Genomic DNA, 57671 nt, shown 5'->3' on the forward strand with positions numbered 1-57671 from the left:
GATTCTCCGAATCGCCCCTTGCGCAAGTTCAGCCCCAACGGGGCGGGATATTATAGCCGGGGACGAAGTCCCCGGACAACATCATAAGAGATGCATTCACACAACCCTGAAGGGGTTGGATATCATCAGCAAGTATCTCCACCCCTTCAGGGTGATGAGATCGTTCTTCTGTTTTACTGTCTTGGGACTGCGTCCCAAGCTGTTGTATCTGACCCCCGCCAAACCGCCAAAAAAAGATCGGCGGTCAGGAAGGTAAGGCACGGCGGGCAAGCCGTTGGGGTCGGAAAAGGCAGCGGGTTTTGGATGACCGGCCTGTTGCGGGACGGAGTCCCGTGCTACAGCTTGTAGCGCGATTCTCCGAATCGCCCCTTGCGCAGGTTGCCTCCGGGTTAGCGCGTCTCTCACGTGTTTGCACCTCTTTGGCTGCGCTAACTCCGGCCGCAAGAACAAGTTCAAACACATTCCCATGTGTGTACTGCGCAATGCAGATAAGGCGGAGGGTCACGCTTCACGGCTGTTGTTGATTCTCATTGATAAACTCACTATTCTGAACTGTGACTCTGTCACCGAGTCTCCCGCATACCTTTTCCTAACGTTGTCCCGCTGTCCTGTTCATTATTTCCCAGTGAGGTTCCAAGATGAAAACATTCATGCAAGGAATTACCTTGCCAATTTTGTTCTTTGCTGCTTGCTCGCACGCGCAGCATGCGGACTGGACCTTGACGTTCAGAAACGGAAACGTATCATCCGTTGAGCACACACATGTGATATTGCATTCCTTTGATCATAACATATTGTACTATGCTACAGGTGGATTTGTAGGATCGGTTCATCGTGATTCTATCACCGTTCTTTCCCGAACGCAAGGCACCGAGGGCCTTATACGAAATATTATCGTTGGCGCGTTAGGGTTCGGTGGTGCCGGATATATGATCGGACAAGTGATAAGCAAGGATGATGAGGGGATGAGTTACTCTTCTTCATCGGAGAATGAGTCGGAATTGAAAACTATTCTGCCGATCGCCGGTGTTGCAATCGGCGCCGGGATCGGGGCCGCACTGTCTCCGAAGAGGGAGGAACTTTCGTACAATCTGGACAAGATGAATGCACTGCAAAAAACCGCAGTGCTCAATTCACTCATTGCAGGGCAAGCCGTAACTCTGTCGCCGGATCAGGTGAACGGCCCGCAATCCTCGTCCGTTGACGTACTGTACCTGAGAAACGGAAGCGTCATCAGGGGAAGTGTTACTGAAATGATCCCCGACAGCACCGTGAAGATTCGCACTGCGGACAGCAGCCTGTTTGTCTTCCGCATGGCCGAAGTCGAAAAGCTTGTCAAGGACGAACGGACAGTGCAGCAGGAACCGGCAGGCGCACAACAATCTGCGACGATGCCGGACGCAACGCGGGCACCAAGGCTATTCCCGGGAGAAAATGCGCGGCCCCTGAGCTTTTCAATTCTTGCCGGAGTGGGATTTCCGGTCAGCAACTACAAGAGCGGGGCGGAAATCGGGTTTGGAGGGAGAGCCGAACTGAACTATCAGATTACACCGATGTTTGGATGGGCCAGCACCGCAACGGTAATGTTCAACAATCCCAAGAATATTCCACCGGGCTATGATGTCAGCACGTACTCCACGGTGTTCGTACTTACAGGACTCCGGTTGGGGGAAACCGCTTCGAATGGTAGCCGGCCATACCTCCTGGCGCAAGCGGGGTTACTATTCGGGAGCACTCCATCCGTGTCGGCGACATTCAACGGGATAACAGCGACCCAATCTTCTGCCAGCGGAACCGCGTTCGGTTACGGAATTGCCGGAGGCCTGATCGTCAACGACCGCTTCCATCTTTGTGTCAGCTATCTCAAAGGAACGCCGGAAGTAACAATCACAGCCTCAGGGGGTGGGTATAGCTACTCCGCTAAAGGCGAACTGCCCTTTTCCATTATCTTCGCAGGTCTTGGCGTGAGCTTCTGAGGCCGAACTGTGCCGGTCTCGCATGTTAATTGTGTCCGTCACGGTACATGGTGATTCCGGGAAACCCCCGCCTAATTAATAGCGGGGCAGGCGTGAGGGCCGAGCTAAGCTCATGTGGCGCTGCTTTCGACAGGCTCAAGCAGCGGCTCTGGCGGTGATGATCAATTGTCGGGGTGATGAGATCGTTCTTGTGTTTTTCTGTCTTGGGACTTCGTCCCAAGCTGTAGTATCTGACCCCCGCCAAACCGCCAAAAAAAGATCGGCGGTCAGGAAGGTAAGGCACGGCGGGCAAGCCGTTGGGGTCGGGGCGGATGGCCCCGTGGCTTTGCAATGCCTGATGCGGGACGGAGTCCCGAGCTACAGCTTGTAGCGCGATTCTCCGAATCGCCCGTTGCGCAAATTCAGCCCCAACGGGGCGGGATATTATAGCCGGGGACGAAGTCCCCGGACAACATCATAAGAGAAGCATTCCCACAACCCTGAAGGGGTTGGATATCATCAGCGGTATCTCACCCTTTCAGGGTGATGATGTCGTTCTTCTGTTTTTCTGTCTTGGGACTTCGTCCCAAGCTGTTGTATCTGACCCCCGCCAAACCGCAAAAAAAGATCGGCGGTCAGGAAGGTAAGGCACGGCGGGCAAGCCGTTGGGGTCGGGTAAGGCAGCGGGTTTTGGTTGACCGGCCTGTTGCGGGACGGAGTCCCGAGTTACGGCGTGTTGCACGGCGCCCGGGGTAAAGAACTCAAGAGTTCTTGCAATACGAGGGGACACGCCGGAGGCGTGTCCCTACCAACCCATTTTTTGTAGGGACACGGCTCCCCGCCTGCCATAGCGGTTCATCGAAGGCGGGCAGGCGCCGTGTCCAATGGTTTTCTTGGTCGTCGTGAACCATTTCATGACGACAAACTGGGCAACGCGTGGATGTCCGAAAAGGCGCTGTGCGTGTCACGGAATGGTCCGTGACACCCGAGTTACTTTACCGATGCAACCATCATACGCTCTGCGTCTTCGATCGGAAAGATATTGCTGTGAGATTTCTGATCAACGGACTTACCGGGCAGTTTAGAGAAAAAAATGCAGCCCGCAGTTGAGGGGCGAGCAATGCGTTTAAAGTCACGGAACTGTATTTGCAAAGACATCACCTGCTGCAATTGGTCAGTAAAGGAAACTTGGGGCTTTGGACACTCGGCTGTCGAGCTGGCGATTCTGATCCTCGCAGCAAGTGGCTATTTAAAACGAAAATCAATTCTGGGCTCCAATCTCGTCCAAAAGCTCTCTGGGTAGATACTTCTCCCACCCGCCATCAACAAGAAAGGCCTCCTCAATTGGAATTACTGTCATGCGGCCTTTATAAATACCGTTGTCATCTTCCACCAACATGCCAGAGCTAATGTTGAGGAGGAGGTCTTTAGTGGTAGTGTTTGCTAGGATTGTGATGTTTGGTATTCCCGGCGAAGTAATCCTGCTTAGCTTCTTCCAGGCGTATGGTATCATGATTCTGGGTAGTAGCGGCTTCACCAAGGTATCGCACTTCCTTTTTTGATTGATGCTAATCCCGTACATCGCAAACTCGCCAAGCTTGTTTGGGCTTGCCTGTTCGTCAATATGGGATTGAAACAGTGCTCTGATCATGTCTATCCCACCGATTGAACTTAAGTTTGGGTCGTTGCTGGATGAGCCATTCCCCTGATCAAACCAGTCAGGTAGTCTGTTGTGCAGTGTGTAATCGTTTATGACATCCAATACCGGTAGTAGCTCATCCAGATAAGGTACGGTTTCCTGTCCCTCTGCTTCACGTTTTCTCATCATGTCAATGAACGTCATTACTTTGTTGAGAGCTTTCCCGTCTCTGCCTAATGCATCGATATCAAGAAATCCGATTGAGCCAACCTTCCCACCAGGCTGAACTGCACAGATTCCGAGTCCTATCAACTTCGTATCGATCTGTTTTCCCAGATATATCTGACTGACCTTGTTATTACGGTCGACCGACGATACGGCGTGTTCAATATCGGCATAGGAGGATAACGTATAGAATCGTTCGGCTCCGTAGCGTTTCGTTCCTGCCACCGCAAGCGGAAACTCCGCCAACTGCTCGGGGGGAACTTCAAGGTGGATGTGAAACTGTGAGTAATATCGGTCGCCTTGATTGTCTCCAAAGTCAAATATGTTTTTATCAAGGTAGGGGAGGATTTTCTCTGGGTTTTCATGATACGACCTTTGAGTTCCAACCCCGCTCCAAACAAGCGGGAGGGCATATTCCTTGCCCTGTAAGGTGATACGCTCGTTTGACCTGCTCCTGAACACAAACTGTCTTCGTATTGATCGAGGACTATTCAGAATGATGTCTGCTATCTGCTTTGAATCAATTCGGCGAGTCAATTTGTCCTCAGTCGTTGAATACTCTTGAAGGTACTACAAGAAATCAGAACGGTGACATCCCAAGCTGTGGAAGGGCAGGAATATTTTTGACCTTTACAAGAGTAGTGAATGCTTATGATATTTGCAAGACAGTAGCCCAATATGTTAACGCCCAATTGTTAACGCCCAATAGAAAGAGGTTCTTGCAAATCTCCTTCCGTTTTCCTATCCTTTAACCAGGGAACTTATCTGCTGCATATCATCCGGCGCTGACAGGGGCTCCGGTCTGATATTAACTTCTATGGCTTACCACCTCGAAGACAGGGCGAGGTGCCGTACGCTGTGGCGTACTTTATTCTGTTGGCAGCCCCGGCTGCCTGTTGGTCTGGCACAAATGACTGTTCAGGGGAATGAAACGACCTAAACACAACTGCCTATTCCAAGTATCCTGTCTTCAGAGCAGCAACTGACGATGTCACCACTCCGCGTCTCCGAAGCCCAAACACGCTATTCCCTCATCGATCCGCAACTCCGCACTGCGGGCTGGAACCTTGCCGACCATACGCAGGTCCGCATTGAGATTCCCGTAGCAGGCTACGACGCCTCACCGGCACAGGGCTTCACCGACTACTGTCTGTATGCATCCAACGGCGACGTCCTCGCTGTCGTCGAAGCCAAGCGTACGAGCCGCGACCCGCGTGTGGGCAAGCAGCAAGTGCTCGACTACGTCACAGCGATTGGCACAACGCAATCCCACCGCCCCTTTGCATTCATGGCAAACGGCGAGGATGTGTTCTTCTGGGACACTGAAGCCGGAGCCGAGCGGCATGTTGCAGGATTCTTCCGGCGTGAAGACCTTGAACGACTTTTGTTTCTAAAGCAAAACCGCAAACCCATCAACACTATCACGATCAATGATACGATTGTGAATCGCTCGTATCAGATCGAAGCCATTCGCAGAATCTCGGAAGCCATCGAGAAGAAGAAAAAGCGCAAAGCTCTCCTCGTGATGGCAACCGGCACGGGCAAAACCCGGACGACCATGGCGCTAATCGATGTCTTTCTCCGTGCACATCAGGCGCAGCGTGTGTTGTTCCTTGCAGACCGTGACGCCCTTGTGGAGCAGGCGCTCACCGACGGGTTCAAAGTCCATTTGCCGCACGAGGCACGCGCACGCATCAGGACGTATGCAATTGACCGTACCAAACGTGTCTATGTCTCGACGCTGCAAACTCTTGAGATGTGCTACAGTAAATTCAGTCCTGCAGAGTTCGACCTCATCGTTGCGGACGAGTGCCACCGCTCGATCTACAACAAGGCAACGGATGTGCTCGCCTACTTCGATGCGATTCAGATCGGACTCACGGCAACACCGGCGGAGTTCGTTGACAGGGATACGTTCAAGTTTTTTGATTCTGACCCCGCCAAAGAAGGCGGGGCAGGCGGCCGCATCCCGACATTCAACTACCCGTTCTCCGATGCGGTGAAGGAGGGGTACCTCGTTGACTTCGACGTCTATTCGGCGCAGACGAAATTCCAGCGCAAAGGCATCAAGGGAGTTGACCTCAGCGAAGAGGACAAGGAGTCTCTGCGCAAGCGGGGCATCGACCCTGAGGATGTCAACTATGAGGGAACCGATCTTGAGAAGAAGGTCACCAACAAGGATACACTCTGCCGCCAGTGGGAAGAGTTCATGGATGTCTGTCTCAAGGATTCCTCCGGACAGCTTCCCGCCAAGAGCATCGTCTTTGCGATTACACACAAGCACGCCATGCGTCTTGCGGATGCGTTCAACGAGATGTATCCCGAGTACGACGGCAAGCTTGTGCAGGTGATCACCTCAAAGATGGAGCGTGCGCCGACGCTTCTCGATACCTTCAAGAAGCAGGACCTTCCCCGCATTGCCATCTCGGTGGATATGCTCGACACCGGCGTGGACTTTCCCGAAGTGGTGAACCTTGCGTTCATGAAGCCGATCAACTCGCAGATCAAGTTCTGGCAGATGATCGGGAGAGGAACACGCAGCCACGAAGCGTGCAAGCGACTGGATTGGCTCCCAAACCGTGAGAAGGACAAGTTTCTTATCGTGGACTTCTGGGAGAACTTCGAGCATTTCAACATGATGCCGAAGGACGGCGAAACCACTGGACAGATACCGGTGTTGGTGAGCATTTTCAATACGCGCCTCACCAAGCTTGAGGTGCTGTTCGCAAGCGACGAGTCATTGCGAGGAGCGCTGGCACAATCGGCCCCTTCGACAGGCTCAGGGGCCTCCCTTTCAGCAGGCTCGGGGACCGGCCGCTCGCCACGATTAGCGGCCGCGGAGGCCCAGAGTAATCGCACGAGTCCGACGCCTGAGCTTGTCGAAGGCGTCGATGCAGCTGACACCCGTCGCATCATCACCGACCTCCGTGCACTCATTGCCCGCATCCCACAAGAATCCTACTCGGTGAAGTTAGCAATGAAGGAAGTCCGCGAGGCGTGGCAGGACGACTTCTGGCGATACATCACCGCTGCAAAGATCGAGTTCCTCCGGATGAAAGTTGCGCCGCTTCTCCGGTTTGTGCCGCATGTAAAGCCAGCGAAAGAGTTCTTTGTGAGCAAGATGGAGCGCTGTGGATTGGCCCTGTTGCATGGAAGAACATCAAGACAGACATGGAATCGATCAGAGAAGATGTATGTTTAGTAAAGTTTGCTACCTTTCATGTCATGATTTATGGAAATCGTTCACTTTACCTTTGATGGAGTGTGATTAGATAGTGAAAAAGAAAAAGAAGCCAATTATCGAACAGCTATTCAGCCCAAATGCTGATGTTGTTCTCTTCAAAGGTGATGCAAGGGATCTTCTGAAGAGTGTGCCTAACGATTCAATACAACTGATCGTGACTTCGCCTCCATACAATGTGGGCAAAGAGTACGAACAGGTAAAGAATATCAAAGAGTATCTAGAGGAACAGAGGGAGGTCATAGAGTTATGTGTGGATCGATTGAAGCCAACTGGGAGTCTGTGCTGGCAGGTAGGAAACTATGTTTCGACTAATTCCGAAATCATCCCGCTGGACGTACTGCTATATCAGGTATTCAAGGACAATGGTCTTCTATTGCGTAATAGAATTGTTTGGCACTTTGAACATGGTTTGCACAGCCAAAGAAGGTTTAGCGGGAGGTATGAAACGATATTGTGGTTTACGAAAGACACCAACGATTACTATTTCGACCTAGACTCTGTAAGGGTTCCCCAAAAGTATCCAGGAAAACGGTCGTTCAGGGGACCCAATGCGGGCAAGTACTCAGGTCATCCAGACGGAAAGAACCCAACCGACTTTTGGGCTCATGAATTCACATCGACGATATGGGATATTCCAAACGTTAAAGCCAATCATGTAGAAAAGACTGACCATCCTTGCCAGTTTCCAATTGGAATGATTCAACGTCTGATAAGAGCCTTCACTAAGAAAGGTGATTGGGTATTAGATCCGTTTATGGGCTCTGGAACGACATCTTGTGCAGCCATTCTTGAAAAGAGAAGACCAATCGGTGCGGAGATACTCCCAAGGTATCACCGAATCGCTTTGAAGAGGACACGAGATGCGTGGAACGGTACTTTGAAATTTAGGCCATATGATAAGCCAATCTATCAACCAAAACCTGGAAGCAAACTAACTTTGAGGGAACCCGAGCTTGAGAATTAGGCAAACCCATAGCCATATGAACGGCAAAGGGATTTTGGAGTCCAAAGGAGTCTTGCTGAATGAAATCGTCGAGGTACTCTCAGACCATACTCTGCGATTTGAAAGCGGCAGGTCGTCAGCAATAAAGCAAGCTACATCAAGAAAACTGAACAAGTGTGGATGGGCCGATACTATTAGAATAGGTACGTCAAATCTTAGCATCAATTTCATGAAAGATCGAGTGGGGCTTTGCCTCCAATTGGGCAATGTCGCCCGAACTTATGCAGATATTCTGAAAATGCAGTATCTCTACGAGAAAAAAGTCATCGATGTTGGGATTATCGCTGTCCCGGTTTATGAAGCGTCTAAGCAACTGGGTGCGAACTACGCAGAATACGGCCGCCTTACGAAAGAGTTGAAGCTCTTTCAAGCATTCGTCACTGGCCCTATAGTTGTTTTCGGTCTAGCTTCATAGGCAACCTTCTATTCATTCTTGATGAAAAAGGAATGACCAAAATGAATAAGACGCAGAGAATCGAATATCTGAGAACACTTGTTCGTGCGCAAACAGCTAGCGAAGAAAGGAGAACTTTCCGGATTACTTTTCGAAGAGAGAATCTCGACAGAGTAGTTATTCGTGTTGACAGCAATTTCTTGCGCTATCGACTTCAGAATGGAAGGACGCACAGGAGGCAAATTCTATATCTCAAGAACCATCCCGATGCGCCAAGCAACTTGTTTAGCGACCCAGAGTCTGAGGCCGCTCAGCGCGCACAAGAACTGATCCTTCTTGATATGGTGAATGAAAAGAATCTATACAAGAACTTGATTGACGAAAAGCAAAAGGAACCTGCCATAATCACATTTGACGGCTACGTACTCAATGGCAATCGCAGACTGGCAGCGCTTCGACGTGCAAATGTCCAATACATGGATTGTGTCGTTTTGCCCGAAGATGCGCTCCCAAATGATTTGTATGAAGTTGAACTTGACCTGCAAATGGCTGAAAAGACCGAATTGGAGTATGACTGGGTTGATGAACTCTTGCACATTAGATATGGCCTTGAAACGCTGGGTGAAAGTGATATTACGATTCGTAAAACTATGAGGCTGGAAAAACCTGAGTTCGATTCTCTGTACTACAAATTACTTCTCGTTGATCAGTACTTGGGTTGGACCAAACGGTCTGGGCAATATGATCTGGTTGAATATGATGAGGAAGCATTCAAACAACTGGCAAAACTCCTACCAAAGATATCAGACGACGCGAAGAGGGAGTTCTTCAAACGGAGCGTTTTTGCTCTTATCCTCACTCCACCAGAAGAAGAGCGATTGTACAAACACATCCGACGGCTCTACAGCAATCTTGATAATGTCTACACAAAATTCTGTGAGTCGGCCAAGCAGAAAACGTTTCGGGAAGACGATACCATGAAACGGACCGTTGATGAGGACGACCCACTTGCACTAGTGGCATCCGTTGAAGGCTCAGAAGGAGGCGCATCCTCTTCACAATTCTTTGAGACCTCAGATAGTGCAAAGGAAGATGTAACCGACCTGATGAACGTCATTGATGATGTTGTTGCTCAAGAAACCGAAGAACGGGATAGAAATGCAGCATATGAGGCAGTTTCGGAGGCACAGAGATTACTTCAAGGGCTAACGATTGACTCTTTAACGACTGACCAAGCAGCGATTAAGAGCAAACTCACCGAAATAATCAGAAAATCTAAGGAGTTACTTTCGTCCATTGAAAAGACGAAAACAGAATAGACTTATTGAGGATATTCAACGTGCCTTTGCAGATTTCTTTTGATAGCTCAAGCGCTTTGGTTCTGATTGAGAACGTGGAACTCCCTTTGACGGCTTGGGATCAGATATACTTTCTGTGCCTTCCATTATCTGAAAACATCCCCGCCAAATCCAGTGGCCGCTTATCAATTCCATGGTTCAAGTTTCAGTCGGTGCTGCAGTCTCTTGCCCGTATTGTAGCAACAGAGAAGATTGCAGTTTTCTACGATGCTTATTCCAAAGAACTGATCAGACAGCAGGCATCCGATCTCAAAGAGCTTCAGATTGCTTTGAAAGATAAAATCCCACCGGATAGCAAATTTGACCAAACCATCTTCGGCAGCGTACTTAAACGAAAGCTAACCAAGGAGCAGTCAAGAGATGGGGGAAACTTCTTGGACTTAGACATGGTGCAAATTTCTCAGTTCCTGGGGCGGGAAAAACAAGTACCCTGTTGGCGATCCACGCAATACTAAGGAGCAAAAAGGTAGTCACAAATCTTCTTGTAGTTGCTCCAAGGAATGCATTCATCTCCTGGGAAGACGAGCTATCCCTTTGCTTTGAGGGTGATCTCATGAAAGCAACGAGGTTGACAGGAGGGCGAGAAAGAATATCCGACCTTCTCAGAGATAATCCATCGATTTCTCTGATTACCTATCATCAGCTACCAACAGTGATTAACGAGTTGCTTGTCTTCTTGCAGAGAAACAAAGTTCATCTAGTCCTTGACGAATCTCATCGGATTAAGAGCGGTCCGCCTGGTGTTCATTTCTCTGCTGTTATCAGGATGGCGACCTTGGGCATACGCAGAGATATTCTGTCGGGTACTCCCATGCCTCAATCCTACAACGATTTGGTCCCCCAGTTTGATTTCCTATGGCCCGGGTCTCATGTGTTGGAACCGTCGAAGTTCAATTCGGCAACTGAAGAGCAGCACCAGTATGTTAACAGACGAATCAAGCCCATCTACGCGAGGACTACAAAGAAAGAACTAGGGTTACCCGAGGTCAAGAGGGTCAATACAAGCGTGACACTGGGCGCGATACAACGCGAGCTCTACGGGTTTCTGCGCTCCGAGGCAGCGCGCGTTCTTTCAGGGATGGGCAAGGAACAGGTTGTTAGATTCAGGGAACTGGGCAGGCAAGCGGTTCACCTGCTTCAGCTGGCATCCAACCCGATGTTGATTTCCTCGAGCGATGAGTACCCTAACGAAACCTATCCCATTCCTTCTGACTCACGAGCGTGGGAGCTCTTTTACGATTTCTCCAAATACGAACACCCGGCGAAAGTAGAATATGCTGTTCGACGGACAAAGGAAATTACTTCTCACGGCAATAAGGTCGTTTTGTGGTCCTCGTTTGTTAGGAACATAGAGTTGTTGGAAAACTTGTTAAGCAACCTGAATCCAGTCTCAATCCATGGTGGGGTAGACACAGGCAGTGAATTGGAATTGGAATCTAGGGAGGGGCGAATCCGGCGATTTCATGTGGACAGTGAATGCAAAGTATTGATTGCAAATCCTGCTGCTTGTGGTGAGGGAATCAGCCTGCACAGGGTATGTCACCATGCTCTGTATCTGGACAGGACATTTAACGCCGCGCATTACCTACAATCAGTTGACAGGATTCACCGCCTTGGACTCCCTCCGGGTGTCATAACGCATGTTGAGATCCTGCAAGCTCATGATACTATTGACCAAGTTGTAGATAATAGGCTGAAGGAGAAGATAGCAGCAATGGCCCAGGTCCTGGATGACCCTGATCTGAGGGCTTTGGCATACGACCCCGAAGATGTCGTTGAAGACATGCCCGCAGGGATTGACACCAGAGACATAGCAGAGATTCAGAATCACATCTTGAGTGGAGCATAGTCTATTTATATGCCAACTGTCTCTCCTGGAAGAATCACGGCGGTGTGGGTTATCCTAAAGGTTGCTGCTCGGCGCTCAGTAAAACTGAAGAGAGATCTTCTCGCTGTTGCTGGCAACACATCTTTGCGTGGTGGCACTTTACCTTTACTAGATGGCTTCGAACTTGCAATACTTGCTGGCTTCTTGAAGACAGATGCCGACAATGTTGAGCTAACAGAGAGGGGATTCGCAATACAATCGTCGTGTAATACGGATGAACCAAGTCAAGAAATTATTAGAAGCATCTTGATGACTCTCATCCTACAACTTATGCCTCGGTGGACCTGGTTCGTGACGAGACCCTTGCAGGAACGTCTTTCAGCGGTTCCGGCTGATTGGCTTGAAGTTTTGCGACTTGCGGATCTAATTGATCAACCGCTTTCGGAATCTTCGTCAAGTTGGTGGAGGCACCTTCAGCTCGAGATTAGGGAGATCGACCGACGTCTTCGAAATAAAATTGGAAGACGTGGGGAGGAGATGACGATCCAATTTGAGAAAGAGAGACTGGATTCTCAAGCCCTACCTGAGTTGTCATCCAACATCAAATGGAAGTCCCTTGAGAGTGATGAATTCGGGTATGATGTAGCCTCATTTGCAGGTCTCTCTCCATTCAATGCTGACAGTCCAGAGCTAGATATCCTCATTGAAGTGAAATCGACTTCCACAAAAGCTGATCAGATCTTTCGACTTTACCTGTCGCGCAACGAATGGGAAGTTGCATTATTGAATGCAAATCGGTACTTCTTTTTCTTATGGAGAGGGGTCGACCCAAATGCAACCGCACCTCACATCGACGGGCCATTAATTGTTCCCGCCTCTATTGTATGTCAACACGCTCCAAGAGATGTGACGGGTTCAGGTCAGTGGACCAATTGCCGGATCGAACTAGATATCAACGGAATGGTTTCCGAGATTCTCCGAGTTTGAAACACCGTGTTTATGTTAGGGGTACAGTAGGTGGTGAGCTAAATGAGCTATGCCACCTTGTTAGACAAGCATATAGGTGAAGCGTACCTTCTCGTCTGAAAACGTTGGGGAAACCATGCAGCCCGGTCAGTTTTTGCGTTAGGCGGCCGGAGGGTTCAGTGCCGCCTCATTGCTTTTCGTCGGCGGCGGCACCGAAGCGAATGCGGAGCCCGAAGGACGCCGACCCCGAACGGAGTGAGGGGGAACGCCCAAATAATCCAGCACATGCAGGACGCCATCTTTATCATCCCGAAGGCATCGCTGCTGCAGGAGGCGGCGGGTTGGAAGTCGGATTGCGGATTGTTGATTGCGGAAGGAAATATTGGTGAACTCGGATGAATTGAAGAAACGAACAAAGCTGTTTGCGCTGGCAGTTATCGGTCTTGTAGAATCCTTACCGCCAGTGAAAACGTCAGATGTGCTTGGGAAGCAACTGCTACGCTCTGCAACCTCTGTCGGCGCGAATTACCGAGCAGCATGCCGTGCCCGGTCGAAACCGGATTTCATCTCAAAGATTGCAGTGGTCGAAGAAGAAGCCGATGAATCTCTCTATTGGCTCGAACTGCTGGGCGAAAGCGGACTCGTCAAAGGAGCCGACCTGTTGCCAATTCTCAAAGAGGCTGATGAGTTGACGGCGATCTTCACAGCAGCAGCAAAGACGGCGAAAGCTAAGCGATAGGATCTACTTCCGAAACGCCAAATCCGAGGTCGTACAATAATCCCAAATCACCAATCCCAAATCAAAAATCCAAATGACCCGGCTGCGGGCACGGGCGGGTTCCTCGTAAACGCATACGAGCACATCCTCGAATCGAACACCAGTCCCGACGTGCTGGAGTACGACAGCGAAGGGAAGCCGCACCACCTTATTGGCGATAGGATTGCCGTGCCATGGTCTCTGAAGAGTCAGACAGTGCATTCTGTGCACCTTGCAGACCTTTCGTTGCTGATATTCGCAACAATTCTTGTTATTCCCACGGGCAATCATTAGAATTAGTTATTCCCAGAAGCGTTTTGATCATAATCCGATCATATGAGAAGGATTTCGTCAATGAATGCTGAGATTCGCGCGAAGACGCAGGGTAGCCAGCTTCAATCGCTAGTTGACTCGCTGAAGGACCGATATCTTGCCTCGGCCTCTAAGGACGATGTGCGTGATAAAATTGTGTTTGTTTTAGGTGCTGCGGCCTCCTTTGGTTCGGAGATGCCCAGTTGGGAAGTAATAAGAAAGCAAATATTTGATACTGCGGCAGACGTTTTCCGAGACAAGGAGATCTTTGCAAATGAAGTCAGCCGTAAGCTGGCGCCAATAATCGGCCCACCTCCTCCAGGCGTTCATGCCCAAGATTTTCTCGAGAAAGCAACTATCGAACAGATACTAAGTGTGGCTTGCGAGACTGAGGTGCTGGCGGACAGGGTTAGGCAACTTCTCAGGAAAAACTACTGGAGAGAAAAGGAGCCTGGCCTTGGTGAAGCTCCGCAACTAGCGTACGAGATTATTGCTCATTTTCTCAAGCACCGGTTTATTGATGATGTGGTCACATTCAATTTCGATGAGGTACTCGACCATGCCGTCCGCAACGAACTTGACAATGAATCATATGAGATTATAATCTCGGACAAACAGTTTGTAGAAGCGAGTGGAAAGAGGAGAAATTTCTCTCACGTCATTAAACTGCACGGCACTATTTCTATACCACAATCCCTCAGGTTTACACGTGACGAAACGAGGGTCATGTCCCCGGAGATGGTTCGACTGTTGGACAGAGCGTTTTTTGGAGGTCCAGATGAACCTGATCCCCGTTCAAGGATTCATCTCGTGAGTTTTGGATATTCTTGGAGGGACGCTGATTTCTTAAATTGGGTGATTTCGCGAATAGGGCAAGTGAATCACTTGACTATCGTAACACGAAGTGGCGAGGCATCTGACCTACTTCAAACCATGTTTAGAATACATGATGATCTACGACAGAAAACATCATTTGTGGGCACTCAGAAGCTATGTGATACAGAATGCACAATTGACCACCTGATGTGGGCAATATGGAATTCGATTGAATCAGCTTGGGTTGACAAAGAACCATTTGTGCCCGCAGCACGTCACATCTTACTAGGGTATCTATTCGGTCGACGCGCAGACCACAGCCCTCGATATGTGCACACGTCCGAGAAGCGGCTGGAATTTGAGTTGTTCCTACATCTGCTGAAGTGCAAAGGAATGATGAACATTTCGGTGGTGTCAGAGGATCCTCGAATTGCCCTCTGCTCGTCGCTGTATAAGAAGAGCGGGAGTGACCTCATAGACATCGATGGCAGCATCAGGTTCGTTCCAGTTTCACCCAGCCCCAATGCTCATATCAAAGAGACTTTTCTATCGGGATGCAGTAATTTCAATGATCTGACAAGGCGCCTCCTGCAAAGATTGTCAGAGGCCGAGGATCATGTATCCAGGCCAAGAATAGATGCAGAACGAATGATCTTTGATACGATAGACAAGAACGAATTCCTCACAGCTGAAATGAAGAAGGTCTTTCATGGCCCCGAGATCGAGGTCGTATCAGCTCGTGAGACAAAAAGTCAATGGCTCTTCAAACGACCAAAAACCTGCAGTACCTACTATGAGATGCAGATAGAAACAAAGAAAATACTTACATCGGATTGGGAACTGCTGCTTTCAATATCTGAGTCCGGGAAGTGGCTTTTCGACAAAAGGATCCTTGATCTGCTGAGAGAGAGAAAGGGGCTTCTGCTCATGATAAATGCTGGCGGCGATGATTTCGATGACTTCGATCTTTGGAAAGAAATTAATGCTGAATTGAAAGGGATGGAAGCCAGTCTTAAGCTTGAGGTTCTGAGGACAAGAGTTCCGTGGTGGCGTCACAACCGGCACGTGACTCTTACAATAAATAGAGGCCAACCTACGGCTGGATTGTATTTTCAAAGACGGCTAAAAGCTTCTAGAATATCACCCGTAGTTTTGACTCACGAGAATGATTGTATTGAGTTATTGCTCATATTCATGTCTTACTTATTGCGTAGTTTTTCAATCCATTACGAAAGAACCGAGGATGACCTGGTCGAGTCTCTCCTAATTGCAGCGATCATAGTCGACGTAGCGCAGAAAACACGATGTAGTCGAGCGGATTTGAGGACGCGCCTAGACACCATCTCTGAAAAGATCAGATCCGAATTTCGTGATATAAAGAGACGATATGTTTCGGCGGATCTCCCGCTTTCTGACTCGAATCTTGAAAAATTCACTACAAGAGTGGATAAGAAATTCAGAGACCATGGCCTGACGTTACTAGATTGATGGTATCAGTGCTTTCCTAATTCGCTTTTGGCCTTCACACAAACTTGCCCGAGGCAGGCGGGCGTGACACCCGGGCTAACACGGGGGAGGTTGGAACGCGGAAGGCGGCAGAACCCTCATCAGCATATCACACGGTAGAGACGACGCGGCGGGTCGCCTCTACGCATGATCGGCAGTGCGCCGGTCGTGTCACGGAATGGTCCGTGGCACCCGGGTTCAATGACGAACTCAACAATTTCCCGCTAAAGCATGAGAGGTGGGGGTACTAGTGATGAAAGGTGTGATGAAGGCTTGAAGAGAACGAGGAATTATCACGTTTCGCGTTTGCTCTTGTGAGCATTAGTGACGACTCTCCTGACCACACAGGCAAGGCCTGCGATCATCAGTAAATGGAGAAAAAATGATAGAGCGTGACTACATCATGCGCATGATTTCCCAACTGACGCAGTCAATTGCACGTGTACTGCTTCACAAACATGCGCACGAGTATCCATTGGCCCGCAAGGAGCTGCAATCGGCATACAAAAGCCTGTTGGGCTTGACCCCTGAATTGTTGCATCAGTTCTCCGACCTTCAGCTCATTGAAATGTTCGGCAATGACGAAGACATCAAAGCTACGAAGTCATATGTGCTTGGTTCGTTGATGAAAGAAGAGGGCGAACTTCTTGTGCTCGAAGGCAACACCGATGCAAGCGACCAGATGTTTCTCCGCGCGCTCAGTCTGTTGCTTGCCTCATTCAATTCAGCGGAAAACGAAGCCGAGCCCGGACACCTCGACAAAATCAATCAACTGCTTGCCAGCCTCTACGGCGCAGAGTTTCCCGTCCATGTAGATGAACAACTGCTGAAGTGCTACGAACTCACCGGAAGATACGACAAGGCCGAGAATGTCCTGTTCGAACTCGTCGAAACAGATCCGTCATGGATTGATAAAGCGTTGGCGTTCTACGGGCGGTTACTCAAACTGCCTGACGAGCAACTGACTGCAGGCGGTTTGTCACGTGATGAGATTCATACGGGAATCAGCGATCTCACATCAAAAGGTCATTCTTGATTTTGCTCCGGACGTTTGGTAAAGTAGCGTATCATAGAGGGACTTCGTTATGCCTTCACAACGTCAATTCAGTCCGCTCGCGATTGCGGACTATGCCCGGCCAAACCTCCGCTCTGCAATCCTCCAGCTGCTCAATACACTAGTTCCGTACGCAGGACTTTGGGTCGTACTGGTACTATTGGTCCGGAACGGCTATCCGTTTTGGGTGATACTACCACCGATGATTGTGACAGCAGGTTTTCTGGTACGTATCTTCATCATCTTTCACGATTGCTGTCATGGATCGTTCTTCTCATCCCGCCGGGCAAACAGAATTCTCGGATATGTTACCGGCCTGCTGACGTTCACCCCGTTCGAACAATGGCGTCGCTCTCACGCCCGCCATCATGACACGGTGGGAAATCTTGATCGCCGGGGAACGGGGGACGTCTGGACTCTGACGGTAGAGGAGTATCGTGCCTCGACAACACGCAAACGATTCCTGTACCGGCTCATTCGCAATCCGGTCATCCTGCTGGGATTTGGACCGCTTGTTCTTTTCCCGATCGTGTACAGGTTTTACGACAAACAGGATGGACGGCGCGAACGCATTTCTGTTGTCGTAACAGACCTTCTCATTGCGGGGGCTGTGACACTGGCTGCGTTGACCATCGGCATTCGGACATTCGCCTTGATTCAAATTCCTCTTTCCCTCCTTGCGGGCGGCATGGGAATCTGGTTGTTCTATGTGCAACATCAATTCGAGGGAGTGTATTGGGCGCGACAGGAGAAGTGGGAGCCGACAAAAGCAGCGTTGGACGGAAGCTCGTATCTCAAATTGCCAATGGTGCTTCAGTGGTTCACGGGACACATCGGCCTGCATCACATCCATCACATTCAGCAACGTATTCCCAATTATCGCCTGCAGCACTGTTTTGATGCGACGCCTGCACTACAAACAATCGCACCGATGACAATCTGGAAAGGATTGAAGTGCCTGAAGTTGAAGCTGTGGGATGAGGAAAAAGGAATGCTTGTGGGGTATCCCCTATTGAAGTGAGCAACGTATCCGTTCCCGCACCATTCGGCGGAATACCGCTGAGCAGTTAGCAGGCGCGTGGCGGAGAATGATATACCGGATATTGTTGAACAATGGAAAACCCGTAGGGGCGAGGTCCCTTCGACTTCGCTCAGGGCAGGCCCCTCGCCCAAATCGAGGCAGGGCGACGAAACGTCGCCCCTACGGATGGCTGCGGAACCCACGGCGTCCTACCGGCACGACCGTAAGGGCAAATGCTTCCTCGTCCCCGCCGATGAAATACGTGCGAACAAATATGACCTCTCCATCTCGCGGTACAAAGAGATCGAGCACAAGGAAATCAAATACGAAAAGCCGCACGTGATTATGGAAAAGGTGCTGGCGCTGGAGGGGGAAATAGCGAAGGATGTGGAGGAAATAAAACGCATGATAGCGTAGGGCGCAATGGGGCGACGAAACGTCGCCCCTACGGTTTCCGCGGAACGAAACGTCGCCCCTACGGAAAACACAAATGGAAATGGAACCACGCCGTCGGAAAAACATCCGTCTGAGGGGATACGATTATTCAGAACCCGGCGCATATTTCGTCACGATATGCACCAAGGATCGCGCATGCATCCTCGGTGAGATTGTGGACGGGACAATGAGGTTGTCGGATGCAGGAAAAACCGTCGAGGCATGGTGGAAGGATATTCCCGCACATTTTCCCAACACACGTTGTGACGTTCTTCAGATAATGCCAAACCATGTGCACGGGATTGTGGAAATAAAAGAGAAATCCCGTAAGGGCGAGGTCGCCTCGCCCAAAATGAACGCATCACCGGAGGGCGACGCAACGTCGCCCCCACGGAAAATCTCGTTGGGCAGGATTGTGGCATATTTCAAATATCAGGCATCGAAATATATCAACGAGGCCAACCGGACACCTGGCAAGAAGGTATTCCAACGCAATTACCACGACCGGATCATCCGCTCGGACGCTGAATATTTCTTTGTCGAACGCTACATCACCCTCAACCCCCTCCTCTGGCACCTCGATTCGGACAACCCGGACATCCGTACCGTTCCGGTTGATGAATTGAAACGCGTGCTCAGGGAACGCCACGGCCTCGATGATCATGCGATTGATTATCTGGTTGATTGCGAAATGAATTACCGCGGATAGGGCGACGTGACGCGGGTGGCGCATATTGGGCGACGGGACGTCGCCCCTACGATGGCACATAGAAAACTACATGACCAATACATTTGAAATACGGAAGCTGGGGGAGGTGGCGGAGTTCTTAAGCGGAGGAACTCCGAGCCGAAAGGTGCCTGAGTACTTTCAAGGGTCTATTCCTTGGATTACCGGCAACGATGTCAAAGGGTTTCGGACCAGAAGCGGGAGAGAGCTTATAACGGAAGAGGCGATTCAAAACAGCGCAACCCACATAGTCCCGAAGGGCGCTGTCCTATTCGTTACGAGGACGGGTGTCGGCAAAGTCTCTATTGCGGACGCTGATATTTGTATCAGCCAAGACTTGACTGGTGTTATACCCAGAGATGGCCTTGATTCTGAATACCTGGCGCGTTATCTCCGCTCAATCTCCGAGAGTCTCAAATCCCAACAACGCGGCACAACAATTCTTGGAATCACGCGGGAGGCGGTCGAACAAATCGAAGTTCCCCTTCCTCCACTTCCCATCCAAAAGCAAATTGCAGCGATATTGGAGAAAGCCGATGCGGCGCGGGAGAAGCGTCTGCAGGCGAACCAACTCACCGAGCAGGTCTTGCAGTCGGCGTTTCTGGAGATGTTTGGGGATCCGGTGACGAATCCGAAGGGGTGGGTGACATACAAGCTTGGTGAACTCGGTGAACTCGAACGTGGAAGGTCCAAACACCGGCCGAGAAATGCCCAACACTTGCTTGGGGGTCCATATCCTCTTATCCAAACTGGCGAGATCGCCAATTCTTCAGGGCATATCACGTCCTACACGCAAACATACTCCGAAGCCGGTCTGCATCAAAGTCGGATGTGGCCGAAGGGAACCCTGTGCATTACCATAGCTGCCAACATTGGGAAGACTGCGATACTTACTTTTGACGCTTGTTTCCCCGATAGCATTGTTGGTTTTACGCCTAACGGCCGCGTGTGCACTGAGTACATTCAACGATGGTTTTCTTTTGTTCAGGCGAGATTGGAAGAGAATGCCCCGATGGTTGCTCAGAAGAATATCAATCTTGAAATCCTACGCAAACAAACTGTCCCAGTCCCGCCAATGGAACACCAACATCAGTTCGCTGCCTTGGTCGAGAAGGTCGAGTCGTTGCGTGCGAAGCAACGCGAATCGGAGAAGGAGTTGGAGGGTTTGTTTCAGTCGTTGATGCAGAGGGCGTTCAAGGGAGAACTTGTGGCTTAAATGACGAAGAACGGAGCATCCGCTGCACGGCGGCTACGAGAACCTGAAGCCGTATCAGATGGCGGAGATTGTGTACGACGCCACGGTGAAATTCTGCAACTCGGTCGTCATGGACCAATCCATGAACAACACGAGAAAGGTCGGCAGACAGGATAGTGTCACGGAATGGTCCGTGACACCCGGGTTAAATTGTGTCGGTCACGGTACGTGTTGATTCCGGGAAACCCCCGCCTAATTAATAGCGGGGCAGGCGTGACGGCCGAGCTAACCAGTAAGTATCTCACCCCTTCAGGGTGATGTCGTGGTTCTCGTGTTTCTGTCTTGGGACTTCGTCCCAAGCTGTAGTATCTGACCCCCGCCAAACCGCCAAAAAAAGATCGGCGGTCAGGAAGGTAAGGCAAAGGCGGGCAAGCCGTTGGGGTCACGTCCAAATGGCCTCATGGCTTTGCAATGCCTGATGCGGGACGGAGTCCCGAGCTACAGCTTGCAGCGCGATTCTCCCGAATCGCCATATGCGGATTCAGCCCCAACGGGGCTGGATATTACAGCCGGGGACGAAGTCCCCGGACAACATCATAAGAGATGCATTCCCACAACCCTGAAGGGGTTGGATATCATCAGCAAGTATCTCACCCCTCCAAGGTGATGTGGTCGTTCTTGTGTTTTTCTGTCTTGGGACTTCGTCCCAAGCTGCAGTATCCGACCCCCGCCTGCCTAACTTGAATCCGTGATGGCGGGCAGGCCTTCGGGGTCATGCACACAGAATCATCTCCCTCCCTCCTACCTCCGGCAGTGATTGCCGGACATCTGCACAATATTGGTCACGCCGTTTTCGCCCGCCGAACAAGTCGTCCATACAAAACTGCAAAAAAATCTGTCAATTGAGTGGCATACCTTCTGCTATGAGGAAGGATAGAGGGTCTTGCCATAGTATCCTCTGGCCATGCGAGGCAGATGCCGGCGGAACGTTTGACGACAAGCGGTACCGCCGGCAGGCTTCGTGAAAACATGATGTACTGTGCAGGGGAGGAGATTGTGACGGGGTTAGAGCAGAACACTCGGTGCACTGAGTGAATAACACAACTCACTAATCCACAAACAATATATACAGGAGGGTCTTATGAGACTCGAACTTCATCCATCCATCAAAGCCATGCGCGGCAAAACCGGGCAATGGGTTTACAAAAAGGTCGGCAACACGGTCTATGCCGCGGACAAGCCGAGGCCCAGCACGAAGCCGCCGACACCGGAACAGCAGGAAACCCGCGACCGGTTCATTCTCTCGACGAACTATGCGAAGGCCGTTATGGCGGATCCGCAGAGCAAAGCGCTTTACGAGGCCGTCGCGACAGCCCAAGGCAAACCTGTGTTTGCGGTCGCCCGAAGAGACTCGCTGGCACGCCCGAGGGTGATGGACATCGACCTGAGCGCGTACAATCGCCAGACAGGAGACACGATCGCCATCCGTGCGGTTGATGACTTCGAAGTCACGGCAGTTGAAGTGACGATCAGGAACGGGCAGGTTCTTGAGAGCGGCACGGCTGTGAAATCCAATAACGGTTTAGGACGTTGGATTTACACCGCAACGACGAATGCCGCCTCGGGAGAGCTCACCATTGAAGCGGTGGCAATCGACAGACCCGGGAACAAGGGAACGAAGACGGAAACGCTGCAGTAGAGCGAACCGTCTGTGAACCCTGAGGAGAGGATCCAGAGCGGCGAAATACCAGGGCCCAGATCGCCGCGATGCTGAGTCCAACTGAAGTAGAAGAAGTACTGAAGCAATACCATGAAACACGTGTTATGAAGCGCCTCGCAGGCATGCGGGGCGTTTCTGTTTTTTTGGGGAAAGAAAACCACGAAGGCACGGAGTTTTGGGACTTCGTCCCAAGCTATAGTATTTGACCCCCGCCAAACCGCCAAAAAAAGATCGGCGGTCAGGAAGGTAAGGCACGGCGGGCAAGCCGTTGGGGTCGGGTAAGGCAGCGGGTTTTGGATGACCGGCCTGTTGCGGGACGGAGTCCCGTGCTACAGCTTGTAGCGTGATTCTCCGAATCGCCCGTTGCGCAAGTTCAGCCCCAACGGGGCGGGATATTATAGCCGGGGACGAAGTCGCAGGATATCATCATAAGAGATGCATTCCCGCAACCCTGAAGGGGTTGGATATCACCAGCAAGTATCTCACCCTTTCAGGGTGATGTGGTCGTGCTCTCCTTTTCTGTCTTGGGACTTCGTCCCAAGCTATAGTATCTGACCCTCGCCAAACCGCCAAAAAAAGATCGGCGGTCAGGAAGGTAAGGCAAAGGCGGGCAAGCCGTTGGGGTCACGTCCGGATGGCCTCATGGCTTTGCAATGCCTGATGCGGGACAGAGGCCCGCGCTACAGCTTGTAGCGCGATTCTCCCGAATCGCCCGTTGCGCAAATTCAGCCCCAACGGGGCGGGATATTATAGCCGGGGACGAAGTCCCCGGACAACATCATAAGAGATGCATTCACACAACCCTGAAGGGGTTGGATATCCTCAGTATGTACTTCACCCCTTCAGGGTGATGAGATCGTACTTGTGTTTTTCTGTCTTGGGACTGCGTCCCAAGCTGTTGTATCTGACCCCCGCCAAACCGCCAAAAAAAGATCGGCGGTCAGGAAGGTAAGGCACGGCGGGCAAGCCGTTGGGGCTAGGTGCGAATGATCTCGCTGCTTTGAAAAACCTGTTGCGGGACGGAGTCCCGTGCTACAGCTTGTAGCGCGATTCTCCCGAATCGCCCCTTGCGCAGGTTCAGCCCCAACGGGGCGGGATATTACAGCCGGGGACGAAGTCCCCGGACAACATCATAAGAGAAGCATTCCCACAACCCTGAAGGGGTTGGATATCACCAGCAAGTATCTCACCCCTTCAGGGTGATGAGATCGTTCTTGTGTCTTTCTGTCTTGGGACTTCGTCCCAAGCTGTAGTATCTGACCCCCTTCGGGGTCATCGCAAAACTTTGGTATGTGTTACGGAAGGTCCCTCGGACAGGAGAGGTGACCGTGGAATCTCACCAACTTCTGGGTGATGTGGTGGTGTTCCTATTTTCTCTCTTGGGACTTCGTCCCAAGCTGGAGTATACGACCACTGCCCGCCTAATTTGTGTCCGTGATTGCAGGCAGGCCTTCGGGGTTGGGCGCCGATGTTTCTGTTCTTCATCGGTCTAGTATCCGACTCCTGAGAGGCTGTTTAACTCAGGCATCGAATCACGATTTTATTTATAATAGGTCTGTCAAACAATCTACATACGAAAGGATTATACACTATGAATGAAAGCAAGTGCCCGGTTCACACACACCCTGCCGGCGGCGGAACGACGAACTTAGATTGGTGGCCAAATCAGTTGAAGCTCGATATACTCCACCAGCAATCCTCCAAGTCCGATCCGATGGGCGGGGATTTCAACTATGCGGAAGAGTTCAAGAGTCTCGACCTGCAGGCCCTGAAGAAGGACCTCCATGACGTTATGACCAAGTCGCAGGACTGGTGGCCAGCGGATTTCGGTCACTACGGGCCTTTGTTCATCCGCATGGCATGGCACAGCGCCGGCACATACCGCACGGGCGACGGCCGCGGCGGTGCAGGCAACGGCAGCCAACGGTTTGCTCCACTCAACAGCTGGCCCGACAACGTGAACCTCGACAAGGCACGCCGACTGCTCTGGCCCATCAAGCAGAAGTACGGCAGGAAAATCTCCTGGGCCGACTTGATGATTCTTGCGGGAAATGTCGCCCTTGAATCCATGGGCTTTAAGACCTTCGGTTTTGGCGGCGGGCGTGAAGATATATGGGAACCGGAAAAAGACATCTATTGGGGCGCCGAGCAGAAGTGGTTGGAAGACAAGCGTTATTCAGGCGACCGCGACCTCGAAAATCCGCTTGCTGCTGTACAGATGGGATTGATTTACGTCAACCCGGAAGGCCCGAACGGCAAGCCGGATCCGGTCGCAGCGGCGAAGGACATTCGCGAGACTTTTGCCCGCATGGCGATGAATGATGAAGAAACGGTTGCGCTGATTGCGGGTGGACATACTTTCGGCAAGACGCACGGCGCGGGCGACGTGACACACGTGGGACCCGAACCGGAAGCGGCAGGCATCGAGGAGCAGGGATTGGGATGGAAAAGCAGTTTTGGCTCCGGCAAAGCGGGCGACACAATCAGCAGCGGTCTGGAAGTCACCTGGACGACCACGCCCACGAAGTGGAGCAACAACTTCTTCTGGAACCTGTTCGGGTACGAATGGGAATTGACGAAGAGTCCTGCGGGCGCGCATCAGTGGGTAGCCAAGGGTGCCGGGGCTACAATTCCTGACGCATTCGATCCGTCGAAGAAGCATGTTCCGACCATGCTCACCACCGACCTCAGCCTGCGTTACGACCCCGAGTACGAAAAGATTTCCCGGCGCTTTATGGAGAACCCGGATCAGTTTGCGGACGCGTTCGCCCGTGCCTGGTTCAAGCTCACTCACCGCGATATGGGTCCTCGCGCACGGTATCTCGGTCCGGAAGTTCCTGCAGAAGAACTCATTTGGCAGGATCCCATTCCGGCGGTCAATCACAAGCTGATCGACGACAAGGATATGGCCACACTCAAGGCAAAGATCTTGGCTTCGGGGTTATCCATCCCCGAGTTGGTCACAACGGCGTGGGCGGCGGCGTCAACATTCCGCGGCTCTGACAAGCGCGGCGGAGCCAACGGTGCCCGCATTCGTCTCGCTCCGCAGAAGGATTGGGAGATCAATCAGCCCGCGAAGCTTGCCAAAGTTCTCAAAACGTTGGAAGGAATCCAGAGTACGTTCAACGGCTCGCAGTCGGGCGGAAAGAAAGTCTCCCTTGCCGACCTGATCGTGTTGGCCGGTTGTGCAGGCGTCGAGCAAGCGGCGAAGAATGCCGGCCATAATGTGACCGTACCCTTCACACCGGGACGCATGGATGCCTCGCAAGAGCAAACCGATGCGGCCTCGTTCGCCGTGCTTGAGCCTGTTGCAGACGGCTTCCGAAACTACCAGAAGGGACGCTATGCAGTATCGGCTGAGGAGTTGCTTGTCGACAAGGCGCAATTGCTGACGCTGACCGCGCCTGAAATGACGGTTCTTGTTGGCGGCATGCGTGTGTTGAATACCAACTTCGGACAGTCGCAACACGGCGTCTTTACCAAGCGACCCGAGACGTTGACCAACGACTTCTTTGTGAACCTTCTGGATATGGGCACGGAATGGAAGCCGGTCTCGAAAGATGCGGACGAGTTTGAAGGCCGCGATCGCAAGACAGGTACCGTGAAGTGGACTGCGACACGCGTCGATCTCGTCTTCGGCTCAAATTCCCAACTCCGTGCACTTGTTGAAGTCTATGCAAGCTCGGATGCGCAGATGAAGTTCGTCGATGACTTCGTAGCAGCATGGAACAAGGTGATGAACCTCGACCGGTTTGACATCGCCTGATGCCATCCGGCAAACGGTTCAACGCGTCGATAGTTGCCGGAGCAGCCAAGAACGGCGTGGTGAGGATTGTAGAGCGGACTCTTGTCCGCTCTACTGTTATCTCACCCCTTCAGGGTGAGGTGTGGTTCTCCTTTTTTCCTTCTTGGGACTTCGTCCCAAGCTGCAATATCCGACCCCTTTGGGGTCATCACAGAAGTATTGCGGCGGCTAGTCTCTCCTTTTCTCTCTTGGGACTTCGTCCCGAACTGTAGTATCTGACCCGTTGGGGTCATGCGACAGGGTTTGGTATGTGGCACGAATGGGAGCGATTCGGAGAATCGCTTTACGAAGATGGAAAATGCTGGGATTATGCGGATTCGTTCTTGGGATGAAGTGTGTTGTAAATGGACTGCATCCTTTTTTCGACATCGGTAATTGCATCCGCGCAGTCTCTTAGCTCTTTCACCAGACGGTCGTTCTTCTCCTCTGTAAGTTTGTACGCCAGTTCGTGCTCCAGCGACGCCCAGAAATCCATGGCAATGGTTCGTATCTGAACCTCCGCTTTCACAATCTCCTTATGATCTGAAAGGAATACCGGCACAGTCATGATCAAGTGCAGACTCCGATAGCCGTTGGGTTTCGGATTTTTGATATAGTCCCGAGTCCGGATCAGTTCTATATCGTCCTGTGATGTAAGAAGCTTAGCCACAAGGTAGATGTCGCTCACGTAGGGGCAAATGACACGGATACCGGCAATGTCATTCAGGTTGTGCCGGGCTGATTCCGCGCTCAGCTCGCAGCCGAGCCGTTGCAGCTTGTTGTAGATGCTGCGCGGGGTTTTTATTCTCGTCTTTATCAGATGGATCGGGTTGCGATCCTTGATATGCTTGAATTCATCATTCAGGATTTCAAGTTTGGTCGTAATTTCCCGGGCGGCAGATACGTAGAGATGTTCAGTCTTTAGGAACGAGCGTATGGCTTTCACTACCTCTTCGGGAAGAGTACTTTCCGTTACTCCCTCAAAGAGGTATGCGGTTTTCGGTTGGTCGATGTTCATTGCGGATTTGCCTCGGGCATGTTGGATGGAATTCCGGTTGTTGAATATTCACTACACACAGAGATTCCCCCTCTTCACTGAATCCATGTGTAAGAAACAACAAGGAATTCTCATAAACAATTCGCCCGTCAGCAGCTCCCTCCGCCTCCGTCGGGGAGGAACCCTTGGCGATGATACGTATTCCCTCCGCGTATTATTCTCGGCCTCTCCCTTGTGAGTTACAGCGCAAGCAAACGCCCTGCTGTCAAAGTTCGAAGCGCAATCCTCCCCGCAACGTAAACGCAAGAACTGTGATACCGGGAACAGTAGTGAAAGTCAGCCCGTACGTCTCAATCCCCCAATAATATCCGCGCAAGAACAGCGGCAGTTGACCGCCGCCAACATTGAAAACCGGACCAATGAGTATGTTGGGACTGAGATACAATTTACGGGCAACGGGAATATTGAAGCCGGCTCCAAAAAGGAATCCGAATCGAGGCCCATCAGATACGTTGAACGCCAGTACAGGTCCGACGCTTGCAAACGGCCTCCATTGCGATCCGCGAATGTCGAAGTAGCACTTGAAATAGGGATGGAGTATCAACGGCGCGCCATACTGCGTATTGATACTGAATTCCGAGCCGACCGCGAGGTGGCGACTGAATAGTACCTCGGCTGAGGGGGTCACATGCAAACCGGGAGATCCGCCAAACACCGACAAGCCCATGTTTCCACCAAGCGACCAATGCTGCGCGTACCCGCGGCTTGTACCGGCAAGGACAGCAAGGCACGCAACGGATGCCAACAGAAGTCTCCTCATATCTCCGAACCCCGTGATGTGACTGAATCCGGGATTAGGATACGACTCGAGTCCGGGGTTTGTTACTATTCGGCAATGCGATCGTCAGTTCACCTTACCTGTAGGAACAAATCCGGGTCTGAAAACGCCACACGCTCTTTCCTCCCCACATCTTTATGCAGGGTCGAGCGTGCGGCGAACAGGAGCCCGGCGCCCTTGTTTTAGCATGCCGTTTCAGCACCCGGACTCATTTCAACAGAACGGCTTTCCGGGTTGCCGCAAAGCTGCCAGACCGCAGCGTGTAGAAGTAGATTCCGCTGGCAAGGTTTCTCCCGTCAACCAACACTTCGTATTCGCCGGCTTTCAGGTGTTCTTTTACCAACACACCGACTTCTCTCCCCAGTACATCGTATAACTTCAAATTTGTAAGGCCAGCCGCCGGAATGCGGAACTTGATCTTCGTTGAGGGATTGAAGGGATTGGGATAGTTCTGTTCCAACGCGTAGGCATTCGGGATTGGCGATCCTCTTTCCTCAACATCAAGAACCACTGTCTGATACAGATGGGCGGCTTGAATTGCCCGGGCGTTCAACTGGCTCACATCAGCCGCGCAAAGAAGAGCAAAGGCCACGTTTAACGTGTCCGGGTTTGCTGCAGTGTACGGGTGAATAGTGAACGGCCCGAACGAGAGGACAAACCGAATATCTCCAAGGCCCGGGAAGCCGCCAGGCATCACTCCCCCTTCACTCAGGAGCCGATATTTCATCTCATCAGGCGACACACCTCCGGTAAACCATCGGTATGTGAAGCGCAAGGAATCCAATGGTTGAACGGAGTTGAGAATGCTCACACCCATAGGCGTGCTTCCGGCGTCCACGGGATTGTGTGCAAATGCCAGCGACGGACCGGAGTAGTAATCCGAGAAGTTCCTCGTTTCGTAGCCCGGCACATTCACAGGCCCTACATCGCTATCCGAAAAGAACGCTATGTATGCACTGTCAATAACCCGTTCCGAGTTGTTCATGATTTTGAAATCGAGAATCTGGATTCCCTGCGAGCCGGCATCATTCCACGTAAATGAACTCTGAATGACTTTCACTCCAAGAGGGATATGCCCCGCAACCGGTTGAAAGTAATCCGTGTACGTGCAGTAGAAATTCTGGTCTGCGATGGAACGGAACGGCAACGACGTTCCCCAGTAACTGTCCCAGCCCGCCGGCTTCGGAACGTTCCTCCCGTTGATTTGCCATATCGTATCGGCTATCGAACTACCCGGAGAGAATTCGTACATGGGACCTGCCCAACCTTCGTACGCGGTTGAGACAAGGCGAATCGGTTGGCCGGTTCCCGATGACGAAGTGTCTTTCTTTCCTCCAATCCAAAGTCCCGCCCCGTAGAGATGCTCGATGTTTGATCCCACGCCGTATTGCATTCCGAGATAGGGTGAGGAATGAGGATAGACAGTTTTTCCGAATGTTCCGTTGCGTGCCATTGCCACTTTCATGGAATCGCCCTGCGTGCCGGGAACAACGGGAGGTCCGGGTGTACTCGTGTAGCTCACCGCCAATACATCCGGCAACGCTGTACCTGTTACATCCGTAATATCAAGGCGGAACTCCGTCAGGCCAACCGGAAGCGCCGGGACGACATTCCCCCATACATTATCTCCGGGAAGCAAATCCCAGTGCAGTCCATCATCAAACAGTTGGAGAGGCGGATAGTTCATGCTATCGACCGAATAACGTGTCACAACAGAAGCTATGCCCGTCTCATCATCAACATACGCTCGAATCCAATTGTCATAGTCTGCGCGTTGATGTCCGATTTCAGAATGCACAGACACAGGCGGAGCGAGCGTATCCGGCGTAACGTCGATGAGACCGTACCAGAGTTGCTCCTGAATCGGTGATGAAAGCAAGCTTACGCGTGCGAAGCGGCTTGATGAAAAGCTAACAAGCGGAGCATCATTGAGGAGGTCAACGTTGTGCATCCTGTCGTTTCCAATATATCTCGTGAAGTAGTGCGGAGAAGACCACGTTGAGCCGCCGTCGGAACTTGTCAAGTACAGTATGTCGTAGCCGTAGTATCCGAAATGAGTTGAATCAGACCTCTTGGCTTGGTACGCGACGACAATTGTCTCATCCTGCAGCTTGCGGACTCGGGGCCGTGTTTCCGATGCGGTGCGGTTGGTGAGTCTTAGCGCCGAAGACCATGAGGCACCTCCGTCTGTACTTACCATTCGTTCGAGGTATCCGGTTGAGGATGTATAGATGGAGAGAATTGTTGACCCTTGAAGAGAGACAAATGAGACATTCTCCCAGACGTTGGAAGGCAAGAGCTGAGGTGCCAGCCACGTACCACCATTGTCCGTACTTCGGATGTATCGTGCGCCCCCCAACGCGGGCCGGTAAGACGCCCAGATTGTTCCGTCTGCTGTCTGAGATATGACAAAGCTTGTGACAGTCGTAGTGATAGTATTGGGAGCAGACCAGATGACACCATCATCTGAATAGGTGATAGCCAGATTTCCGGCCCCCGCGTCATGCCAACCGAGGATGATGCGTCCCGACGGGGTTCGGATTCCGGCAAGATTATCAACCCGGTTCGGACGGTCGACGACGACAGCCGGCATCCCCCACGTTTCACCTCCGTTCGTGCTTGTTGCCGCACGGATGATTGTCGATTCGGCCCAGAAGAACATCACCGTTTGTCCGGACAGGACAAGGGGTAGTGCTTCGGTGTTAGATCGTGTGGAATCCTGAAGCGGAAACCGGGTGATTGTTGTGATCGTGGCGTGTGCGGAAACAACCAGCACAAGAAGTGAAGAGAACGAGAGAGAAAGGATGGGATGTTTCATAGTGACACCTCCAAAATTGAGAGTATTACAACGGGTGTATTTGGTGGTACCGAATATGAGCCGCTGGTGGCAGTTCAGCGAGCTCCCGAGCTCGCGTGTCAAAATATACAGAAGAACAATGTCGAAAAGAAGAAATATCCGAAACACAAGTCAAGTTCTGTTCTGTCGGACAAGAAAGAAGGAAAATCAGGTTTTTGGAGCAAAAAGAGCCGAATGCACTCAACTGGTGTGACAGCGCGCATCTATGTCAAATATCTCCTCATGTAACTTTCCCATGCGTTCATTCACAAGCCGGAATTTCTCTTTGCGAGAGATTCCGGCTTTTCCATTTAGAACATTTGGAAGGATGGTTCATGCGACTTGTGACAATTGTGAGCATTGTGCTCGTTCTTGCTGTTGCTACGGCGCGGGCGCAGGAATTTCCCATTGCCAACGGCAACGATAATACATTCGGTTTTGTTGAGATATTTGTTTTGAGCTGGATTGTTGTTCGTTGCAGTCGAGAACCTCCTCTTCTCGTGGTACAATGGGCAGAGGAGGTTTTCGTTTTTGAAGAAAATCATACACCTATTATCTGTTGAAAGGAAAAAGAAGAATGCATCCATCAAAGATCATCACGTTATCGGCCCTCTGCTTTGTTCTTGCGGCTCATTCAGGATATTCTCAAAAATCCAGCGGGCGCATCGGTGTTGGCGTCAACGTCGGCGAAACAGTCAGCATCGGCTTGGTTCCCGTGCCCATGTACGGCGCATCATTCATTTATGTTGTGACACCTTCCATATACACCGGCGTCCAACTCGGTCTGCTTTCCGGGTCGGCATCCGGTGACGACAAGGCTTTTGACCGCGTGACTGCATTCGAGGTCTCGCCCTATGCGAAAATCCTCTTCACGCCGGCAAAAGAACTCAGCCCGTTCTTCAAGCTCAATATCGCATTCATCAACTACAACGCAAAATTCCCGGCAACGAACAGCGATCCCGAGTCCACCAGCAATGAATCGTATTCATCACTGTGGGGAACGTTCGGACTGAGCTATGCTCTTGGCAAGAATGTGCAGATCATTGGGCAAGTACGGTTCTTTGATATTGGCATGTCAGGGAAAGGGAAGATTTCTCAATTCGGCATAGGCGCTCCGGCCGTGGGAATCGAAGTGTTCTTCTAGCCCACAATTGCTTTGCCACAGAGATACAGAGGCACAGAGATCATGAAGACAAAGGATGCCTAGCTGCGCAATGATTGCTCCTTTGACCATTCTACTCAGAAGAAGACTCTGTGGCTCAGTGTCTCGGTGGCTCTACCGAATTCGATCGTTTGTTATACGTCTCGTTGTAGTGATGACTACGGTAGGTGTGATCCCTCGTGCGGTTCAGGCCGGAATCGTGAAGGGAATTGTCGTTGACGCACGAGGCACGCCGTTGGGCGGGGCATTTGTTTCGCTGCTTGATAGCGAGAAAAGGGCGTTCACCAACCAGTTCGGCAGATTTCAGATACGGGACGTGCCCCCCGATAGCGTCGCTGTCAGAATTTCACTCATCGGCTACCTGCACTTGACGCAAACGGTTTTCTCCGGAAACACTGATACACTGGAACATCGTTTCGTACTGATGGAAACGACGTATCCGCTGCAAAGCGTCGAGGTTGTTGCCCATCGGGCGAACACGCAACACGGATCACTGAACGGCGTCACATCCTTGCAGCCGCGGGAGGTCAAGTACAAGGCTGGCGGAGCGGAAGATGTTCTTCGCTCACTGCAATCGGCCCCGGGTGTGACAGCGCCGAACGATTTCAGTTCGCAGCTGGTGATACGCGGCTCCACTCCCGATCAGAATTTGATTATCCTCGACGGCATTGAGGTCTTCAATCCGTACCGCCTGTACGGTGTTGTGTCGATGTTCAACCCCGAAACAGTCAACGATATTACGCTTCTCACCGGAGGATTTCCTGTACAGTACTCCGACCGTCTGTCCGCCGTGGTCGATGTAACCAATCGCGAGGGGCCCCTCAACCGTGCCGGGTTCAACGCAAAACTCGGAATGAGCGTCACAAACCTGAATCTTGTCGGCGAAGGAGCGTTCACCCTCTCCACGACGGAAGAAGATTCACAAGCCCCGGGCGTGTATTACGATGAAAATGATCCTCCATGGAAAGGCTCCTGGCTTGTATCAACACGCCGCACGTTCTATGACTTGATCGCGGGCCCTATCGCCCGTTCCTCCGGCGCGGCAAAGGGAAACACCGTCTTCCCCAGCTTTCAGGATTTCCAGTTCAAGCTCACTCTTCAACCTCATTACCAGCACAAGTTTGTTTTCACAGGATTGACGAACAGAGATCATGCAGACCTTGGCGAATTTAAGGGGGCAGGATCAATCGAAAGAATTTCCATTGATGATGTGACTTTCAACGATGTTGCCGGCGTAACATGGATCTGGGCGCATTCTCCGAGTGTCGTCGGGCAATACCAACTCTCTTTCTATCAAAACGGCGGCTCGAACAACTTCGGTTCAACATCAAGTGCATGGCTCTCTTTCGGACGGAGACTTTCTTCAGAAGAATATGAACATCTTCGGGATTCACTGAATTCTCTCGGTCTCAGCATTCCGAAACTTTTAGAGGCGCTCGGCAACTATCGCTTCCTCTTCCGGCAGTTCACAGCCAAGGGAAGTATTGCATGGAGTGTGAATGAACGACACACTGTATCGGCAGGCGCGGGAATCAGCGCTTGCCTGACGGAGCTGAATGTGGGTACGAAATTCGATCAAGGCATTCTCGCCATCCGCTCGTCGAATTTCAGATATCCTGCATTGCCGGAATCATTTGAGTCGAACATGCGGGAAACGCGCCGCCACATTTTTCTACAAGACGTCTATCGTCCGGCTGGCGATGCTGCCTTTCAGGCGGGACTCAGACTTGACAACTTCGGCGGAATAAACCGTACTTATCTCGCACCGCGGATCACCGGGTCATGGGAAATTTCACCGCTGATGACCGTCAAGGCCGGATGGGGGATGTATTACCAATCGCCGGGACAAGAGAAATCCTTCCTCCCCGGTCATGAAGTCTATCTGCGAAACACCATTTACGACTATTCAAACATCAGAAGCTTGAAAGCGGAACAATCCAGTAATTTTTCGCTGTCTTGGGAGTATATGTTGACTCCTGAGTGGCAACTTCGGATTGAGGGATACGACAAACGACTCCGTAATCTCGTCGTACCGAAAATTGCCCGCGGCGCATCGTACGAAGTATCCCGCATCGAAGGCTTCGATATTCGAAAGCCGGAGGGGTGGAGTATTCCTTTCATTGTCACGAAAGACTCGCTCTCAACCGTGCCCGAGAACGGCGGTTCGGGTGTGTCCCGTGGAATCGAAATGACGTTGCAGAAGATACAGTCAGAACGCACAAATTCGCTGTACGGTTGGATTTCGTACGCCTATGCAAAATCCACACGAACACAGAATGGCGTTACATATCCGTTCGATTACGATCGCAGACACACCGCAAATCTAGTTCTCGGTTGGCAACCGTGGGATGATCTGGATATCAGTCTCACCTTCACCTATGGTTCAGGTTTTCCCAACACAACTCCAGTCGGATTCAAGCCAAACATTGTGATGGAGCATGACCCCGTTTCAGGGACGCAGACACCAAAAATAGACACAGATGCTTTTGGTGTCATGTTTTTCCCTGACCGCGGCGGGCTCGGCAATATGAATCGTGCGCGTTACCCGGATTATCACCGCCTTGACTTCCGGGCCACGACATACACCGAGTGGTTCGGGTTGAACTGGAGCGTCTATCTTGACATCATCAATCTCTACAACCGGAAGAATGTCATCCTCGCCGAATACTTTGTGGATCGGGAGACACTGCAAATCCAGGCGGTTGAAACAACGATGTTTCCTTTCCTGCCTACCATAGGATTTACCATAACATTCTGAGCTGACAAGCGGCGAACGATGAATCTTGCAGCGCAGCCCTGCTGCCGTTGGTCAGGCCGCGCTTCATCTACGCCCTATCACGCATCCCCGCGTAGACGAGCCGGATACGAGTAGATACGAACCGGATACGAACCAGTATCGAACCAGATACGAACCGGAAGCGGCGGGCGATACGCCAATAGCGTACGCGATGGAACGTACAGAGCTTAACCTGAAATCCGGTTGACCGCCCATGAACCGGGTCGTCATGGACCAATCCATGACGACACCACGAGAAAGTACGGCAGACAAGATTTAGCTCGGCTGTTACGGTCGGCCGAGCTTAGAAAAGATTCAGCCCCAACGGGGCAGGATATTACAGCCGGGGACGAAGTCCCCGGACATCATCATCGGGAAAGCGTTGGCACAACCCTGAAGGGGTTGGATATCATCAGTATGTATTTCACCCCTTCAGGGTGATGTGGTGGTTCTCGTATTTTCTGTCTTGGGACTCCGTCCCAAGCTGTAGTATCTGACCCCCCTCGGGGTCATGCGGAAAGAATCATCTCCCTCTCTCTACATCCGACAGGCTTAACTGGGTCGTCGTGGACCAATCCATGACGACAAACTGCGCAACGCTGAGTTGTCCCGGAGATGCGCTTTCGGTGTCACGAAGTGGTTGGTGACACCCGGGTTACAGATAGTGTCACGGAATGTTTGCCCGCCTCCGGTGGGGGTCCCGCCCTAGGCAGGCGGACGTGACAGCCAGGTTAACCACCGCTCGCAGAGCGCTCTTCTGGCATTGCCTCTTGACATTTGCATAAGACTTCGGTAACATTGTGCGAAGGTTGATTCACATCTTGAAGTTCTTGGTACTGAGAGTCCCGACTCTCAACTGTGTCTTTTAGTTTACTCATAGCAACCGGTGTTAGAGCGAAACTGCGCCGTTCCCATGTGCGCAGGAGGGCGATTGCCGCCGCACCGGCTGAATCTCACACTGAAAGGGTAGTTCATGTACCGCCTCGAGTTTACACTCAAGCAATACACGCCGATCATTCATTTTAAACAAGTCTTAGAAGCAGCGACGCTGCTTGCCTCTTCCATCGATAAAGACGTGCTTTTGTCGGCGCTCTCCTTGAATGAGACGCGATTCCCCCAATACATTTTCGGTATGTAAGGAGCTAACGATATGCGACACAAACCGAGTATTAAGCCTCCTGAGAATTGGGACCCTCCCATCACAGCAAAACCGTGGACACTTCAGCTCAAAGTCATCACGCCACTTTTCGGTGGCGGATACAAAGCGCGAGAGGTTGATCCAATCTGTGTTATTCGACCGGCAGCGATTCGAGGTCACTTGCGCTTTTGGTGGAGAGCAACTGCCGGAGCAGGCTACTCTTCACCGAAAGACTTGTTTGAGGCCGAAGAAAAGATATGGGGAAGCGCGGAGAAGCCGGGACAAGTTGCACTTCAAATACGACTCTCAGAACCCGGAAAGCCGATCAAATGTGCAGAATACAAGTGGAATACAGTAAAGAATAGATATCCAGCCATACCCAAGTTTGTTGAAGGCTGGCCCCCGTATGCATTGCAGCCGTTTCAAGGGAAAGCAACAAAGACAGCGGTTGTTGAGCAACCTGCTTTCGCACGCGTTGATGTTGAGTTCGAACTTTCGATATCCGTTGACTCGACGGCATTGCATCAGATTGAATCTGCAATCGCTGCCTGGATCGCATACGGTGGAATTGGCGCGCGATCAAGAAGAGGGTGTGGGACTCTTGGCTTTTCAAAATCAGACGGACCTAAGGTGACCTCTTTGATTTCAAGGAGCCCTAACGCCATAGTAGCGCTCGACAAATCCCAGTATGTTGCCGGAGTCGAAACCTCAGATCCAATAGCCGCGTGGAGAATGGCGGTAGAGACTTACTGGGCATTCCGGCAGAAGCCAGGTTTCGCGCGTGAACCAGCGAGCGGCAGCCCGCCGACACCGGGTCGGTCGAGATGGCCTGAGCCGGACTCAATACGCCGCATGTATGGCAACGCGTCTACGGGGCATGAACCTTCCCATCTAGTGAACCGAGGTTTCCCGCGTGCGGACCTTGGTCTGCCAATAATCTTCCATTTCAAAGACTACGATGACAGGAAGAAACCATCAGAAAAGAATGATCCTCCCGATACAACCTTAGAAGGACCACGAGATGGATTGAGTCGAATGGCTTCCCCCGTGATAACCAAAGCCATGCCAACTTCCCAAGGGAGGTATCGCCCGATTCTCTTGGTGTTGAATACTATTCACGTTTGGCACCTAGGCAATCTGAGGCTCTCGGGAAGTGCTAAGGGCGCCGTTACCACGAACGACATTGACCTTTCAGGAGATGATCGGGCAAAGGTCTATCCACTTCACGAATTTTCTGATAGGCCAATACGAGAGGCTCTCCTTGACTTCACGGCCAAACAATGGAAATCGAAGGTGGAGGTTATATGACCAAACACCTCCTCGCAATCTCCATCGGTCCGGTACAAGACTTCATTGCCGCATCGCGACGCACAGCAGACCTCTACGCTGGCTCTCAACTCCTCGTTAACATTGCGAAGACGATTGCCAACTACATCGTTGAGAACAAACACGGTACACTCATTTTCCCGTCAAAGCCGAAGGAGGACGGGCCAAACAAAATTCTCGCCGAAATCACAGGTGGTGATCCAAAATCAATAGCCGAAGCCTGCGAGAATGTAGCCGTCGAATACCTCCGAGGCAATGAGAAAGTCCCAGGTGTGTGGAGCAAGGTCAAAGGGAAAATTCCCAAACTGGACGAACCCCTGGCAAACGCTCAAATTGAATCCTTTCTTGAATTCTACGCCGCATGGCTTCCGTGGGATGGTGACGATGCTACCTATGACGGTGTGAGAAGAAACCTCGACCGGTTACTGGCCGGGCGGAAGTCACTTCGCGATTTCAAACAGCCAAGCACACAAGCTGGACGTCCGAAGAGTCCCTTGGATCCTTCACGTGACTGTGCTCTTGAGGTCCATGGGACCGATTCAGTGCCATTCGAATGTCGGACCGATCCGCTTTGGCTCAAGGCTCGCGAGACATTGGATGCGCTATCGCTTTTGAAGCGTGTACTCGGGGACAAGTCAACGGTACACTCAACGTCGTACATGGCAGCAGAAGCCATTCTGCCGCTCGTAAGAGAACTTGCACTTCAGGATGACCAAACCGAACTGCGAACGGCGATCAACAAGCTTGATGAACTAGTACGCGAAACACCAGCCGGGATTGACATGGGCGACTTGATGTTTCCAAATCGGCTACAAGAAGAGGTTGAGTCGCTCGAAGAAGCCCAGAAGAAAAAGAATGACACGCGTCGAGGTGAAGTTTTACAATTGCTGAAGAATCCAAATATTGAGACTTGGCGGAAACTCATACTCAATGTTGCCAAGCATCTTGGGCACAAGGGGTCAGAGTGTCCACCGTACTACGCCATCCTCGTCGCCGATGGTGACGGGATGGGCGCTCTCATCGGAGAGTTGAAGGACATTGAGAAGCATCGCAATTTTTCTAAAGCGCTTTCCAGTTTTGCCAAGGAAGCAGCCGCCATCGTGCAAAAGAATAGCCATGGGCACCTTATCTATTCCGGCGGCGATGATGTTCTCGCTCTGCTTCCTGTAAACACCGTCTTACAATGCGCAGCAGATTTGGCCAAGGCATTCAAGAAAACTCTGGAGAGCGATGCCTATGTCAAGGAAGCTGTTGATAAGATGAAGAATGCAGGAAAAAAAGGCGGCACACTCTCCGTTGGGATTGCTGTAGTGCATCACATGGAGCCGTTGCTTGTTTCTCTTGAGCAGGCGCGCACAACAGAAAGGGCCGCAAAGAAGGAGAAACCTGCAATGGCAATCGCGTTGCACACCCGCGGTGGCGAACCACTCACAGTAGTTGAAAACTGGCAAGAAAGAGCGAGCATTGAAAACTGGCAATCGTGGGTGGGTGCTTTCCGGGACGAATTATCAAGAGGCTTTCCTTATGAGCTTCGACGACTCGCGAGGGAATTCAGCGGCACGGGCTTGACTGCGCAAGCCCTTCAAGCTGAGGCGAAGCGAATTTTGAAGAGGAAAAAAGGAGGTATTGAAGATAAGACAAGTGAGTCAGTCGCAACAGTCGAGAGTGCGATTGAGGGCGTGAAATCTCCGTCTGACCTTGAAGATCTGGCAAAGAAACTGACGATTGCCCGGTTCCTTGCAACATACCCGGAGGTGAAATCATGAGTGAGAAGATTCTTCGCATACTCGGACTTGATACGTTGTTATTCCGGGACGGGCGTCCATTTTCGAATGAGCCTGGCGCATTCAGCGCAAGGACGCTGACAGTTCCCTTGCCGGGAACGATTGCAGGTTTCTTACGGACGCGCCTTGGCAACAGGATGAAAGGTGCATGGAACCCGGACAAATCTGCTGAGGTGCTCAAGATTCCAGTATCAGGCCCCATCTTACACCTGAATAGCTCCCCTATGTTTCATACCCCAGCCGATGCACTCATCTACTGCGATGAGAAAGGTGGCAACAAGGGCAAGGTCATGTGCTTGCGACCTATACCCATGAAGGAACTAGATGGAACGAATATTCCTGACGGGATGCGGCCGATGGACGTGCTGGAGGATGTAAAACCAGAACCGGACTACAATCTCTGGACTTGGCAAGACATGCAGAAGTGGTTGCTGTATTCTTACGGGACGACCTTTCCGGTGCCAACGAAAATTCAAGGTTTGCCTATTGAGGAACGAGTGCACGTTGAGATTTCAGATGTTGGAACGAGTGAGGAGGGTAAACTCTTCAGCGCGCAGTTTCTCAGCTTCGAGCACCACATTTGGAAAGCGGATGAGAAAAAGCACGATAAGTGGTCACTGATTGCAAGGATCGAGACAGAGCGTGATGATCTCACCGGAGTTGGTCAACTCGGCGGAGAAAACAGGTCTGCAATTGTGGAGCTTGCTGAAGCAGGACATTGGCCGCCATGCCCGGATGACCTAAAGAAGAAGCTCGAATCTGCCAAGCTTGTTCGTATGGTCCTTGCTACGCCTGCAGTTTTTGCCTGCGGCTGGAAACCAGGATGGCTCGCTCCAAATTTGACTGGTTCTCCACCGTCTGCTTCAAGCTGTAAACTTAAACTTATTGCCGCAGCTATCAAGCGGCGCGAACCTGTCAGCGGATGGGATTATCTGAAAAGGGGGCCGAAAGCAGTGCGCTGGATGGTGCCGGCCGGTTCAGTCTATTTCTTTGAAGTCGAGGGAAACTCTGACATGCCTGTTCAAGACCTGTGGTTGAAATCTGTAAGTGATGAATTGTCACAAGATGGGTATGGGCTTGCCTTATGGGGAATTTGGAATGATAACAATCAGGAGAAATGAAATGAGCACAAAAGCCAAGCTACTGTATCTTCACGCAATCACTCCAGTCCATTCTGGTACAGGACAAGCAGCAGAAGTGATTGACCAACCGATAGCAAGACAAAAGGCTACAGGTTGGCCGATGATTCCCGCCAGCAGTCTGAAAGGAGTGCTTCGCGATTTGGTCAAAACAAAGGATGAACAGAAGGCAAATGAGTTGTTCGGTGATATCGAAAAAGCCGGACCAATCGTGTTCGGAGATCAGCGAATTCTCTGTTTGCCTGTACGCAGCTTCTTCGGTACGTTTGCCTATGTCAGTTGCCCATGCATATTGAAGCGATTGGAACGCGACCTAACAGCGATTGGAGTGCCCCAAGCGTTTGTCGTCAAGAACGCTGAAGTTGTGGATTCCAACGATTCACTAAAAATCCTCTTGCCAAAAGACAATAGCGTTTTGGTGAGTGGGAGCAAGGTGTATCTTGAGGACTTGGACTTGACCATTGACAGTCGAAAGGAAGTGGGGGACATCGCGGACAAGATAGCGCAAGTTCTATTTCCCAGCGATGGCAAGGAGTTTACTGCCCGCTTTGCAATCGTGTCGGACGAAGTGTTCAACTTTCTGAGCGAGACTGCCACAGAAGTACAAGCGAGAGTTGCTCTCGAGGACGATACCAAGGTCGTCCGAAAAGGCGGGCTTTGGTATGAGGAGGCAGTGCCAGCCGAGGCGATTTTCTGTGGACCAGTCCTTGTCGCTGACTACTACACAGAGAAGGAAACCATTCTGCAAAAGTTTAATGCAGCGTTGAAATCGGAACTGAAACAGCCGGCGTCAGAGAACACGCAACCAATCACGATTCAAATTGGCGGTAACGCGTCGGTTGGTCGCGGACTCTGCCGGGTGGTGATCGCATGAAAACGAGAGCACAGAGACACCTTGAGCTTGCTTCAGAACTTGTTTTAAAGGTTGCTCAGAAGTACCCACAAGAGGATAACAAGGTAAGGAAGACGTATGGCAGCCTATGCCACAGTTTTCCGGTGATGGTCCGAACGTGCGGCCTATGTCAGGCAGTAGCCTTCTCGAAGGCGAAAGCTGCAGGCGATGATAGCCGTATCGCAGATGCTCATCGGCTTCTTCTCGAACACCTGGGAGAACTCTTGCACGCCGTTAATTCGGCAATTAGCAAGGACGACGTGGTCTCTCCGATTCGGAGTGCAAGTGCCACAGTCTACATGCTCTACACGCGCCAGATTCTCACCTCTTGGATATATTTCAAGCGTTTCGCTGAATCTATTCTTAAGGTGCAGGCAGGGGAGAACGAACAACCATGACCCAACTACCATCAACAGCAATACGAGCGTGCCGCTCGGCTCTTGATGACTTGAACGTCGACCCTGAGCGCGCACATGCGGGCCTGACACTGGACCGGTACTTTCTCGCACACAAGCCGACCGACAAAAAGCAGCGGCAGGAGATGAAGGAGAAGCCCGAAGAAACAGTCTTAGAGACGGTTTCCGGAATCCAAGTGAATGATACATATCATACAGTGTTCGGGAGGTGGCAGAACATGCTAAAGCAACAATTCTGCGAAACCCTTAGCATGGAACTTGTTTCTTCACTTGCAGTTGGCCTCGGAAACGAAAGCCCGCTTGAGGCTGGACTGAGAGTTCATCACACCTATGGCATGCCCATCATACCGGGTTCGGCTATCAAGGGGATGTGCCTCCGAGGTGCACGAATTTTGAAAGACCAAGGGAAACTTGACGAAGCGCAGTTACGGCTTCTCTTTGGTAATACAAAGAGTGCTTCCTGCTTTGTTTTCTGGGATGCGTGGTACGATCCCGGCAGCCCCGAAGGGAAACCCTTCCATCGCGATGTCATTACAGTTCATCATCCTGATTACTATCAGAAAAAGAAGGATGCTTGGCCCACCGACTTTGACGACCCGACACCGGTGCCATTTCTTGTTGTGCGACCTAGTGCACGGTTTCTCTTTGCGATCAGTGCACAGAACAAGGAGTGGGGGGAGTACGCGAAAAACCTGCTTGTGTGGTGCTTGCAGAACCTTGGCGTTGGAGGGAAAACCAACGCGGGGTACGGGTACTTCCAGACAAGTGGTTCCGACAAAAAGAAAACGAGCAGTTTCCAGGCCGGCAGCAAGAACAAGGAGAGGAGCCATCCGCCAGTCTTTGATGAAAAGGTTGTCAAGGGCAAAGTTGTCCCCGCCAAGGTGCTTAGCAGTGAAGCTGGCAAAGTTACTGTCAGGCTGCACATCACGAACCCTCTTGACATGACGTTCACCTATCAGGCAGGCATTCAACCAGACACATGGATACTTGTGGAAGTGGCAAACGTTGACAAGCGGGGAAAACCTATCCACATCACATTTAAGCAATACCTTTAGCCGGAAGGTAATCCCATGAAATTCATCGCCAAATACGGACTGCTCGTTCCCTTGCAATAGGCAAAAATAACTTTACCGTAATCAAACAACCAGTGGAGTATTGAAATGAATTGGTGGGAATACATCGGAAATACGGCGAACATCATTCAAATCATCTCGGCAATTCCGCTGGCGGTCGGTGCATGGTTGTTGTTCACTCGCGCACGCCGGTACAAGCGAAAGCTCGAAGAGACGGAGAAAACACTCAGTGCGAAACCCATGGGCTTAGTGCTGTCAGTGAGTGGAATGGATGTTACCGAGCAAGTGAGACAGTGGCTCCACAAGAACGTCGGTACAATGGATATCGAAACGTATCACAAGCCAGGTGGGGTTACAAGAGAGAATATTGGTCAATTCATGACAGATATTCTCAAAGTTAAATCGGAGATGACACGCAAGGGCGTTACCGAAGTTCATCTTTTCTTGATGGCCCCAGTTGCTTTCGGAGCTGCTGTGGGTGCGATTCTTGATAACTGGGTCCAAGTAAAAGTCTATCATCTCAACCGGGAAAAGAACGAGTACGAGTATTGGACGTATCTGCATAAAGGGTTTATCCCAGGACTTGATGACTCGTTGCTAAAGGAAATCGGCGAATAGCCCCCTATGCTCCTCAACCTCTCCAATCACCCCTTGTCAAAATGGTCGCACGAGCAGCGCGAGGCGGCGGAGAAACAGTTCGGCACGGTTGAGGACATTCCTTTTCCGCAACTCGACCCCGCGGCGTCACTCGAATCGATCAGGGAGATTGTTCAGCAGTACGTGTGGAAATGCGAGGAGCGGATTGCAGAGAACACAACAACGGAGTCCAACGCCGTTCATCTTATGGGAGAGTTTACGTTCACGTACTTGTTCGTGAAAGAGATGGAACCACGCGGCATCCTCTGCGTCGCTTCGACAACCGAGCGGATTGTGACGGAAAATCCCGATGGCTCAAAGACGACAGTATTCAAGTTTGTCCAGTTCCGCCCATATTTTGTCGCCAACAGTTAGGACATGAGGTCAATGAGGTTCTCTGCGAAGTTCACGTTTTCAGATATCTTTAGTTCGCTCTTTGATGCACGCATCCCGTTATTGTTTGTTCTTGCTTCCGTGGCATTCGGCATTGCCGGGAATGCTGCGTTCGCTCTCTTCCTTGGTTATCTCGACAAGGTAAATCAGGGGTGGCTCTGGTCTGCGCTTGCGGGGTCTATCACAATGTTGTTTCTCATCGCTTGGGGAATACAGGTTGTGCTGAGGTTCCGTATGCGAAGATCAACGCTTGATGGAAGCGAAGCATTCGCGATTCATCGAAAAGGCGTGATCTACACTGTCGGGAAGTCGAAGGATCTCCTTCTTGCATCGTATGAACGTCAGAGACCGGAATATGTCGGCTTCCTCTGTACTAAGGAATCCGAAGCGCGTGCGATGGATACGGTCAATGAATTCGGAATCTCTGTGGAGCACTGGGACAAGCAAGAAGTCGATCCGTGGGACATCAAGTCCGTTCACGCCAGTACCGGCAAGCTGTTGCAGTTTATGGAAGGAAAAAAGCTATCGCATGAGGAGAGTGTCCTCGATCTGACAGGCGGACTTACAACGCTCTCCATTGACGCGTTCAAAGCCGCCGAAGAGCATGGAGTTGATACCCAATATATCCGTTCCGAATATGACACCAACGGCAAGCGAATTTCCGGAACGGAGGTGGCCATTCTGCTCACACGAAATCAGAGCACATAGGAGCGTGCCGCATGAACCCAACTCCCGCCCACTCACCTCTTCACCCCCTCCGCTTCGCCAAATTCACCCTTCACCTCGAAGCCACGGAAGACCTGTTCCTTCCCCAGTACAAAGGCTCCACATTCCGCGGGGGATTCGGCAATGCACTCAAGAAGGCCGTGTGCATGACCAAGACATTCGACTGTCCGCCCTGTTTGCTTCAGCACAATTGCCCCTACATCAGCATCTTCGAGCCGAAAGTGGACAAGACTACTGCCGACTTGCTGAGGATAGGCCGCGATGCCACACAGCCGTTTGTGTTGGAACCGCCGCTGACCGAACAGCGCCCATTCAAAAAAGGGGAACCCCTTACCGCAGGCCTTATACTGATTGGAAAGGCAATGGATATGCTGCCGTACTTCATCCATACGTTCACGGTGCTCGGCGAACGTATCGGCTTGGGGATGGCTAAAGGGAAATTTGTAGTCCGTCACGTGACCGATGAGGATGGCGCCACGGTGTACGACGGACAAACGCAAATGCTCAAAAGCTCATATCGCATTGTTCAGTTTACAGACCTTACCGGCAACACTCCGCCGCCGCAGGAACTGACACTCAAGTTCCTCACGCCGACACGCATCAAGTCGAGCTACAGGCAGAACAGCAGGCACCTGATCCGAATGAAAAATGCGGAGAACGTCCTGACACTCATTGAATCACTCTACCACCGCCTCTTTACATTGACGAACCTCTACTGCCGCCCCGATGTGCAAGACTATCGTGAACACAAGTTAGACCTTGTCTCAACAAAGGTACACTTGGTGAAATCAAACGACCCGTGGGACGATTGGGAGCGCATTTCCAATCGGCAAAGAAAAGATGGTCACCCGACAAAGATGAAATTAGGCGGTTTCGCCGGTGAAGCGACAATTGGAGGTGAGCTTTCGGACTTCGTTCCCCTGCTCAAAGCGGGCGAGTTCCTGCACGTGGGGAGCGGCGCTACGTTTGGACTCGGGAAGTTCGTGCTAACCCCTTGACTGGGAACTACTGCGAACGTGCATACCTACCACGCACAGCTTGCCTCATACTCCTCTCTCTACGCTGCCTGGGATCGTGTTGCCGCCAACGACGGCGCTCCGGGGGTTGACGGCGTTTCGGTCAACAAGTTCGATGTGAACTTCGAGCGGCATTTGGAGCGGCTGCATACAGAGCTGACAACATTCACGTACCACACTCTTCCGCTGAGACGGTACGAAATTCCGAAACCCAACGGCAAGGTACGCTTTCTCGCTGTTCCCGCTGTCCGCGATAGAGTTGTACAATCCTCCGCCATGATCGTTCTTCAACCCGTTGTCGAACGCGAGTTGGAGACGTGCAGCTTTGCCTATCGTCCGGGACTATCACGTCTCACTGCTATCGAGCATATCCGCCAACTGCGCGATGAGGGATATCGCTGGGTTCTCGATGCCGACATCGAAAGTTTCTTCGACAATGTGGAGTTCGGTCTTCTACTCAGGCGGTTTCGTCAGCTCGTCCCGGAAAACCCGACCGTTGCACTTGTCGAGCAGTGGATTAAAGCTCCCGTTCTCGTGCAGGGCACGCTTGTGAAACGCACCAAGGGCATCCCGCAAGGATCGCCCATTTCGCCGGTGCTTGCCAATCTGTTTCTTGACCGGTTCGACGAAGAACTGCTCAAGCGCAAACACCGGCTCGTACGCTATGCCGACGATTTCGTCATTCTCTGCAAGACAAGACCCCGCGCTGAAGAAGCGCTGAAGCTGACCGAAGACGTACTCGCTTCGTTCGAGCTACACCTCAACAAGGAAAAGACCTCCATTACTACGTTTGACCAGGGGTTCAAGTACCTTGGAGCAATCTTCCTTAAAGGGATGATTATCCCGTCCAAGAAAACAAAGCTGCGAAAGGGAGGAAAAGCCATGACGCGACAACGCAGGCAATCAGCGAAGAACGATCCGAAGGACCGCACCCCGACTGTTCCCGACGCAAAGACCGCAGCAGGCCCTCCCCCTGATGAAACGAAGCCGACGGAATTCGGCACGGAGCTGTTAGACGCACTTTCAGCAAAGAACATGACCATTGCCGATCTTGTTTCCGGGCAGCAGGAGAACGAACCCCGTCCCCTTCCCGCCGACATCTCCCCGTTCATGCGCACGCTCTACATCCAGGAGCAAGGCTGCTGGCTCAAGTACAGTCACGACAAATTCATCGTATCCACAGGCGGCGAAGAGGGCGTGGCCTTGCAGGAAATCCCGACCATGAAGGTGAGTCAAATCATGGTCTTTGGCAGTTGTCTCATTACACCTGCCGCCATGCGGTATGCACTGTTGCACTTCATTTCCATCACACTCCTCTCGTCCCGCGGGCAATACTTCGGACGGATAGAAAACACGGAAGGCGCGGATGTTACCCTGGAGCGGCTGCAATTCCGGCGCTCCGCAGACGCGGCGTTCGTTCTTGCCACGGCAAGAAACTTCGTCGAAGGGAAGCTGGAAAACACGCGGCTCTTTCTGCAGCGCCACCGCCAGAAACAGCGCGAGCAGGAAGTCAGCAACGCCATTGAACAGCTCAAGCGAGTCTCTGCCGGGCTTGTCCGTGCCGATACGCTCGACGCCGTTCGGGGGTATGAGGGCCGCGCCTCAGCCATCTTCTTCAGCGTGTACGACGATCTGTTCACTGCGGAGGGTTTTACATTCGAGAAGCGCATACGCCGCCCGCCGACCGACCCGGTGAATGCCATGCTCAGCTTCGGGTATACATTGCTTTTCTACAATATCTACTCGCTTGCACGCGTCCACCGCCTCAACCCGTACGTCGGGTCCTTGCATGCAGACAAAACCAACCATCCCGCGCTTGTCAGCGACCTCATCGAAGAATTCCGCTTCCTCATCGAAGGCATGGTGCTCGGCATTATTAACAAACGGCTTCTTGCACCGGCGGACTTTTCCCGTGCATCGGCTGAAGACAAATCCGCAGCAGACGATGCCCGGCCCACAGCCTGTATGCTGAGCGACGAAGCGCGTAGAGTGTTCATTGGCGAATTCGAGCGCCTCATGCACCGGACAGTAACACATCCCCCCACTGGCTACACCGTCACCTATCGCCGGTGCCTCGATCTCCAGGTGCAAAACTACGTGCAACACCTGCGCGACGAAAAACCATATATCCCCTTCAGCAGACGCTAACCAACGAGGTGCCCTTGTGTTTATTTTGATTTCTTACGACATTGCCGACGACAAACAGCGGACAAAAATCGCCAAACTCCTCGAGGCGCACGGCAGCCGCGTTCAGTACAGCGTCTTCGAGTGCAACCTGACCGAAACGCAGCTGAGCCTGCTGAAGACGAAATTGGCAAAACGTGTGGCGGTAGAAGACAGTATCCGTTTCTACCGGCTGTGCAAAGAATGCACAAAACGCATTGACATTCTCGGCACGGGAAAAGTGACCGTTGAACGGCAATACTACATTGTCTGACTCGCATCTTGATGCGTACACGGTCCTAAGAGACCGGAATTTGAGGAGTACGGTCCGGGAATGTACTTTACGGGCAGCACTTTGACCTGGTTCTCCATGCAGACGACGCAACCGTAGCGAAACCTTGTTACTTATGCCCAAGAAAGGAGGAAAATAACGATTTCAAAAGAACAAGCAACAAAGGAAGGCAATCTTCCATGCAGACACTGCCGTAACACATTGTGGCAGAAAGGGGAAAAAAGGGGTGGATTTGAAGAGACCTGATATGTTCAGAGGGATTGAAACTAGACTCCTTCACGTCGATCGGTAATTGGACCTCGAAATTTGAAGAGACCTGATATGTTCAGAGGGATTGAAACTGCCACTCCGCCCGCGTTCCACATGGTCTCGTAGACATTTGAAGAGACCTGATATGTTCAGAGGGATTGAAACAGCCCCGCGAGGGCTTTGACCGCCCTATGTTTTTTAAGGATTTGAAGAGACCTGATATGTTCAGAGGGATTGAAACTCTGTCTCCGCAGAACACGATGGCGACGAAGTGGTGCTATTTGAAGAGACCTGATATGTTCAGAGGGATTGAAACGTATTTTGTTCCGACTTTGTTGAGGATGTAGGTAATATTTGAAGAGACCTGATATGTTCAGAGGGATTGAAACTTCAACAATCTTCTCGCCTCCCGCAATTCAGTAGTGGATTTGAAGAGACCTGATATGTTCAGAGGGATTGAAACTCAACTGTACCGTCATTGTAGTGGTTAATAAAGACCGTATTTGAAGAGACCTGATATGTTCAGAGGGATTGAAACGGAGTGTGCCCAGCCAAGTCATCACCTTTTCGTACTATTTGAAGAGACCTGATATGTTCAGAGGGATTGAAACTCTGGTACGAGCGATGCCCATACCCAGTGCAACACTAGATTTGAAGAGACCTGATATGTTCAGAGGGATTGAAACTACCCTTCCTTACCCACCATGTACTGGTAGTAACCTTATTTGAAGAGACCTGATATGTTCAGAGGGATTGAAACTGAACACCAGTAACTTGCCCGTTGATTGGCGCAAATTTGAAGAGACCTGATATGTTCAGAGGGATTGAAACGAGTCTCCCTCTATTGTAGCGTACGTCACGAGGGTGGATTTGAAGAGACCTGATATGTTCAGAGGGATTGAAACCTGCTTTTTGTAGATAGGAGCTACTGCAAGCGCCTGAAGATTTGAAGAGACCTGATATGTTCAGAGGGATTGAAACTCTGCATCGTCATTGTCACGCCTGACTAAGACTGCATTGCCAATTTGAAGAGACCTGATATGTTCAGAGGGATTGAAACTGTCTTGTCGAGATGACCGGAGACGATTTTGTCGACATTTGAAGAGACCTGATATGTTCAGAGGGATTGAAACTTGTTGGTAGGATCGTCAGTTGTGCTCACTCAATACCTCAATTTGAAGAGACCTGATATGTTCAGAGGGATTGAAACTTGATACATACCCGTTGTTGCAGTGATTCCTGTTGACGAATTTGAAGAGACCTGATATGTTCAGAGGGATTGAAACCATTGTATTTTTCGACGGCTGTCATCATGTCAGCGTGATTTGAAGAGACCTGATATGTTCAGAGGGATTGAAACCATTGTATTTTTCGACGGCTGTCATCATGTCAGCGTGATTTGAAGAGACCTGATATGTTCAGAGGGATTGAAACTCTGATACGCCATGAGTGCTTCGGGGTCTTTCTTGTAGATTTGAAGAGACCTGATATGTTCAGAGGGATTGAAACCGAGATTGCAGACATGGTATCTCTCAGTGTGCGCTTCGTGGATTTGAAGAGACCTGATATGTTCAGAGGGATTGAAACCTACTCTCTACTGCAGTTTTCAAAGTACTTTGCTCAAATTTGAAGAGACCTGATATGTTCAGAGGGATTGAAACCTTTTGCCACTATTTCAGCCGTTGTGGCATCCAGCATTTGAAGAGACCTGATATGTTCAGAGGGATTGAAACTTTCAGAAACCCCAAACATTTGGGTTTCTGACTGCCGAATTTGAAGAGACCTGATATGTTCAGAGGGATTGAAACCTAACTGATACCCTAAACGAACTCGGTGCTGAAAAAGCACTCATTTGAAGAGACCTGATATGTTCAGAGGGATTGAAACTGTACTCCTTCGGGTACGTGTAGTTGGAACGAACTTATTTGAAGAGACCTGATATGTTCAGAGGGATTGAAACTTTGTAACGTTCCGGATGTTCGCACACCGCAAACTCGTATTTGAAGAGACCTGATATGTTCAGAGGGATTGAAACCCAGCTCAGCGAAAAAAGGTCCCACGCTTTCCGGAATTTGAAGAGACCTGATATGTTCAGAGGGATTGAAACCTGTCAGATACTATATAGCGGAATGTGCCTTCGTATATTTGAAGAGACCTGATATGTTCAGAGGGATTGAAACTGTGTTGGGGAAATAGTGGCAACAACCCGTACCGTATCAATTTGAAGAGACCTGATATGTTCAGAGGGATTGAAACTGAGCTGACCAGCGGTCAGGTTCTGGGACGCGAAGTATTTGAAGAGACCTGATATGTTCAGAGGGATTGAAACCTTGGACGATCCACGCGGCCTGGGGGATCGTGATCTATTTGAAGAGACCTGATATGTTCAGAGGGATTGAAACCGAAGTTGATCGAGGCGAGAGCGAACGAGATGGCGAATTTGAAGAGACCTGATATGTTCAGAGGGATTGAAACGAAAAATTCAAGCCATTCCTTCTTGGAAATCTTGATATTTGAAGAGACCTGATATGTTCAGAGGGATTGAAACGCTTCACCGTGCGCTCGTGGAGCAGTGCAGTGAGGCATTTGAAGAGACCTGATATGTTCAGAGGGATTGAAACCACGGCGTCGTAGTCGAGCAGCTGCCCGATGTAAATTTGAAGAGACCTGATATGTTCAGAGGGATTGAAACGCGTCCGCCAATACGAATGAAATCACCCTTCTCGACCATTTGAAGAGACCTGATATGTTCAGAGGGATTGTCCCGATAGCTTGTGCCGCCGCAGGTAAATCGCAGGAGGCGGCACATCGGGATCCCGCCGCGAGGGGTACAGCGCGGAAGGCGGGAAAACCTGCCATGCGAAGCACAAAGCAATTGCGTATCTTCTGAAAAGACCTGCCTGCCCGCCGTGCTTTATCTTTGGGCGGGCCTACCCACCGAAGCGACTTGCCCGCCGAAACGGAATGCAGCGGGAGCGTAGGTGGGATAAGTTCAGAGAGATTAACCGGGTCGTCGTGGACCAATCCATAACGACAAACTGCGCAAGGCTGAGTTAGCCCGAAAAGGCGCTGACGGTGTCACGGAATGCCTGCCCGCCTCCACGGGGTCCGTGAAAACGGTAGGCAGGCGTGACGGCCGAGCTAACCAGCAAGTATCTCACCCCTTCAGGGTGATGTGGTGTTCGTGTGTTTTTATCACTTGGGACTTCGTCCCAAGCTGTAGTATCTGACCCCCTCGGGGTCATGCCCACAGAATCATCTCCCTCCCTTCTCCTTCCGGCAGGTATTTTAACTGGGCGGCCGTGGACCATTCCATGACGACAAACTGCGCAAAGCATGATTGTCCGGAAAATGCGCTGGTAGTGTCACGGAATGGTCCGTGACACCCTTGTTCAATATCATCACCATCATGGTACTGTCGGTATTTGCAGGATGGATGTTCGGGGAGTTTGTGTGATGGCTGATCTTCCTGATTCCCGTTACAGGGTGATCTCACCCTTTCAGGGTGTCGTATTGTTCTTTCGTATATAAAATCTCGGGACTGCGTCCCAAGCTGTAGTATCAGACTCCTTCGGAGTCAACACGAGATGGAAGCATTCGCCGGCACTGTCCGACCCCAACGGCTTGCCCGCCGTGCCTTACCTTTTGGCGGGGGTCAGATAGTAAAGCCGGGGACAAAGTCCCCGGAAAAAAGACACACCAACAATCCCGACAAGCAACCCTGAAAGGGTTGGATACTCGCAGCAGTTATTGAAGAGAAATTGCCTCACTGCGCAATGGTCAGCTACATACGCGTCAATGAACATCAACGAATCAGGAACATCATCATGAACTGTATTCACCACTTTTACCTGGGTCGTCGTGGACCAATCCATGACGACAAACTGCGCAACGCTGAGTTGTCCCGGAGATGCGCTGTTGGTGTCACGGAATGGTCCGTGACACCCGGGTTAACACCCTTTCCCTGAATTGCTGCATCTAATCAGGTACATTGTGTTCGGCAGGGTTACGAACTTCTTCACCAATCGAACGGTTACCACTTGGCGTCGGACAAGTTTCACTGGTATGACGGCTGGTTCTATGACCGCTGGATAGCTCCGCATCAGGATGAGATGTTTGCTCGCATCAGGGAGATCATTGAGCCTCAGTCCAGCGTTCTTGATGTAGGCTGCGGCACGGGACGTCTCGCATTTCTGCTTGCAGACACATGCGATCGAGTTCTGGGAATAGACCTTTCGAGCCGTAATGTAGCAACAGCCCGGCTTGTTCTTTCAAAACACTCGCGGGCAAATGTTGCATTTTCACACACGACTGCGTCCGAATTGCTCTCCGCAAAAACTGATTACTTCGACTATGCGGTACTCACGTATGTTCTTCATGAGGTGCCGATTCAGGAGAGAGTGCAGTTGTTGCGCGATATCGCCGGGTTGGCACGGACAATCATCATAGGCGACTACCTTGTTCCGCAGCCCGCCGGACTGCTGTCCGTATTCAATGAGATGGTGGAATTTGCGGCAGGCCGGGATCACTACAGGAACTACAAGGCATTTACCGAGCACGGCGGCATAGGGGGTATCGTTTCAACGTTGAAGTTCAGAGTCGTGAAAGAAATTCGGAATTCCCCCCGCAACAGTCACATCGTTGTACTTCAGAGTCACAATGCATAGATTCTGGCTGACGAGAGGTGGAGCATAGTATGGATACAATACTCCTCACAGTAGGTACTGAAACCCTCAAGGTCACGATGTTGGTTCTGGTGATGATGGTGATCGTTGACCTTGTAAATGTGTGGACACGCGGGAAAATCGCCGTTGTCCTCAAACATGGAAGGCAATGGCGCCAGTACGTGGTTGCGTCATTCATCGGGGCTGCGCCGGGATGCGTTGGGGCATTCACCAACGTATCCTTGTATATCCATGGTATGATCAGCTTCGGCGCGTTGGTTGGCGCTATGGCTGCAGTTTCGGGTGACGAAGCGTTCGTCATGTTGGCGATGTTTCCGGACACGGCGCTGTTCCTGTTTGCTTTGCTCTTCGTCATTGGAATCGGGGTTGGATGGACTGCGGATCGACTGATAAAGAAATGGAATATCCAAACCTGCACAGATTGCGACTCCACTCTTATCCATCCCAGGCATGAAAACGTCATGCACTACATCAAGGAACATGTCTGGGACCATATCATTCGAAGGCACTTGTGGAAGACTGCGCTCTGGACGTTCGGAGCGCTGCTTGTGGTCGAAATAGGGCTCAAACAATGGAATCTCGAAGCGCTTGCATCTGAATACGCACTTTGGCTCCTTTTTCTCGGGGCTCTTATCGGTTTGATTCCTGAATCGGGCCCTCACCTGATTTTCGTGACGATGTTTGCCAACGGCCTGATTCCCTTTTCCGTTCTTTTTACAAGTTCGTTTGTTCAGGATGGACACGGTATGCTACCGATGCTCTCGTATTCTGTGAGAGATTCAATGCTCATCAAGGCGTTTAACATCGTGTTTGGAGTAACAATAGGCCTCGGCTTTTATGCGTTTGGTTGGTGATTTTTGAAACCTTCTGTAAACAGAAACATTACCACAAGAACTATCATGACAGGACAACATATGGAAACGGGCAATGGAGGTTTCCATCAAAGGTGTTTCGCCTGCGGAACAGAAAATCCGAACGGATTGCACCTCCATTTTGAACGGGAGGGAGACACAAATACCGGAACAGTGACACTTGACAGCAACTTTCGAGGATATGAAGGAATGACACAAGGAGGCATTGTTGCAACCATTCTCGACTCTGCCATGGTGCAACTGCTGCATGACTTGCTTGGCAGTAGTCCTGTAACCGCCAGATTGGATGTTCGCTATCTCAACACAACTCCTCTCCGGCGGCCGCTTACGGTAAAAGCACGAATGACGAAACAACGCGGAAATATGTGCTGGGCCGAGGCCGAGATCATTGAAGCAACGGATCGTTGCGCAACCGCCTCGGGGGTTTTCAGAGTATTCTGTCAAGAACCGCCAAATCATCAAAGCTGACACGTATCCGCACAGTATTCGAAGCAGTAACAACGCAAGGTATAGTGAACTGAAGACATTCTCACGTATCATTTCAACTTTGGAGCAACATGACTAACGAAAGCATCAAGATTGCATTTGTCACCGACGACGGCATTACCATCTCATCTCACTTTGGACGGGCACACTTCTACGAAATTGTCACGTTGGAAAACGGCCGGATCGTTCATCGGGAACGTCGCGAAAAGTACGGGCATCATACCTTCTCTTCCACCGAAGAACGTCATGAGCACGGACACACCGAACATGGATTTGATGACGCATCGAGGCGCAAGCATGACAGCATGATCGCTGCAATTGTAGATTGTCAGATTCTTGTCGCGCGTGGGATGGGCGAAGGCGCATTTCATCACTTGAAGGATGCAAATATTACTCCGATTCTCACCGATCTTAAAGAGATTCAACCAACGTTGCAGGAATATATCAAGAACGGCCTGATCAATCACGCAGAACTGTTGCATTAGACAACGAGAAGGAGAGGGAGAAGGAGAAGAAAACATCCTCGGAAGACCAACTGCACATGTAGCATGAGTTATGAAAATCGAAGATCTGACACGGGAAGAGCTGCTCACACTCGTCGAAGTATATGCAAAGAATTGGCTCGCCCACGACGGATGCTGGTTTCTCGCAGCAGAGAAAACACTCGGCATGGAGACGGCAATTGAGTTGGACACGAAATCGTGGGCGTGTTTCTCCCCCGTCGAAGGGCGGCGTATCATGCAGGCGTTTGGTATTCCGGAGAATGGAGGACTTGACGCTTTGGAGGAAGCTCTTGGGTTGAGATTGTACGCAGCCATCAACCGACAAGAAGCGGAGCGCGTAAACGAAAATACACTCCGCTTCCGTATGGTGGAATGCAGAGTTCAGCAAACGCGGGAGCGGAAGGGACTACCCCTTTTCCCCTGTAAGTCCGTCGGAATTGTCGAGTACACAGGTTTTGCAGAGACCGTGGATTCCCGTATCAAAACAACATGCGTGCACGCTCCGCCAGACTCAACAACCGGAGGCTATTGCGATTGGGAATTCACCTTGCGCCGCTGAACCGGAGCGCAACCATGGGCGCTTGATGATTCCGAGAAGAAACCGGAGGCGAAGAAGTTATTCGGCCACTGCTTCCTCTTTCTTCGCACCACTCATCACTTCCATTCCGTATTCAAAGCCGCGTTCGAATGCCTTCATGTTCAACTCTTCCGTACCTTTCGGTACCGAGGCAAGCACGGCCTGCTCCATCGCCTTCTTGCCGACAATCCGTGTCACAGCCGTCAGAAAGCCCATCATCACGATATTCACGACGAGCTTTTTGCCGAGTTCTTCAGCGATGCGGGTGGCAGGAATGGAAAAATGCCTGATATCCTTCCGAAGATTGTGGGCCTTGACCAACTCCTCTTCCGTGATCAACACGCCTCCCGTCGCCAGTTCGGGTGAGAATTTCGTGTATGCCTCCTGCGACATGACGATCATGAGTTCGGGAGACGTGATATACGGATATGCAATCGGCTCCTGCGCAACTATCACCTGGGCGCTGCAAGCGCTTCCCCGCGCCTCAGGCCCGAATGCCTGAATCATCGTGGCATGTTTTTCGTCATAGATCGATGCCGCCCTGCCGATGATGTACCCGCTGAGAATAACCCCCTGACCGCCGAACCCGCCGATTTTGATTTCTGTTCTTGACATTGCGTTATCCTTTGTATGGCACGTATGCGGCACCGAGCTTTTGTTGATAGTATTCGTTCATGACGTCGAGGTACGTCGGGCGTTCCTTGTCGACGAACTTGCCGACAACAATCTTGCCCTGAAACTCCAACGGAATTGTCCTTGTATCGGCGCCATTACGGATTTCGCTGTTATCGCGGTAGAACATCATCTGATCCAATCCGTCGCCGAGTTTGTTCCTTCGACTGTACAGCGTCGGGCACGGAGCCATTACTTCGATAAAGGAGAATCCCTTCTTCGCCAAAGCCTCTTTGATAGATTTGGTAAGATGACGAACGTGGAACGCAGTCCACCGCGCCACATACACCGCGCCGCATGATTCCGCAAGGTACGGCAGGTTGAACGACTGCTCGTAGTTGCCGTACGGGGTCGTGGAGGCCGTCGCCGTCATCGGGGTTGTGGGGGCAACCTGCCCGCCCGTCATACCATAGATGAAGTTGTTGACGAGAATAACTGTCATGTCCACATTGCGGCGAGCCGCGTGAATGAAATGATTGCCGCCAATCGCCGTCAAGTCGCCATCGCCGCTGTAGACAACCACTTTGAGTTCGGGATTGGCGAGCTTGAGTCCGGTGGCGAAAGGAATTGCCCTTCCGTGGGTTGTGTGGAACGAGTCGAGATTCACGTACCCGGCCACACGCCCCGTGCAGCCGATACCTGAAACAACGGCAACTTTCTGCAAATCGAGTCCGCTGGTTTCCAACGCATGCGCGAAACAATTCACCGTTGTTCCGATGCCGCAGCCCGGGCACCAGATATGCGGCATCCGGTCCATGCGAAGAAACGACTCGACAGTATTGGATGGAACCGCCTGCTCGACTTCAAAAACCTCTTGTCCCATGATTATCCTTTTGCGCTCTGCTTGATGACGTTGTAGATATCCTTCGGGTTGTGTACCGTACCGCCCGCATGACCAACAAGTTCCACCCGCGCTTTTCCTGCCGCGCATCGTTCCACCTCATACACCATCTGGCCTAAATTCAACTCGGGAACGACAAACGACTTCACTTGTGCCGCAAGCTCCCGAATGCGTGATTCGGGAAAAGGCCACACAACAACAAGCCGGAGATGACCGACTTTGATTCCTTCCTTTCGTGCCTGGTCAATAGCCGGAATCGCCGTGCGTGATGAAATGCCGTATGTTACCACAACAACATCGGCCCCTTCTACTTCATCCTCGATATATTCGACAATCTTGTGCGCATTATGTTTGATCTTGTTGACGAGCCGGGGGATGAGTTTCTCCTGCGTTTGAACAGTCATGCTCGGATATCCTCGCTCGTCGTGCGTCAATCCCGTGACGTGAATGTTGAACCCGTCGCCTGCCTTTACCATTTCGGGAACGAGATTGCCGTTAGTTTTGTAGGGAAGATATTCGGACTTTGCGCCTTCGTAGAACTTGCGCGGCACAATCTCAATCTGATCGGCCGGAGGAATCACGACCCGCTCGGTCATGTGACCGACACATTCATCCATCATGAACATCACCGGTACACGGTATTCCTCGGCAAGATTGAACGCCTTGATAGTGAGATCGAAACATTCCTGCGGCGAATTCGGAGAGAGGGCAATAACGCCGTAATCCCCATGCGAACCCCACCGCGCTTGCATCATATCGCCTTGGGCAGGCTGTGTCGGCAAGCCGGTTGATGGGCCGGCCCGCTGCACATCCACAAACACGCAAGGCGCTTCCGTCATTGCCGCAAGCCCGATATGTTCCATCATCAACGAAAAACCGGGACCCGATGTCACGGTCATTGCCTTCTTCCCCGCCCACACAGCGCCTTGAATTGCAATGGAGGAGGCAATCTCATCTTCCATTTGAATGAACATACCGCCGACATACGGAAACCGCGCCGCAATCCGTTCAACGACTTCCGTTGAAGGCGTGATCGGGTATCCGGCAACGAAGCGGCATCCCGCGGCAATTGCGCCCTCGGAGCAGGCATGATCACCGTCGAGAAAGTGGAAGCCCGTCAATACTCCTTTAGGATCTGCTTTCACGCGGTTACTCCTTGTTTCTTCTTCTTGTTGACGAAACCGTAAATTGCAAAATCGGGACACAGCAATCCGCAGATGTTACATCCGTTGCACAACTCCTGC

The 57671-nt window shown here is 51.3% G+C and carries 47 protein-coding genes and 1 CRISPR repeat array (1 of these 48 running past the window's edge); of the genes, 39 read left to right on the plus strand and 8 right to left on the minus strand.

From position 1 onward, the window contains the following. Nucleotides 1–665: 665 nt before the first annotated feature. Nucleotides 666–1976: a hypothetical protein gene (locus KF749_03505; protein MBX2990217.1), complete on the plus strand. Its 1311-nt coding sequence runs from the start codon at nucleotides 666–668 to the stop codon at nucleotides 1974–1976. A gap of 1240 nt (nucleotides 1977–3216) precedes the next feature. On the opposite strand, the gene KF749_03510 is transcribed toward KF749_03505, so the two are convergent. Further along, nucleotides 3217–4281 (minus strand): hypothetical protein, encoded by a 1065-nt coding sequence (locus KF749_03510; protein ID MBX2990218.1) that lies wholly within the window; start codon nucleotides 4279–4281, stop codon nucleotides 3217–3219. A 526-nt stretch (nucleotides 4282–4807) separates the two neighbouring features. Between KF749_03510 and KF749_03515 the strand changes: the two genes are divergently transcribed. The 17 genes from KF749_03515 (at nucleotide 4808) to katG (ending at nucleotide 25921) form a co-directional block, all read left to right on the plus strand. Further along, the gene (locus KF749_03515) at nucleotides 4808–7021 is read left to right on the plus strand and encodes a DEAD/DEAH box helicase family protein (GenBank protein ID MBX2990219.1); all 2214 of its coding nucleotides are present in this window, start codon (nucleotides 4808–4810) and stop codon (nucleotides 7019–7021) included. A 70-nt stretch (nucleotides 7022–7091) separates the two neighbouring features. After that, nucleotides 7092–8027: a site-specific DNA-methyltransferase gene (locus tag KF749_03520; GenBank protein MBX2990220.1), complete on the plus strand. Its 936-nt coding sequence runs from the start codon at nucleotides 7092–7094 to the stop codon at nucleotides 8025–8027. Nucleotides 8028–8043: 16 nt separating this feature from the next. Beyond that, the gene (locus KF749_03525; protein ID MBX2990221.1) at nucleotides 8044–8481 is read left to right on the plus strand and encodes a restriction endonuclease; all 438 of its coding nucleotides are present in this window, start codon (nucleotides 8044–8046) and stop codon (nucleotides 8479–8481) included. Nucleotides 8482–8522: 41 nt separating this feature from the next. Next, complete coding sequence (locus KF749_03530) at nucleotides 8523–9779, plus strand: hypothetical protein (GenBank protein ID MBX2990222.1); 1257 nt, start codon at nucleotides 8523–8525, stop codon at nucleotides 9777–9779. A 20-nt stretch (nucleotides 9780–9799) separates the two neighbouring features. Next, complete coding sequence (locus KF749_03535; GenBank protein MBX2990223.1) at nucleotides 9800–10273, plus strand: hypothetical protein; 474 nt, start codon at nucleotides 9800–9802, stop codon at nucleotides 10271–10273. Then, nucleotides 10252–11667 (plus strand): DEAD/DEAH box helicase, encoded by a 1416-nt coding sequence (locus KF749_03540; GenBank protein ID MBX2990224.1) that lies wholly within the window; start codon nucleotides 10252–10254, stop codon nucleotides 11665–11667. The genes KF749_03535 and KF749_03540 overlap by 22 nt, the downstream gene beginning before the upstream one ends. Nucleotides 11668–11676: 9 nt before the next feature. Next, a complete protein-coding gene (locus KF749_03545) occupies nucleotides 11677–12633 on the plus strand; it encodes a DUF3883 domain-containing protein (GenBank protein MBX2990225.1) in 957 nt (318 codons plus the stop codon). Nucleotides 12634–12791: 158 nt separating this feature from the next. Then, nucleotides 12792–13001, plus strand: coding sequence for a hypothetical protein (locus KF749_03550; GenBank protein ID MBX2990226.1), 210 nt, complete (start codon nucleotides 12792–12794; stop codon nucleotides 12999–13001). Next, nucleotides 12998–13351: a four helix bundle protein gene (locus tag KF749_03555; GenBank protein ID MBX2990227.1), complete on the plus strand. Its 354-nt coding sequence runs from the start codon at nucleotides 12998–13000 to the stop codon at nucleotides 13349–13351. Before KF749_03550 ends, KF749_03555 begins: the two co-directional genes overlap by 4 nt. A 372-nt stretch (nucleotides 13352–13723) precedes the next feature. Then, a complete protein-coding gene (locus tag KF749_03560) occupies nucleotides 13724–15985 on the plus strand; it encodes an SIR2 family protein (GenBank protein MBX2990228.1) in 2262 nt (753 codons plus the stop codon). Nucleotides 15986–16385: 400 nt separating this feature from the next. Then, complete coding sequence (locus KF749_03565) at nucleotides 16386–17039, plus strand: hypothetical protein (protein MBX2990229.1); 654 nt, start codon at nucleotides 16386–16388, stop codon at nucleotides 17037–17039. A 49-nt stretch (nucleotides 17040–17088) separates the two neighbouring features. Then, entirely contained in the window at nucleotides 17089–18078 is a 990-nt protein-coding gene (locus tag KF749_03570) for a fatty acid desaturase (GenBank protein ID MBX2990230.1), read from the plus strand. A gap of 57 nt (nucleotides 18079–18135) precedes the next feature. Continuing rightward, on the plus strand, nucleotides 18136–18495 hold the full coding sequence (locus tag KF749_03575; GenBank protein ID MBX2990231.1) for an SAM-dependent DNA methyltransferase: 360 nt from the start codon (nucleotides 18136–18138) through the stop codon (nucleotides 18493–18495). A 73-nt stretch (nucleotides 18496–18568) separates the two neighbouring features. After that, the gene (locus KF749_03580) at nucleotides 18569–19222 is read left to right on the plus strand and encodes a hypothetical protein (GenBank protein MBX2990232.1); all 654 of its coding nucleotides are present in this window, start codon (nucleotides 18569–18571) and stop codon (nucleotides 19220–19222) included. Between the two features lie 70 nt (nucleotides 19223–19292). Continuing rightward, nucleotides 19293–20456 (plus strand): restriction endonuclease subunit S, encoded by a 1164-nt coding sequence (locus KF749_03585; protein MBX2990233.1) that lies wholly within the window; start codon nucleotides 19293–19295, stop codon nucleotides 20454–20456. 1120 nt (nucleotides 20457–21576) lie between these two features. Beyond that, complete coding sequence (locus KF749_03590; protein MBX2990234.1) at nucleotides 21577–22134, plus strand: hypothetical protein; 558 nt, start codon at nucleotides 21577–21579, stop codon at nucleotides 22132–22134. A gap of 1612 nt (nucleotides 22135–23746) precedes the next feature. Further along, the gene (gene katG / locus KF749_03595; GenBank protein ID MBX2990235.1) at nucleotides 23747–25921 is read left to right on the plus strand and encodes a catalase/peroxidase HPI; all 2175 of its coding nucleotides are present in this window, start codon (nucleotides 23747–23749) and stop codon (nucleotides 25919–25921) included. A 346-nt stretch (nucleotides 25922–26267) separates the two neighbouring features. Here the strand turns inward: katG and KF749_03600 are convergent, their stop codons facing one another. From KF749_03600 to KF749_03610, 3 genes are all read right to left on the minus strand, one after another. Beyond that, nucleotides 26268–26957: a GTP pyrophosphokinase family protein gene (locus KF749_03600; GenBank protein ID MBX2990236.1), complete on the minus strand. Its 690-nt coding sequence runs from the start codon at nucleotides 26955–26957 to the stop codon at nucleotides 26268–26270. 244 nt (nucleotides 26958–27201) lie between these two features. Beyond that, entirely contained in the window at nucleotides 27202–27756 is a 555-nt protein-coding gene (locus tag KF749_03605; GenBank protein ID MBX2990237.1) for a hypothetical protein, read from the minus strand. Between the two features lie 226 nt (nucleotides 27757–27982). Beyond that, nucleotides 27983–30592: an exo-alpha-sialidase gene (locus KF749_03610; GenBank protein ID MBX2990238.1), complete on the minus strand. Its 2610-nt coding sequence runs from the start codon at nucleotides 30590–30592 to the stop codon at nucleotides 27983–27985. Between the two features lie 95 nt (nucleotides 30593–30687). Between KF749_03610 and KF749_03615 the strand changes: the two genes are divergently transcribed. From KF749_03615 to KF749_03715, 21 genes are all read left to right on the plus strand, one after another. After that, nucleotides 30688–31173 (plus strand): hypothetical protein, encoded by a 486-nt coding sequence (locus KF749_03615; GenBank protein ID MBX2990239.1) that lies wholly within the window; start codon nucleotides 30688–30690, stop codon nucleotides 31171–31173. Nucleotides 31174–31187: 14 nt separating this feature from the next. After that, entirely contained in the window at nucleotides 31188–31754 is a 567-nt protein-coding gene (locus KF749_03620) for an outer membrane beta-barrel protein (GenBank protein ID MBX2990240.1), read from the plus strand. A 172-nt stretch (nucleotides 31755–31926) separates the two neighbouring features. Beyond that, a complete protein-coding gene (locus KF749_03625; GenBank protein MBX2990241.1) occupies nucleotides 31927–34530 on the plus strand; it encodes a carboxypeptidase-like regulatory domain-containing protein in 2604 nt (867 codons plus the stop codon). A gap of 25 nt (nucleotides 34531–34555) precedes the next feature. Further along, nucleotides 34556–34756 carry a hypothetical protein gene (locus KF749_03630; protein MBX2990242.1) on the plus strand — a complete coding sequence of 67 codons (201 nt, stop codon included), beginning with the start codon at nucleotides 34556–34558 and terminating at the stop codon, nucleotides 34754–34756. A 942-nt stretch (nucleotides 34757–35698) separates the two neighbouring features. Then, nucleotides 35699–36994: a type III-B CRISPR module RAMP protein Cmr1 gene (cmr1, locus tag KF749_03635; GenBank protein MBX2990243.1), complete on the plus strand. Its 1296-nt coding sequence runs from the start codon at nucleotides 35699–35701 to the stop codon at nucleotides 36992–36994. Beyond that, nucleotides 36991–38778 carry a type III-B CRISPR-associated protein Cas10/Cmr2 gene (cas10, locus tag KF749_03640; GenBank protein MBX2990244.1) on the plus strand — a complete coding sequence of 596 codons (1788 nt, stop codon included), beginning with the start codon at nucleotides 36991–36993 and terminating at the stop codon, nucleotides 38776–38778. Before cmr1 ends, cas10 begins: the two co-directional genes overlap by 4 nt. After that, a complete protein-coding gene (cmr3, locus tag KF749_03645) occupies nucleotides 38775–39917 on the plus strand; it encodes a type III-B CRISPR module-associated protein Cmr3 (protein ID MBX2990245.1) in 1143 nt (380 codons plus the stop codon). Before cas10 ends, cmr3 begins: the two co-directional genes overlap by 4 nt. A gap of 1 nt (nucleotide 39918) precedes the next feature. Continuing rightward, the gene (gene cmr4 / locus KF749_03650; protein ID MBX2990246.1) at nucleotides 39919–40809 is read left to right on the plus strand and encodes a type III-B CRISPR module RAMP protein Cmr4; all 891 of its coding nucleotides are present in this window, start codon (nucleotides 39919–39921) and stop codon (nucleotides 40807–40809) included. Continuing rightward, nucleotides 40806–41225: a type III-B CRISPR module-associated protein Cmr5 gene (gene cmr5, locus KF749_03655; protein MBX2990247.1), complete on the plus strand. Its 420-nt coding sequence runs from the start codon at nucleotides 40806–40808 to the stop codon at nucleotides 41223–41225. The genes cmr4 and cmr5 overlap by 4 nt, the downstream gene beginning before the upstream one ends. Beyond that, nucleotides 41222–42298 (plus strand): type III-B CRISPR module RAMP protein Cmr6, encoded by a 1077-nt coding sequence (gene cmr6 / locus KF749_03660; GenBank protein ID MBX2990248.1) that lies wholly within the window; start codon nucleotides 41222–41224, stop codon nucleotides 42296–42298. The genes cmr5 and cmr6 overlap by 4 nt, the downstream gene beginning before the upstream one ends. A gap of 105 nt (nucleotides 42299–42403) precedes the next feature. After that, complete coding sequence (locus KF749_03665; protein MBX2990249.1) at nucleotides 42404–42934, plus strand: SAVED domain-containing protein; 531 nt, start codon at nucleotides 42404–42406, stop codon at nucleotides 42932–42934. 6 nt (nucleotides 42935–42940) lie between these two features. After that, nucleotides 42941–43327 (plus strand): CRISPR-associated protein, encoded by a 387-nt coding sequence (locus KF749_03670; protein ID MBX2990250.1) that lies wholly within the window; start codon nucleotides 42941–42943, stop codon nucleotides 43325–43327. 12 nt (nucleotides 43328–43339) lie between these two features. Continuing rightward, the gene (locus KF749_03675; GenBank protein ID MBX2990251.1) at nucleotides 43340–44053 is read left to right on the plus strand and encodes a hypothetical protein; all 714 of its coding nucleotides are present in this window, start codon (nucleotides 43340–43342) and stop codon (nucleotides 44051–44053) included. A gap of 11 nt (nucleotides 44054–44064) precedes the next feature. After that, a complete protein-coding gene (cas6, locus tag KF749_03680; GenBank protein MBX2990252.1) occupies nucleotides 44065–45069 on the plus strand; it encodes a CRISPR system precrRNA processing endoribonuclease RAMP protein Cas6 in 1005 nt (334 codons plus the stop codon). 18 nt (nucleotides 45070–45087) lie between these two features. Continuing rightward, nucleotides 45088–47235 carry a group II intron reverse transcriptase/maturase gene (gene ltrA / locus KF749_03685; protein MBX2990253.1) on the plus strand — a complete coding sequence of 716 codons (2148 nt, stop codon included), beginning with the start codon at nucleotides 45088–45090 and terminating at the stop codon, nucleotides 47233–47235. 16 nt (nucleotides 47236–47251) lie between these two features. Next, nucleotides 47252–47524 carry a CRISPR-associated endonuclease Cas2 gene (gene cas2 / locus KF749_03690; protein MBX2990254.1) on the plus strand — a complete coding sequence of 91 codons (273 nt, stop codon included), beginning with the start codon at nucleotides 47252–47254 and terminating at the stop codon, nucleotides 47522–47524. A gap of 248 nt (nucleotides 47525–47772) precedes the next feature. Next, nucleotides 47773–50557: a CRISPR direct-repeat array (repeat unit 37 nt; unit sequence ATTTGAAGAGACCTGATATGTTCAGAGGGATTGAAAC). Between the two features lie 1274 nt (nucleotides 50558–51831). After that, entirely contained in the window at nucleotides 51832–52458 is a 627-nt protein-coding gene (locus tag KF749_03695) for a class I SAM-dependent methyltransferase (protein ID MBX2990255.1), read from the plus strand. Between the two features lie 29 nt (nucleotides 52459–52487). Beyond that, nucleotides 52488–53330, plus strand: coding sequence for an arsenic efflux protein (locus KF749_03700; GenBank protein ID MBX2990256.1), 843 nt, complete (start codon nucleotides 52488–52490; stop codon nucleotides 53328–53330). Between the two features lie 45 nt (nucleotides 53331–53375). Next, entirely contained in the window at nucleotides 53376–53816 is a 441-nt protein-coding gene (locus KF749_03705) for a PaaI family thioesterase (protein MBX2990257.1), read from the plus strand. Nucleotides 53817–53905: 89 nt separating this feature from the next. Next, on the plus strand, nucleotides 53906–54319 hold the full coding sequence (locus KF749_03710) for a dinitrogenase iron-molybdenum cofactor biosynthesis protein (GenBank protein MBX2990258.1): 414 nt from the start codon (nucleotides 53906–53908) through the stop codon (nucleotides 54317–54319). A 70-nt stretch (nucleotides 54320–54389) separates the two neighbouring features. Further along, nucleotides 54390–54896 carry a hypothetical protein gene (locus KF749_03715; protein ID MBX2990259.1) on the plus strand — a complete coding sequence of 169 codons (507 nt, stop codon included), beginning with the start codon at nucleotides 54390–54392 and terminating at the stop codon, nucleotides 54894–54896. 57 nt (nucleotides 54897–54953) lie between these two features. Here KF749_03715 and KF749_03720 read toward each other — a convergent pair whose 3' ends face one another. The 4 genes in view from KF749_03720 to KF749_03735 are tightly spaced (at most 4 nt apart) and all read right to left on the minus strand, a layout consistent with a single transcriptional unit that may run on beyond the window. Next, nucleotides 54954–55529, minus strand: coding sequence for a 2-oxoacid:acceptor oxidoreductase family protein (locus tag KF749_03720; protein ID MBX2990260.1), 576 nt, complete (start codon nucleotides 55527–55529; stop codon nucleotides 54954–54956). A gap of 4 nt (nucleotides 55530–55533) precedes the next feature. After that, on the minus strand, nucleotides 55534–56409 hold the full coding sequence (locus KF749_03725) for a 2-oxoacid:ferredoxin oxidoreductase subunit beta (protein ID MBX2990261.1): 876 nt from the start codon (nucleotides 56407–56409) through the stop codon (nucleotides 55534–55536). A gap of 2 nt (nucleotides 56410–56411) precedes the next feature. After that, nucleotides 56412–57572, minus strand: a complete 1161-nt coding sequence (locus KF749_03730; protein MBX2990262.1) for a 2-oxoacid:acceptor oxidoreductase subunit alpha — start codon at nucleotides 57570–57572, stop codon at nucleotides 56412–56414. Next, on the minus strand, nucleotides 57569–57671 hold the final stretch of the coding sequence (locus tag KF749_03735; protein MBX2990263.1) for a ferredoxin family protein. 164 nt of this gene lie beyond the right edge of the window; the window shows 103 of its 267 coding nt (coding positions 165–267); its start codon lies beyond the right edge, outside the window — the gene reads right to left on this strand; its stop codon occupies nucleotides 57569–57571. Before KF749_03735 ends, KF749_03730 begins: the two co-directional genes overlap by 4 nt.

The sequence above is a fragment of the Bacteroidota bacterium genome (genome assembly GCA_019637975.1).
Lineage (GTDB): Bacteria > Bacteroidota > Ignavibacteria > UBA10030 > UBA6906 > CAADGV01.

Bases quoted from the DNA above. Each gene is read 5' to 3' on its own strand.
- KF749_03515 (MBX2990219.1), top strand. From the start codon at position 4,808: ATGTCACCACTCCGCGTCTCCGAAGCCCAAACACGCTATTCCCTCATC.
- KF749_03525 (MBX2990221.1), top strand. From the start codon at position 8,044: ATGAACGGCAAAGGGATTTTGGAGTCCAAAGGAGTCTTGCTGAATGAA.
- KF749_03530 (MBX2990222.1), top strand. From the start codon at position 8,523: ATGAATAAGACGCAGAGAATCGAATATCTGAGAACACTTGTTCGTGCG.
- KF749_03545 (MBX2990225.1), top strand. From the start codon at position 11,677: ATGCCAACTGTCTCTCCTGGAAGAATCACGGCGGTGTGGGTTATCCTA.
- KF749_03560 (MBX2990228.1), top strand. From the start codon at position 13,724: ATGAATGCTGAGATTCGCGCGAAGACGCAGGGTAGCCAGCTTCAATCG.
- KF749_03565 (MBX2990229.1), top strand. From the start codon at position 16,386: ATGATAGAGCGTGACTACATCATGCGCATGATTTCCCAACTGACGCAG.
- KF749_03570 (MBX2990230.1), top strand. From the start codon at position 17,089: ATGCCTTCACAACGTCAATTCAGTCCGCTCGCGATTGCGGACTATGCC.
- KF749_03580 (MBX2990232.1), top strand. From the start codon at position 18,569: ATGGAAATGGAACCACGCCGTCGGAAAAACATCCGTCTGAGGGGATAC.
- KF749_03585 (MBX2990233.1), top strand. From the start codon at position 19,293: ATGACCAATACATTTGAAATACGGAAGCTGGGGGAGGTGGCGGAGTTC.
- KF749_03590 (MBX2990234.1), top strand. From the start codon at position 21,577: ATGAGACTCGAACTTCATCCATCCATCAAAGCCATGCGCGGCAAAACC.
- katG (MBX2990235.1), top strand. From the start codon at position 23,747: ATGAATGAAAGCAAGTGCCCGGTTCACACACACCCTGCCGGCGGCGGA.
- KF749_03600 (MBX2990236.1), bottom strand. From the start codon at position 26,957: ATGAACATCGACCAACCGAAAACCGCATACCTCTTTGAGGGAGTAACG.
- KF749_03605 (MBX2990237.1), bottom strand. From the start codon at position 27,756: ATGAGGAGACTTCTGTTGGCATCCGTTGCGTGCCTTGCTGTCCTTGCC.
- KF749_03610 (MBX2990238.1), bottom strand. From the start codon at position 30,592: ATGAAACATCCCATCCTTTCTCTCTCGTTCTCTTCACTTCTTGTGCTG.
- KF749_03620 (MBX2990240.1), top strand. From the start codon at position 31,188: ATGCATCCATCAAAGATCATCACGTTATCGGCCCTCTGCTTTGTTCTT.
- KF749_03625 (MBX2990241.1), top strand. From the start codon at position 31,927: ATGACTACGGTAGGTGTGATCCCTCGTGCGGTTCAGGCCGGAATCGTG.
- cmr1 (MBX2990243.1), top strand. From the start codon at position 35,699: ATGCGACACAAACCGAGTATTAAGCCTCCTGAGAATTGGGACCCTCCC.
- cas10 (MBX2990244.1), top strand. From the start codon at position 36,991: ATGACCAAACACCTCCTCGCAATCTCCATCGGTCCGGTACAAGACTTC.
- cmr3 (MBX2990245.1), top strand. From the start codon at position 38,775: ATGAGTGAGAAGATTCTTCGCATACTCGGACTTGATACGTTGTTATTC.
- cmr4 (MBX2990246.1), top strand. From the start codon at position 39,919: ATGAGCACAAAAGCCAAGCTACTGTATCTTCACGCAATCACTCCAGTC.
- cmr5 (MBX2990247.1), top strand. From the start codon at position 40,806: ATGAAAACGAGAGCACAGAGACACCTTGAGCTTGCTTCAGAACTTGTT.
- cmr6 (MBX2990248.1), top strand. From the start codon at position 41,222: ATGACCCAACTACCATCAACAGCAATACGAGCGTGCCGCTCGGCTCTT.
- KF749_03665 (MBX2990249.1), top strand. From the start codon at position 42,404: ATGAATTGGTGGGAATACATCGGAAATACGGCGAACATCATTCAAATC.
- KF749_03670 (MBX2990250.1), top strand. From the start codon at position 42,941: ATGCTCCTCAACCTCTCCAATCACCCCTTGTCAAAATGGTCGCACGAG.
- KF749_03675 (MBX2990251.1), top strand. From the start codon at position 43,340: ATGAGGTTCTCTGCGAAGTTCACGTTTTCAGATATCTTTAGTTCGCTC.
- cas6 (MBX2990252.1), top strand. From the start codon at position 44,065: ATGAACCCAACTCCCGCCCACTCACCTCTTCACCCCCTCCGCTTCGCC.
- KF749_03700 (MBX2990256.1), top strand. From the start codon at position 52,488: ATGGATACAATACTCCTCACAGTAGGTACTGAAACCCTCAAGGTCACG.
- KF749_03705 (MBX2990257.1), top strand. From the start codon at position 53,376: ATGACAGGACAACATATGGAAACGGGCAATGGAGGTTTCCATCAAAGG.
- KF749_03710 (MBX2990258.1), top strand. From the start codon at position 53,906: ATGACTAACGAAAGCATCAAGATTGCATTTGTCACCGACGACGGCATT.
- KF749_03715 (MBX2990259.1), top strand. From the start codon at position 54,390: ATGAAAATCGAAGATCTGACACGGGAAGAGCTGCTCACACTCGTCGAA.
- KF749_03720 (MBX2990260.1), bottom strand. From the start codon at position 55,529: ATGTCAAGAACAGAAATCAAAATCGGCGGGTTCGGCGGTCAGGGGGTT.
- KF749_03725 (MBX2990261.1), bottom strand. From the start codon at position 56,409: ATGGGACAAGAGGTTTTTGAAGTCGAGCAGGCGGTTCCATCCAATACT.